Origin of the sequence: Rhizobium sp. H4 (assembly GCF_003013335.1) — a bacterium.
GTDB classification, from domain to species: domain Bacteria; phylum Pseudomonadota; class Alphaproteobacteria; order Rhizobiales; family Rhizobiaceae; genus Rhizobium; species Rhizobium sophoriradicis.
The window spans coordinates 56,707-113,093 of the sequence record NZ_PSOW01000020.1 but is presented as its reverse complement, the minus strand read 5'-3'; the positions used below and the strand labels follow the sequence as shown (position 1 = coordinate 113,093).

The window sequence follows — 56,387 nt, the reverse complement described above, 5'->3', positions numbered from 1 at the left end:
CTACCGAGGATCAGGTAGTGGCTACCAAATCCGGTGCGATTGCCCTCTTTGAAGAAATCAGAAAACGCCTTTCGAAATACCGATGTATTTAGCTGTCGCTCCCGCGCCAGTTCCTCATCTCGTTCCCGTTTCCGCGCTTCTCGCTTATATTCGGCCCAACTCTTTCGCATGCCGGTCTCCTTTCGTTGGACAGACAATGTCCAAGGACGTTGGACATCTCAAGTCCAATCATCCGTCCAAATCGAAGGCAGAAAGCAGCGCGAGCCAAAATTGAACGAGGAGCACTAGGCGCCATGAATGGCTCTTCGCGGTCGGATTAGAGCCAAAAAGGAGGGGTGGAGAAGGCGCCATTGGATTTCCAGGCCCAACGTTCCGCCGGTCGTTCCCTAGGATCGCTGTCGTTACTCGTCCTGACGCCAGCTAGGTTTCTCTCACACTCGAGGCAGACGAGCGGCTGCGTAAATAGCTACGCAGCCGTCGAGCTATTTAGCTTCGGGAACGATGCCTGCGGCGGGTGACATCATATATTCGCCCAGAGTAAACAAGAAGCCGAGGCCGAGTATAAGGAAGATCACCATCAAGCCAAGGCTGACGAACGCGCGCTGGCCATCACTACGGCCTTCATTTATCCGATCCGTAAAGAGATGGACCGCCGCAAGGCCAAGCACCAACATCATAAACGCCATGGCGACTTCCAATGCGGTCATGCAAAACCACTTGAATCCGGCGACACCGGAATTCGTCTTTATCACCTGAATAGCAAGCAGCAGCCCGCCCGACCAGACCGCATTGTTCCACAAGGAGGCTATGCTATCCACTTGTGCTGCGGCGTTGTCGGTCTCTGCAAGCGTGGTTCGGGGTTTAATAACAAATGCTGTCGTCGCCCTTATTGCGTGTTCGGTTTTGGGCCAGGCGGCTGAAAATTTCGATTTCCAACTCATGATGATCCAATCTGGGATTGCTAATTCGCAGACGCTAAACCGAATTCGTTATCATCATCTTCACCGGCGAGCATGGCGAGGCGCATTGCGAGCGTCCGTCTGAACTTCAGGTCAGCGGTCGATCCCTAGGATCGCTGCCGTTCCCCATTCCCGTTCCATATAGCCGCGCCCTGACCGGGACGGGTAGGATCTCGCCGAATTGGCGTAGCGTTGGGGTGAATCGACCACGCCGGCTGGTCTCGGCGCATGCTGCTTTCGCTCTCGATTCTTCTTTTATAACGAAGAGCGTCCTGGATGCCGGCAGGTTATTGTCCGGAACTTTGGGATGCGATAATGAAGCCTCACAACTGGGGCATCAAATGGATTTGGACGAGAGATACGGCGAGTGCCTGCAATTCCAACGAGACGCTAGCCCTGTTGAGCTAAGCGCAATGCCTCGAAGTCTTCAGGTTCTCACCGAGGAAACGGCACCGGCTTTGAAGAGCCTCATCGACGCAGCTTCATCTCAACCATTGGCCGAGGTTGTTTACGCAACCTCGCCTATTCTATGGCTAGTGGACGAAGCTGGAAACATACGGTTCGCTATGGAAGAGGTGCTAAATCGTGAGACCGGAAATCTCCATTTCATTCTCCCGAGGAATGGCCCACCACTTCGGCCGTTCGAAGCGCGATTGGGCCATCCATCGCTTCTTGAGCCAGGGAACCCTGAAACAAAGGTAGCGAGGATCGGCGGAGAGCTGTTCTATGCCCCAATTAGGGGAAGAAGCCCGTGGGTGCTGAGCAACAATTCTGGTCGTTACGGAAAGAGACCCCATATTCGACGTGAGCATCTGGAGAACGTTAACGAGGTCTTTGCCGGATTCGGCATATCGTTGCGCACGTTTTTCGTCTACACTCCAGATGAATAGGAGTAAGCGATGATTGATGTCGCAAATCTAAGACCTTCGGATATCGAGACGCTCATCGAAGAAGGTCTATCGGGGCCAACGGTAGATGCCATCCTTAGCGGCATAAGCAGGATGGTGAAAGAAGTGCACCCTGACGGTGGCGCGGATAGCGACCGTATTCACCTGACTGCAAATATGCTCGCAATGGCAGGTGTTTGGAAAGCTATTCAACCCGCGGAATTAGCGCGCGCGCTTGACGGTGGGCAACATGAAAATATTGTTGTTTTCCTCGAGGGCCTTCCTCCGAAGTATAATCGTGAAGTTGCATATGAGCTGATCACCGGTGGCGATAAAGTCAACGTTCCCATTAGCGACGGAGTTAAGCTCGTAGGCGTCGGTTACGGCACCAACACGCTACTGTCTGAACTGGGTCACCTGGGGCTTTCAGGGGTTCACCTGTGGGCAGGGTTGGACAGCGGCCAAGTTAGCCAAGGTCCTAGACTCGAGTGGCGTGTGGATCCACAGACGCTAGTAGTTACTGCGAGCGGTTTTGGTTCCGGCAATATGCCGGTTGAGAGAAGTAGCGACATAGGCCGATTGAAGCCAACCGTAACGGTGACTAGAACTAGACCACAGGCGAAGCCGCGAAACGTCAGTTAGTCCGTCCCAATAGGGGTCCGCCGCCGACAAACAAAAAAAGCGGGCACTGAGGCCCGCCTTCTCGCAGTCAGCTCGGTCTTACTTGATATTGAGGAACGGCGTCGCAGAGCCCGGAATGATCGAGGTCGACAACTTGCCATCCCACTTCTGAGCCTTCGTCAGCTCGACCAGGTTCGGCGCGTATCAGCTGGCGTAAGCGCGCTATCTTTGACTATTCTGATAGGCTCAGGAGAATTGCACAAAAGAACCCATCAGGCCGTCGGCGGGCAAACCGATGATGGATGGTAAAATTCGTCCGAGCGGGAATCATGGACGCGAATGAAGACCTTCCAGGAGCAGGAATGCGACCCACGATTTTTTTACGCGACAATCCGACGATGGTCCGGGAAAATGATGCGGATAACTGTTCCGGTTGGCTTAGGGCTTAACTAGTTAAGCGACTGAATAATAACGGAAAACAAGATTTGGCTGGGGAACCTGGATTCGAACCAAGATCGACGGAGTCAGAGTCCGCTGTTCTACCATTGAACTATTCCCCAGCAAGGGCGAACCGGCGGGCGGTTCGGCTGGTGTGCGGCGCTTATAAACAAAAGCCCGCCGATTGCAAATACCTGTTTTGAAAAAAAACGGCCGTCTCGGCCAGGGCCGAAACTATTCTGCAAATCCCTCTCCCAAAAAAGAATTTGGTGATTTTGGCGGGCGCTGATATTCTTGCGGCAACGCAAAAATCGAATGAGCGCCTGCTGCATACCTCAGGGAGTTGCGCGGCGCGATGGAAAAACAACGTGGAAGACCCCGAAGGCGGCGTAAAGCCGCAATTTGACGGGGCGTTGGCGGCAGGGCGCAAGGACGGCAAGAAGTCCAGGCGTCGCAAGGGCAAGCGCGGCGGGCAAACCCGCAGCGCCGCTCATCCCGCTTCGCATGAGCTCTCCGGCAATGCCGGGCAGCCAGCGCGCCCAATGGAAGATGCCGCCGGACATCCGGCCCGCAAGCGCAAGCGGCGCCGTCGCGGCGGCCATGGCGCCTTGCAGGAGGGCGCACCTCAACCCCAGCCGATGGAACAGACGGGCGTTGCGGCCAATGCCGCCCGGTCCGATGGCGATCCGCCGTCGAGCCGGCGCAACCGCCGCAAGCACCGCGGCAAACGCGGCCTGCAGGGCCGGCCGCTGACATCGGCAAAGCCTTCCCATATCCAGGCGCAGGAAAACAGGGTTGAAGAGACGGCGCGTGCCGCCGTCCCGCGCGACATGCAGAACGGCGCCGGCGCCGGCCGCAAGGGCCGCTCGGAGAGCCACGCGCGCCAGTCGGATCGCCAGCCCGGCGAATATGCCTGGCCGGAAGAGCTTTATGCGGCTCTCGATCTCGGCACCAACAATTGCCGTCTGCTCATCGCCCAGCCGACCCGTCCGGGCCAGTTCCGCGTCGTCGATGCCTTTTCCCGTATCGTGCGCCTCGGCGAGGGCCTTGCGGCGAGCGGCCGTCTGTCTGACGAGGCGATGGAAAGGGCGATCGAGGCGCTGAGGGTCTGCGCCTCCAAGCTCAGGAGCCGGGAGATCCGCCGCATGCGGCTGATCGCCACCGAAGCCTGCCGCCAGGCGGTCAATGGCGAGGAATTCCTTGGCCGCGTCGTTGCCGAAACCGGCCTCGAGCTCGAAATCATTGATCGGGAGACCGAGGCGCGGCTTGCCGTCTCCGGCTGCTCTTCGCTGGTCGGTCGCGAGACACGCTCCGTCGTGCTCTTCGATATCGGCGGCGGCTCGTCGGAGATCGCCGTCATCCGCATCGGCGACAATCGCTTCAGCCGGCTCGCCAATCACATCACGCATTGGACGTCCCTGCCGGTCGGCGTCGTGACGCTGTCGGAGCGTCACGGCGGGCGCGATGTGACGCCGGAGCTTTTCGAAGGCATGGTGCGCGAGGTCGAAGGCATGCTCGGGAGCTTCGATTGCCCCGAGATCGAAATTGTCCAGACCGGAGATTTCCACCTGATCGGCACGTCGGGCACGGTGACGACGCTTGCCGGCGTCCATCTCGACCTGCCGCGTTATGACCGGCGCAAGGTCGACGGCATCTGGCTGTCGGACGACGAGGTCTCCGCCATGCAGGCAAAACTTCTCTCCTGGGATTTCGACAGCCGCGCGGCCAATCCCTGCATCGGACCGGACCGGGCCGATCTGGTGCTCGCCGGCTGCGCCATCCTCGAGGCGATCCGCCGCCGCTGGCCGAGCCCGCGCATGCGCGTTGCCGATCGCGGCTTGAGGGAAGGCCTGCTCACCGACATGATGGCTGATGACGGCGTGTGGCGGCGCAATCGCAATCGCCCCGGCCAGCGTGCGAAATGAGGGGAAGGGCATGACCAAGGCACCGATCGCGGGAAATCGCACCGGCCGCAAGCTCGGCCAGCGCGTCAAGAACAAGAAGATGAAGGCCTCCTCCCGCCAGTGGCTGCAGCGCCACATCAACGATCCCTATGTGCAGCGCGCCCAGCTCGAGGGCTATCGCGCCCGCGCCGCCTTCAAGCTGTTGGAGATCGACGAGAAATACCACATCCTGCGCGGCGCCAAGCGCATCATCGATCTGGGTGCGGCGCCCGGCAGCTGGTCGCAGATCGCCGCCAAGGTTACCGGTTCGACCGATGAGGATGTCCGTGTCGCCGCGATCGATTTCCTGGAAATGGCCCAGCTTCCCGGCGTCAAGATCCTGCAGCTCGATTTCCTTGATCCGAGTGCGCCGGAAAGGCTGATGGAGGCCGTCGGCGGCACGCCCGATCTGGTCATCTCCGATATGGCGGCGCCGACCACCGGCCATCACCGCACCGACCACCTGCGCACCATGCATCTGTGTGAAGTCGCGGCCCATTTCGCCATCGAGGTGCTGGGGGAGGGCGGGCATTTCCTCACCAAGACCTTCCAGGGCGGCACCGAGCGCGATCTGCTCACCCTGCTGAAGCAGAATTTCCGCCAGGTCGTCCACGTCAAGCCGAACTCGTCGCGCGCCGAATCGGTTGAGATGTTTTTGCTGGCCAAGGGCTTCAAAGGCCGCAAGGCGGAAGGTCAAGCAGAGGAAGCTTGATCTCCGGCCGATCCAGGCCGATGATGACGATCCCATGCTACTTTACGTCACGCTCGGAACCAACGACCTTGATCGCGCAGGGCATTTTTATGATGCCGTTCTGCCTGTGCTCGGCTATCGCCGCCAGCATTATTCGCAGGAGGAGATCGGCTATTCCGCCGACGGCGATACGCGCTGCCGCTTCTGGGTGGTAACGCCCTTCAATCGCCGCCGGGCGAGCGCGGGCAACGGCGCCATGGTCGCATTCACGGCCGAAACGCGGGCGGCCGTCGATGCCTTCCATGCGGCGGCGATCGCGGCAGGCGCCGCCGATGAAGGCGGGCCGGGCCTGCGCTCCTACCATGCCCATTTTTATGCCGCCTATGTCCGCGATCTCGACGGCAACAAACTCTCTGCCGTCTGCGAGAGCCCTGAATAGAAAGCTTATTTCACGGCTTGCTGGTCGGCCTCGATCGCTCCCGTCAGGCGCCTTGCGCGGTGTCCGGAAACCAGCGCGCCGGCGTTGCGGTCCATCCTGATGAAGGGGATGGTCGCAATCACCGTCAGTCCGGCGATGATGTAGAAGGCAAGGTGGAAATCGGCCACCTGCAGCGCCTCGCCCCTGATATAGATCGAGCTTTCCAGGATCGCGGCCGCGACCGCGACGCCGAGCGCCAGGCTGATCTGCTGCATCACCGAGCTCATCGAGGTTGCCTGGCTCGCTTGCGCATCGTCGATATCGGCAAAGGCCAGCGCATTGACGCCGGTGAACATGAAGGAGCGCGAGAAGCCGCCGATGAGCAGCACGCCGATGATGACGAGATGCGGCGTTGCTGGTGTGAACAGGCCGGTAATGACGGTGACGACAGTCGTTACCATGGCGGCGCCGATCAGCGTCGTGCGGAAGCCTATGGCTGCGAAGACGCGCTTTGCCATGAATTTGGTGGTGATCGCGCCGATCGCGCCGGCAAAGGTGATGAGGCCGGATTGGAACGGCGTCAGACCGAAACCGAGCTGCAGCATCAGCGGCGTCAGGAACGGCATGGCGCCGACGCAGATGCGAAAGAGGTTGCCCCCCGTGGTCGAAACCCGGAATGTCGGGTTCTTGAACAGGCCGAGGTTAAGGATCGGCGCCGGGTGGCGCTTCGCATGGCTGACATAGAGGAAGCCGCACAGGAGACCGATGCCGGTGGCGGCAACGCCGATGATCGGCGGCAGGGCCGGCAGGCTGACCACCGACAGGCCGAAGACGACGCCCGCGGCCGAAAACGAGGTCAGCACGAAACCGGTAAAATCGAGCTTCGGCGGGGCTGTCGCCTCCACCTCCGGCAGGAAGATCGTCGCCAGCCATATGCCGATGATGCCGACCGGCACGTTGATCAGGAAGATCCAGTGCCAGCTGAAATAGGTGGTGATGAAGCCGCCGAGTGGCGGGCCGGTGAGCGGGCCGACAAGGGCCGGGATGGTGAGCAGCGCCATGGCCGAGACCAGATCGCTTCGCTGTGTCGTGCGCACCAGCACGAGACGGCCGACCGGCGTCATCATCGCCCCGCCCATGCCCTGCAGGAAGCGGGCAAAGACGAATTCGACGAGGTTGGAGGAGATGGCGCAGAAGATCGAGCCGATGACGAAGACCGATATGGCGAGACGGAAGATCTTCTTGGCGCCGAACCTGTCGGCCATCCAGCCGCTGACCGGAATGAACACCGCAAGCGCCACCATATAGGAGGTCAGCGCCAGCTTCAGCGTGATCGGCCCGACATTGAGATCCGCGGCGATCGCCGGCAGCGCCGTCGAGATCACGGTGGAATCCATCTGTTCCATGAAGAGAGCGACGGCGAGGATCAGCGGGACGATGCGGTTCATAGGCGGGTGCCTTGAGGGCGCGAGATCAGGGCGGGAAGGCCCGTGTTGTTTAGTACCAGTTCAGGGAGCTGCCAATGCTCAAATCCGGTTCGATGCGATCTTTGCTTCACGTCTGCGTGAGGCGGCTTGTCCGACAAGGTCCGCTATCAAGATTGACCTATGTCTACGCTGCCGGAGCAAGAAATCCGGCAGGGTGTCATCGGTCGCAGAGCGACAAGAGCGCGTCATGGGGATGGATATATGGCAATTTCAACGCAAATGACACGGCGCACGCTTTTTGCCGCAAGCCTCGGCCTACTGGCGGCGCCGGCAATTTTGAGAGAGAAGGCCGAAGCGGCCGTCACTGGAGCAAGCAGACGTATGGATATAACGCCTTTACCCGAAATCAATCAGTTCAAGCTCGGTTCCTATAAGTTCACCGTCGTCAGGGACGGGATCAATATCTCCGAAAAACCTTTTGAGACCTACGGCACCAATCAGGATCCCGAAACCGTCCAGGCGCTGCTGACCGCAAACTTCCTGCCGGCCGACAAGCTCCTGAACGGCTATGCGCCTGTTCTTATCGACACCGGTTCCGATCTCATTCTCGTCGACACCGGCTTTGGCGCGGGTGGCCGCGCCCGCGGGCTAGGAAAGCTCACCGAGGGCCTGAAGGTGGCGGGATATTCACCCGAGGACGTGACCCTGGTGGCTCTGACCCATCTGCACGGCGATCACATCGGCGGGCTGATGGAAGAGGGCGCGCCCGCCTTCAAGAATGCCCGTTATGTCATCGGTGAGGCCGAATATGATTTCTGGTCGAACACCGCGCGCGAGGGCACACCGGCCGAGGGTGGCCACAAGGCGGTGCTCGCCAATGTGGCGCCGCTCGTCGAAAAAGCCACCTTCATCAGGGACGGCGCCAGCGTCGCGCCGGGCATGACCGCGATGCTGGCAGCCGGCCACAGCCCTGGGCACATGGTGTTCCACGTCGAATCGGAAGGAAAGCGCCTGGTACTGACCGGCGATACGGCCAACCACTATATCCTGTCGCTGCTGCGGCCGGATTGGGAGGTGCGCTTCGATATGGACAAGGCGCAGGCGGCCGCCGCCCGCCGTAAGGTTTTCGACATGATCGCGGCCGACAAGATCGCCTTCCTCGGCTATCACATGCCGTTCCCGGCGGTTGGTTTCGCCGAGAGGCAGGACGGCGGCTATCGCTTCGTGCCGAAGACCTATCAGTTCGATATCTGATCGAAAGCGGCTCTGGTTTCCCGGAATTGCTCTTCGTGCATGGCACCCATGACGAGCCCGGCGAATATGCCGGGCTTTTTGCTATTTCCTTCCTGTCATAGACGTGTTACCAGCCCTCGCCAACTTCCAAGCAACTCATGCACACCGCCGGGGCGGACGATTCGTTTCCGGGACGGGTTGCATTTCTCTTAACTGAAGGAATTTGGCCATGGCCCGCATCATAGAAACGGCAACCGGCGCGGACGCGCTCACTTTCGACGACGTGCTGCTGCAGCCCGGCCATTCCGAGGTTATGCCCGGCCAGACGAACATCGCGACACGCATCGCCCGGGACTTCGACCTCAACATCCCGATCCTCTCTTCGGCCATGGACACGGTCACCGAAAGCCGGCTGGCGATCGCCATGGCTCAGGCCGGCGGCCTCGGCGTCATCCACCGCAACCTGACGCCGGTCGAGCAGGCCGAAGAAGTCCGCCAGGTGAAGAAGTTCGAAAGCGGCATGGTCGTCAATCCGGTCACCATCGGGCCGGACGCAAAGCTTGCCGAGGCGCTCGGCCTGATGAAGTCGCACGGCATCTCCGGCATCCCGGTCGTCGAGAAGTCCGGCCGCCTCGTCGGCATCCTGACCAATCGCGACGTTCGCTTCGCCTCCGATCCGGAGCAGAAGATCCACGAGCTGATGACCAAGGACAATCTGGTCACCGTCAAGGAAAACGTCGATCAGCAGGAGGCCAAGCGCCTGCTTCACTCGCACCGCATCGAAAAGCTGCTGGTCGTCGATACCGAAGGCCGCTGTGTCGGTCTGATCACCGTCAAGGATATCGAGAAGTCGCAGCTGAACCCGAACGCCTCCAAGGATGCGCAGGGCCGGCTTCGCGCCGCCGCCGCCATCAGCGTCGGCGATGACGGCTTCGAGCGCGCCGAGCGGCTGATCGAGGCCGGCGTTGACCTCTTGGTCGTCGATACCGCCCATGGCCACTCGCAGCGCGTGCTGGATGCCGTCACCCGGGTCAAGAAACTGTCCAACTCGATCAGGATCATGGCCGGCAACGTCGCCACTTATGACGGCACCAGAGCGCTGATCGATGCGGGCGCCGATGCCGTCAAGGTCGGTATCGGCCCGGGTTCGATCTGCACGACGCGCATCGTCGCCGGCGTTGGCGTTCCGCAGCTCGCCGCCATCATGTCGGCCGTTCAGGCCGCCCAGGATCAGGATGTGCCCGTCATCGCCGACGGCGGCATCAAATTCTCCGGCGATCTTGCCAAGGCGATCGCCGCCGGCGCTTCCGCCGTCATGATCGGCTCGCTGCTTGCCGGCACCGATGAGAGCCCGGGCGAGGTCTATCTCTACCAGGGCCGTTCCTTCAAGGCCTATCGCGGCATGGGCTCCGTCGGGGCCATGGCCCGCGGCTCGGCCGACCGTTATTTCCAGGCTGAGGTGCGGGACACGCTGAAGCTGGTGCCTGAGGGCATCGAGGGCCAGGTTCCCTATAAGGGGCCGGTCTCGGCCGTCGTCCACCAGCTCGCCGGCGGCCTCAAGGCGGCCATGGGTTATGTCGGCGGCAAGGACCTGAAGGATTTCCAGGAGCGGGCGACCTTCGTGCGCATCTCCGGCGCCGGTCTTCGCGAAAGCCATGCGCATGACGTGACGATCACCCGGGAAAGCCCGAACTATCCGGGCGCCGGTCTCTGATCATGAAGGCGGGCAGCGGGATTCCGCTCTGGATTTTCACGCTGCTCGCCGCTCTTTGCCTGGCCGTGCTCGCCTGGACGACCTTCGGCTTCGTCGTCCCCTTCAAGCATGAAACCGGCCAGGCGGTGCTTGATACCTATTTCGCCGGTTACGACGAGTCGGCCGTCTTCCACGTGCAGAAGCTGCTCGATGAGAACGAGACGGCGGCGAGACTGCTCAGCGCCATGTATTTCGGGCCGGAGCTGATCTTTCCGGCGCTGCTGACGGCGCTGCTGTTCCTCGCCTTCCTCAGGCTCGGGCCCGTCGGCGCCTGGTTTGGACGATCGCTGCATCCGCTCGTGGGCCGCGCGGTCTATCTGCTGCCGTTTCTCTACGGCCTTGCCGACTACGGCGAGAATATCTCAAGTCTGATCGCCTTCGGCGACGGTGGATCTGCAAGTCTGGCAGCAGAGCTGTTGCCGTGGATGACCCGGCTGAAATTTGCAAGCCTCGCCATTTGCTTCATCCTCCTCGCCCGGCTTGCCATCCACCGCTGGCTGTCGCCGCGCCAGGACTGAGACGCGGCCTCAGCCGCTGGCATCCTGCTCCCCTTTCGGCTACTCCTCGCAACGACTGCGGAAACGGAAAGGACTTGAGGGAGCATATGACCGGCTATCAAATCTTCTGGCCACTGCTTGCCCATGTGGCCCTGGTCTATGGTCTTTATGCGCTTCTAGGGCAGCGGCGCGCAAAAATGGTCCGCGCCGGCAAGATCGCGAAGTCGGATTATCGCGAAAATCGTGACGAGCCGGCCGAAAGCCTCGCCGTCAAGAATTGCCTCGCCAATCAGTTTGAACTGCCTGTGCTCTTCTACGCCTGCTGCATTCTTCTCTATGTCACCGAGGCCGACAATCTTGTCGCCGTCGCGCTCGCCTGGCTCTTCGTCGCCCTACGCTACGCCCATGCCGCCATCCACGTCACCAGCAATGATCTGCGCTACCGCAGCCCGATCTTCGCCGCCGGTTACCTCGTGCTCGCCGCCATGTGGGTCTGGCTCGCCGGGTGGATGGCAATGGGATAACGCGCGGCGACCCACGGCATAACTCCCTGAATGGGAACCGATTCAAGAACAAAATTATGCATAAATTCAAAATGTTGCAGCATGCCTGGCGCGTCTGGAAAGACACGCGCGCTGTCGTCGAAGAATAATCTCAGGAACATGGTTACCAATATTTAAATTGATTCGTCTATTTCTGCGCGAGCGAGTGATGGCGGGGACGATTTGCGAGCGAGGATGGACGAGAGGACAGGCGGGGCGGCGATCCATCGCATGGCCATGCTGCGACTTGCGGGCTCGGCGAGCACTGCGGCGCTGGCGCTGATGCTGGCAGCAGAGCCGGGATGGGCGCAGCAGATCATTACCGGCAACGACACGGAGATCGTCGACGGCAACGACCCTGGCGGCACCGGCCCGGGCACGCAGCCGGCTCCCTGGACCATCAACACCGATCTCGTCATTGGCGATCAGAATGGCGACGATGCGACCCTCATCATCCGCAATGGCGGCGCAGTCAGCAATGATACCGGCGTGCTCGGCGTCGATCCCGGCGCCAGCGGTACGGTGACGGTCACCGGCTCGGGCTCGAGCTGGAGCAATTCCGACGACCTTTATATCGGCCATCAGGGCACCGGCGTGCTGACCATCGAAGACGGCGCTGTGGTCGACAACCAGTTCGGCTATATCGGTTATTTCTCCGGCGCCAGCGGCACGGTAACGGTCACCGGTACAGGTTCGACCTGGACGAACTTCCAGGATCTCACTATCGGCGACAGCGGCACCGGCACTCTGATCATTTCGAATGGCGGAACGGTCAACAGTGCATCCGGCTATATCAGCAACGATTCCAGCGCCATCGGTGAGGTCATCGTTACGGGCGCCAACTCGCTCTGGAGCAATTCCATCGAGGTCTCGGTCGGCGCGGCCGGCGCGGGAACTCTGACCATTTCCAATGGTGGCTTGGTCACCGGCAGCTTCGGTTATGTCGGCTTCAGTTCGAACGGCAGCGGCGTGGTCAGCGTGACCGGTGCCGGATCGAGCTGGATCAGTTCCGGCGCGCTCGTCGTTGGCCAATTCGGTTCAGGCAGCGTGAGCATCGACGATGCCGGCATGGTATCGGCGTCCGAGGTCGTTATCGCCGATGATTCCGGGGCTACCGGCACTGTGGAACTTGCCGGAAGCGCCGGGAGCGGGCGCGGCATCCTGGAAACCGGCTATGTCGAGAGAGGCGGTGGCAGTGCCAGCCTCGTCTTCGACGGCGGCATTCTGCGGGCTACGGGCAACGAGGCGAATTTCCTGCGCGGCTTCAGTGTCGGGGAAGTGACGCTCGACGCCGGCGGCGCCTTTGTCGACACCAACGGCTTTGCTGTCGGCATAACCACGGATTTGCAGGGCGTCGGCGGCCTGACCAAGCAGGGCACCGGCACGCTGACGCTGTCCGGCATCAACGCCTATACCGGCGTGACGACGGTCGAGGCCGGCACGCTGGTCGCGGGCAGCGCCGGCGCCTTCGTGCAGAACGGCGCCTATACGGTGAATGGCGGCATACTCGATCTCGGCGGCTTCGACCTGACCATGGGTGAGCTTTCGGGAAGCGGCGGGGAGATCGCGCTCGGCGGCGCCGACCTCACGCTCGATCAGGCGAGCGACAGTATCTATGGCGGCACTCTCTCCGGCAGCGGCGACTTCACGATGGCCGGCAGCGGCACCCTGCGCCTAACCGGCGACAGTTCGGCCTTTACCGGGACGACCACGGTTTCGGACGGCCGCCTGATCGTTAATGGCAGCCTTGGCGGCATCCTGACGATGACGGGCGGCAGACTGGGCGGCTCGGGTGATATCGGCGCGCTGACCGCCGGGGCAGGCGTCACCATCGCGCCGGGCAATTCGATCGGAACCTTGACCGTTGGCGGCAATCTCACTTTCGATCCGGGCGCTACTTATGAGGTCGAGGTCGATCCCGCCGGCACCGCCAGCGATTTGATCTCGGTTACCGGCATTGCCTTTCTCAACGGCGCGACCGTTTCCCATATCGGAATGAATGGCCACTATAAGCCCTTCTCCACCTATACGATCCTCACCGCGAGCGGCGGGGTGAGCGGAACCTTTGGCGCCGTCACCTCCATTTATGCCTTTCTGGCCGCCGACCTCTCCTATGATTTGAACAATGTTTACCTGGAAATTGCCCGCAATGATGTGAGCTTCAGCGACATGACGGCCACGCGCAACCAGTTTGCCGTGGCGCAGGCTACCGAGACGCTTGGCGTCGGCAACGACATCTACGATGCCATCGTCACCTTGCCTGACGACGAGTCTGAGATCCAAGCGAGCTTCGACGCGCTTTCCGGCGAAATCCATGCCTCGATCAAGACGGCGCTGATCACGCAGAGCCTCTTTCTCCGCGAGGCCGCCAACGACCGTCTGCGCTCCACTTTCGGCGACCCCGTCGCCGCCATGGTTCCGATACAAGCCTTCTGGCCGGGCGCTCCGCAACTGACCGCCGGCGATACTGCGGACGGGCCGGTTTTCTGGAGTACGGCCCTTGGTGGTCTGAGCGAGACATTCACGGATGGCAATGCCGCCACATTCCGCCATCAGACGGGCGGCTTTCTTGCCGGTGTCGACAGCAATTTCGACGAGGTCAGGTTCGGCCTGATGGCCGGCTACAGCAATTCCCGGTTCGATCCCCGTCACCGTGCTTCGTCGGGTTCGAGCGACGATTATCATCTCGGCCTCTATGCGGGCACACATTGGGGCGGTCTCGCCTTCCGCTCCGGCCTCGCCTATACGTGGCATGCCATCGAAACCAGCCGCCGTGTCGCGATCGGCAGCTTCGAGGACAGGCTGGACGCGAACTATGGGGGCGGCACGCTGCAGGGCTTTGCTGAGCTCGGCTACCGGTTCGAGAGGGCGGCGGCCTCTTTCGAGCCCTTCGTCAATCTCGCCCATGTGGGCATTCGAACGGCTGGCTTTTCCGAAGAGGGCGGAGCGGCCGCACTCGACGTCTCCGGCTGCACGACCAACACCACCATCACCACGCTCGGCCTGCGTGCCGAAACGGAGATCCGCCTGGGAGAGACGAGTGCCGTCCTGCACGGCATGTCTGGCTGGCGCCATGCCGCCGGCGATATCGTCCCCTTGTCGACGCAGGCTTTTGCTGGAGGCGATGCCTTCACCGTCGCCGGCGTGCCGCTGGCTGAGAACGCCTTCGTTCTCGACGCCGGCCTTGACGTCGCCCTGAACGAAGGTGCTGCGCTCGGGATCGCCTATTCCGGCCAGATCGCGGAAGACGCCCAGCAGCATGGGGTTAAGGCGACGCTGTCTGTGAAGTTCTAAAACTTCTCGACGGTCATTCCCTCGCAACGAAGGATCGCGACATCAGCTTTTTTCCCGTTGAGGAGAATTTCGCAACTATTTCAAGGATTCTCCAGTCAGGCGCAACCGGTGGGAACGGCTGAATTCCCGATTTTCATACGCGTTTGCCGGTCGTTAAAATGCGAGCTTTTCCGTTTACGCCTGATGAAGACCTGCATGTCATATCCGCTCGATGCGCTGGTGGCAGAAGCCTCCGCGCGCAACAATAAGAATGGGAACGACATGGGCGTGGAAAGCATGGATCGCATCGGCTTGCGAAGGAAGCCGAAGCAGGAGCGCAGCATTCAGAGGCTGGATCTTATTCTCGCCGCCGCTGCCAGGATCATCGCCGAGAAGGGCGTCAGCGCCATGCGGATGACCGAACTCGCGATCGCCGCCAAAGTGCCGATCGGCTCGGTTTACCAGTATTTCCCGGAGAAAGCGGCGATCGTCAAAGCACTGTTCGATCAGCACGCTTCGGCGATCCAGACGAAGACGGCGGCGATGTTCTCCGACGTTCAGTCGCTCGACCAGGCGCTCGATCTCGTCTGCGATATCATTGATTGGTATTACGATTCCTACCATGACGATCCCGTCTATCTCGGCGTCTGGATGGGTACGGAAACCGATCAGGATCTGCTTCGGCTGAATATAGAGCACAGCGGCCGCGTCGCCGGCATCTTTCATGACGCCGTGCGCAGGTTGGCTCCCGACCTTTGCGACGAGGAAGTGTTCGCGCGCACTTACCTTTTCAGCCATCTGATCGGCGCTGTCATCCGGCTTGCCGCCGTCAGCGAGGAGGCGCTTGCGCGGCGCATGCTCACCGAATGGAAGCGCGTCATTCGCGCCTCCCTTTTCACCGAGGCCGCGCCGCGCGCGGCCTGAGAGCCTCTACCAGCTCGGCACCATATTGGCCGCCCTCAGGCGCGGCTGCAGCCGAGCCTGTGCGGATTTGACCTCGGCTTCGAGATTGTCGTCGATCACTGCCGGCGTGATGTTGTCGAGGCAGGCGGTGATATGCGCGGTGATCGCATTCATCAGCGAGATCGAGACGCCGGGCCGCTTCATGATGCCGATTTGTACCGGCGGCAGAGCGGGAAAGCCGTCCGCTTGGCTCAACACTTTCATGCCGGTCCGCAGCGCCGATTCCGGCATCACCGAGACAGCCATGCCGGCAAGCACGGCCGCGGCGACAACGGTGCAGGACCAGCTGGTGAACAGGATCTGGTGCTCGCGCCCCACCGCATCGAGAGCCGAGCAGGCGAGCTGACGCCACTGGCAATCGCGCCGGCCTACGGCAAGCGGCACGGGCGCGTCGTCGCGAATGGGGTGGTTGGCCGAGCCTACCCAGCAGAGCGGCTCGGTTCTGACGACATCGGACATGCGCTCGCGCGGATTATGGGTGACGAGCGCGATGTCGAGCTCGCCCTTGTGCATGCGCTCGGCAAGGTCCACCGATGGCTCGCAGACGATGTAAAGCTCGACGTTCGGATGGGTCTTGGCGAAGCGACCGATGATCTCCGGCATATAGCGGTCGGCGTAATCGTCGGGCGTGCCGATGCGCAGCGTCCCCTCCAGCCTGTTGTCGTCGAAGGCGGCGATCGCCTCATTGTTGAGGCGGATGATGCGCCGGGCGTAATTGAGCAGCTTCTCGCCCTCGACCGTCAGCCGGTTGCCGCGGCCGTCCTTGATGAAGAGCTGCTTGCCGATGCGCTCTTCGAGACGGCGCATCTGCATGGAGACGGCCGATTGAGTCTTGTAGACCTTGTCGGCCGCCTTGGTGAAGCTGCCGGAATCGACGATGGCGATGAAAGTCTGCAACTGGTCGAGATCAAGAGGCGCGGACATGGTGTCACCCATAAAGATAGCTGATGATAATCATTAGAAACATTCGTTGGACTGATCAATAGGTCTTTGGCATCTTCGGGATGCAAATCAAGCAAAGTGAAGGACAGACACCCTGCCTGTCCAAGCAAATTCAGCCTTATCCCCTCCCGCACGACCTCGCGAGAGGGGTGGGTTGTTGCGTGCCCTACAGAAAGGAGAGTTCGATGCTTATTACAAACCGGACAACAGAACTCGACTGCAGCAAGCTTACTCCGACGCTTTACCAGCGTCTGGTGGCAGGCCTCGCTCCGCTGGTCTCCCTCTTTCGCGGGTTTCGCAATCGAATGGAGGTCAACGGGCTGCATGATCTGAACGACAGTCAGCTGAGGGATATCGGCCTCACCAGGGCCGACCTGACCTCCGCCTTCCTGGCCTCGACCTTTTTCGAGGACCCGTCGGAACATCTGACGCGCTCGGCGCGCAATCGCTGGCGCCTGCAGCTCTTCCGCCCTCACGAGGACTAGGAGCGTCGAGTTTCCCCGCAGGGTGACAGCCAATAGCCCTGCCGCTTGACCCGGTGATCGGCTTTTCCCAAGCCATCACCGGGTTTTTTTATGCCTTGGGTTCAGGGGGCTTCGGCCGGTAGGTTTCGAAGATCGCTTCGAGATTTCGCTGGTAGTTCTTCTGCACCTCAAGCCCGCTGTCGAACATGGTGTTCAACATGTTGCTATAGCTCTCGATATTGGCTTTTGCCTCCTCCTTCGGCGCCTCCGGCGCCTTGGTCGCCGGTTGTTTGGCCGCCGGCTGTTTGGCTGGCGGCTGCTGGCCGAGCCCGGCCATCATTTCCTGAAAGGCCTTGGCGAAGGGATTGTCGAGGAAGGGGTTCGGCTGAGGCGCCGGTTCCTGTTTCGGCATCGAAAACATCAGCTGCATCGCCTGGGTGAAGGGATTGTCGAAGATGTTGGGTTCCGGGGCCTTCGGTTTCGGCGCAAAGCCGGTGCTCTCGAGCCATTTCTGAATGGTCTCGGCCATTGCCGTGTTGACGAAGGGGTTGACCGGCGAGGCCATCTGGCCGGTCGTCTGCTTGAACAGCCCGCCCATCAGCGTATCGGCCAAGACGGGCAGCATCTGCTTGTAGATATCCTGGCCGATCCCGGTCATCTGCGCCGCTTGGGCGGCGACCGCCCGCGAAACCTCTTTGGAGCCGAAAAGCTGGGCAAGGATGTTGTTGCCGTCGGAAATGCCCTCCGGCGTGAAGGCCCGGCTCATATCCTCGAAATAGCGTGCATAATTGCCGGAGGCGACGGCCTGCATCAGCCCGACGAAATCATAAGGATTGCTGGTGCTGCGCTTCAGGCCGGCAGAAAAGGCCGGCATCAGCGCCGCCATCGCCTTGGTCGCCTGTTCCTGCGCCAGGTTGAACTGCCGGGCGACTGCTTCCATCGCCGCACCGTTCTGTGCCTGCATCATCATGTCGAAGAGTGGCAGCATGGAGGTCCCTTTCCCCGAGTCGTGACGCGTGTAACGCACTATATCCGGAAAAGGTAATGTGCAAACCGCTTTTTGCCATACGACCTTAAAGCCGTTCCAGCAAAGAACCGGAGCGAGTTTTCCAAGTTGGAGAAGCCCGGAGATGCGGACGAAGCTGCGAATGATGGTATGCCGCTTACCGCCTCGCAAGCATTGGCAAAATCAAGCCCCACCGCGTCTCTTGAGGTGATCCGGACGGCTCGAAACCCAGTTTCCTGTAAACGGCAATCGCCCGTTCATTGGCAGGGTGAGGATCGGTCGCTATAACGGGTACACCCGCATCGAAGAGAGCCCCCATTCTCGCCCCGATAAATGCTGATCCGTGCCCAACGCCGATGATTCCCCGCGATCCCGTGGGAAGCTTGGCGAAATGGTGATCTTCCCAGCCGTGGACGGTATAGTCCTGCATGAACGCAAAGGGGCGTCCGGCGGTTGAAACAATCCAACGCGCGACCCTGGGATCAGCCAAGTCTTCTGCATCGTACGGCTCATCTGAGCCCCACCATGCGCGGACATGCGGGTTCGATTGCCATGCTGCAAGCAACGGGAGATCATCCAACGTCGCTCTGCGAAAACTGTACTGGGTGGCGGCCGTCATTTGACAAGCTTAGCACGCTGCCAGCCGGTAGACATAGGCTCTTCCAAGACGATCAAGCTGCGGCGCCTACCGACAGCATTGCGACCTGCTACGGCAAGCGCGCTGCCAACTGCCTCGCTTTTCTCAAGCTGGCGGCCATACGGCTCTGGCTGGCGTTGGTGAGTCCGCGTCCTAGTATTGGTAGTCCGCGAAGACCGGTTCCACCGAGCCGTTCCAGCGGCCGTGATAGAGCGACAGCAGGTCCTCGGCGAGCGTCGCCTTCTTGGCGAGCACCTCGTCGAGCGGCGCCAGGAAGATGCTTTCGTCCTGGCCTTCGCGGTTGAGCTTGCCGCGTGTCTTGAGGCCGGTCCTCGATATGTCGACCACCTCGCGCGCCACGTCGAGAAGCGCATGCCCGCGAAACTCAGCCTTCAGCCCTTCGGCGGGGACGGCGTCGCGCAACGCGGCGACCTCGGCAAAGCTCCAATTTCTGGTCAGGTCGTCGGCCGCCTGAAGGGCCGCATCATCATAGAGCAGGCCGACCCAGAAGGCCGGCAATGCACAGATGCGCCGCCAGGGACCGCCATCGGCGCCGCGCATTTCGAGGAAACGCTTCAGCCGCACGTCGGGGAAGAGCGTCGAAAGATGGTTCGTCCAGTCGCCCATCGTCGGCGCCGGGTCAGCGACCGCGCTCTTCAACGCGCCGTTCATGAACTGGCGGAAGGTGACATGGGTGCAGTCGTGATAGCGCCCGTCGCGGACGATAAAATACATCGGCACGTCGAGTGCCCATTCGGCATAGTCGCGGAAGCCGAAATCGTCGCGGAACGTGAAATCGAGCAGGCCCGAGCGCCGGTTGTCGGTGTCGCGCCAGATATCGCCGCGCCAGGAGAGCAGTCCGTTCGGCTTGCCCTCGGTGAAGGGCGAGGATGCAAAGAGCGCGGTCGCCAAGGATTGCAGCTTCATCGAGACGCGCATCTTCTGGCGCATGTCGGCTTCCGAGGAGAAATCGAGATTCACCTGGATCGTGCAGGTGCGGTACATCATGTCGAGACCCTTGCTGCCGACCTTCGGCATGTAGCGGGTCATGATCTCGTAGCGCGATTTCGGCATGTGCGGCGTTTGCGCATAGGTCCATTTCGGACTTCCGCCGATGCCGAGAAAGCGGATGCCCATCGGTTCGGCGATTTCGCGCAGCGTCGCCAGGTGCTGGTTCGATTCCCTGCAGGTTTCGTGGAGCGTCTCCAGCGGCGCGCCAGAGAGTTCGAACTGGCCGCCGGGCTCGATCGAGATGGCGCCCATGCCGCTCTGTTCGGCCAGGCCAATGATGTTGCCGCCGTCCATGATCGGCTCCCAGCCGCTTTTTTCCTGCAGGCCGGTGAGCAGGGCCGAAATGCTGGCATCGCCGAAATAGGGAACCGGGCTGTTGTCGGCGCGGAAAAAGGCGAATTTCTCGTGTTCGGTGCCGATCCGGAAGCGCTCCCGCGGCTTGTTGCCCGCGGCGATGTAATCGGTCAGATCCTGAACCGAAGAGAGCGGTGTCTGGTCGGTAGTGTCGCGGGCCATGCGGGTACCTGTATTCGAAAAAAGCGCCCAGGGGGCAGGGCAGCTGGAAGGCTGATTAGGACCCAAGTCAGGTCTGTTGCAAGTGAAATTCTTTCAACGACGCATCAAAAAAATAGCAGCGATTTCCATGTCCACCCGTTTTCGCCGTCAGCTCCAGTCGCCGATCGCCGCCTGCACCACGGCGAGGGCGGCAACGGCTGCCGTATCGGCCCGCAGGATGCGCGGTCCGAGCGGAATGGCGGTGACGAAATCGAGGTTTCGAAGCCGGCCCCGTTCCTCTTCCGAAAAGCCGCCTTCCGGCCCGACGAGCAGCGCGAGATGCTTTTCCCGGATCGCCGACAGCACCGGCAGCGGGTTCTGCCCGGCCTCGCCCTCGTCGCAATAGATGATGCGGCGCTCCTTCGGCCAACGGTCGAGCAGGTCGGAGAGCTTCACTGGTTCGGCCACCTCGGGAATGCCGAGTACGCCGCATTGCTCGGCCGCCTCGACGACATTGGCGCGCAGCTTGTCGAGATTGGTGATCTTGCCCTGCACATGCTGGGTCATAACAGGCTGCAGCAGGCCGGCGCCCATTTCGACCGCCTTCTGCACCAGATAATCCATGCGGCCGACCTTGAGCGGCGCAAAGAGATAATGCAGGTCGCAAGGTGCCGGCTGCGGCCGCGTCTCTTCGATTGCCATCAGTTGAATGCGTTTGCGCGTGGGGAAGGAGAGGCTCGCCTTCCATTCGCCGTCGCGGCCGTTGAAGAGCAGGATTTCCGCCCCGTCCTCCATCCTCAGCACATTGGCGAGATAGTTGAACTGATCGGCATTCGCCTCGAGGGCGGCGCCGGCAGAAAGCGGCGCGTCGACGAAAAGCCGTTGCATGCGAAAATTGGCGCGCATTCGAAAAACTCAGGGTCTCGAAGCATGTCTCGCAAAAGTGTGCAGCGATTTTGCGTTAAAGACATGCGGAAAACAAAGACCTAAACCGCGGCACGCGAATCTGAAAGATCGCGACGCGCTTTAGACGAAGAGCGCGAACATAGCCCAATAAATCACGGCGGCAAGCGCTGCCGAGACCGGCACGGTGACGATCCAGGCGGCGACGATCGTCATGAAATGCGAGCGGCGCACGAGATAGCGCCGGCGTTGCTCATGGATGTTCGGCTCCTCCGGCTCGTCGATATCGAAGCTCTCGGCCTTGCGCCGGATATAGGCGATGCGGCGCTTCGAATGGCGCGTATACCATTCGCGGAAGAAGCCGACGCCGAAGACGGCGCCGACGGCGATATGCGTGGTGCTGACCGGCAGGCCGAGCCAGGAGGCGACGATGACGGTGAACGCGGTCGACAGCGCGACGCAATAGGCCCGCATTGGATTGAGCTTGGTGATCTCCTCGCCGACCAGCCGGATCAGCCGCGGCCCGAACAGCAGCAGGCCGACGGAGATGCCGAAGGCGCCGATCAGCATCACCCAGAGCGGCGGATGCCCGACGCCGTCGACGCCGCCGATGCCGACCGAATGGACGATCGCCGAAAGCGGCCCGATAGCGTTCGAAACGTCGTTTGCGCCATGCGCGAAGGAAAGCAGCGCCGCCGAGCCGATCAGCGGCAGCCGGAACAGCACCCGCAGCGAGCTGTTGCGATTTTCGAGATCCCGCGCCTGGGCGAGGACGAGCGGCCGGGCGGCAAGCCAGCTGACCAGCCCGATGCCGATGCCGATCAGGATGACGGTGAAAGACGGAAACTGGCCGGGCGGCGACAGCTGCAGCACCATATAGGCCATGAAGCCGCCGGCCATCACCGCGACCAGCACCGGCACCCAGCGCTGAGCCGCCGCGATCTTGTCGTCGCGATAGATGATGAGGGTCTTGACGAGGTAGAGCAGGCCGGCCGCGATCAGCCCGCCGATCAGCGGCGAGGTGATCCAACTCGAGGTGATCTCCAGCATGACCCGCCAATTCACCGGCTCCGTCCCGACGGCCGAGATGCCGGCGCCGATCACGGCGCCGACGATCGCATGGGTGGTGGAAACCGGCGCGTTCATCCAGGTGGCGAGGTTGATCCAGAGGGCCGCCGCCATCAGCGCCGCCATCATGATCCAGCCAAGTATCGCCTGCGGCACCTGCACGGCGTCGACGATGTTGGAGGAAATCGTCTTGACGACCTCGCCGCCGGCGATCGTGGCGCCGAGGACCTCGAAAATCGCGGCGATGATGAGTGCCTGGCCCATCGTCATGGCGCGCGCACCGACGGCCGCACCGACATTGTTGGTCACGTCGTTGGCGCCGATATTCATCGCCATGTAGCCGGCAAGGGCCGCCGCCGCCACGACGAGCATCGCTCCCGGGCGGTCGAACACATAGACACCGGCAAAGATCATCGTCAGGCCGACGAAGATCAGCCCGAGGCCAGGCGCCACCAGCCGCCGCAAGACGTGCTTTGCCGCATCCTCGGCATGGGTGATCTTGTCGAGGTCCTTGTCGAGCGTGCGTTTCGTGAGAACGGCGGGGCGGGGCGGCATTCTTTCTTCCAACTATGAATCTGCTTTTACGCTGCCTTTTTAGCAGCGCAAGATGGCAGGATTCATTCCGCCGGAATTTGCTTTGCCGCTTTGGCCGAAAGCCGCTCGGTCATCTTGCGCTTGAAGGCGAGGAAAAGGCCGCGCAGCTCCGGTTCGCGCACCCGCGCGGCCGCTTCGTCGAGCGAGACCCATTCGATGCGGCGCTCGCCTTTTTCCTTGAAGTTCTTTGCCATGTCGGTGACTTCGAGCGCATAGACCTGCACCTTGCAGACAACCTGCACCCCGTCGCGCAACACCTTCGGATAGGTGTAGGCACCGAGCGTCTCCGTTTCGGCGACGCCGCGGACACCGGCTTCCTCGAAGGCTTCCTGCGCGGCGACCTCATGAGCACATTTCCCGTTCATCGGCCAGCCCTTGGGGATGACCCAGCGGCCGGTGTCGCGGCTCGTCAGCAACAACACTTCGACCTCACCGCTCTTCTTCTTCACCCGGTAACAGATCGCACCATATTGCTGTCGCGGCGGCCGCCGAAACATCAGTTGCACATCGGATGCCAATCGGGCGAGAAGAGTCAATTGTCGGGTCACCTTCGCAGCGGTTGTTAGGAATCACTCATATACGTGTATCACGAAAAGCTTACGCAATCCAAAGCCTCGGACGATCCGAAACGCGATTTGATCGCTGTTTCATTAAGGGAAATCGAGCTCGGGCAGGCTCAGAAATCCGTCACGTCCTGTCTCGAATACGTCGCATTGCACAGGTGTACAATATGGCTTCGTCCGGACTCCTAATCAATGGCGGCATCAATTGTTCCACTAGGATTTTTGTAAATGTGGTAACTATGCCGCTCAATGCCGTCCGTGCCTTCCAGGCCGTCATGGCAGCAAAGCCGCCGAAGAGCTGAACGTGGACTCGTGCGTGGGCATGGTGGCGAATGCCGATTTCCATCTGGCGCGCTAAGCGGTGCTGAAGTGTCAGCGCTCCCAGTAGGGAACCGGCCCGTAAAGTTCGGTGAGATAGTCGATGAACAGCCGCACTTTGGCCGGCAGGAACTGCCGGCTGGGATAGACGGCCGACAGCGTGACATTGTGCGAGCCTTCATAGGCCGGCAGCACCTGCACCAGACGGCCGGCCTTGAGCTCTTCGCCGATATCCCAGGTAGAGCGCAGCGCGATGCCGAGGCCAGATATGACAGCCTCGCGGATCACTTCGCTGGAGTTGGTGACCAGCATGCCTTCCGGCCGCAGGCTGAGCGCCCCATTCGGCCCGTTCAGCCGCCAGTTGTCGCCATTGTGTGCCGGCAGGCAGCGATGGTGTTTCAGATCGTCGATATCACGCGGCTCGCCATGTGCCGAGAGATAATCCGGCGAGGCGCAGAGCAGCCGGCGAACCGGCGCCAGCCGCCGGGCAACGAGGCTGGAATCGGTGAGTTCCGCGATACGGATCGCCAGATCGAAGCCGCCGCCGACGATGTCGCTGAATTCGTCGGTCAGAACCAGGTTGATCGCCAGCTCCGGATGCGCCTGCATGAAGGCCTTCAGGTGCGGCGCGATATGCATGCGGCCGAAGGAGGTCGGTGCCGAGATCTTCAGCGTCCCGTGCATCTGCGCCGCGCGGCCGGAAATATAAAATTCGGCCTCTTCCAGCCCGGCTAGGATGCCGAGAACGCGGTCGTAGAAACCCTGGCCGGCCTCCGTCAGCGAGATCTGCCGCGTCGTGCGCTGCAAAAGCCGGGTGCCGAGCCGGTCCTCCAGCCGCTTGATCCGCTTGGAAACGACGGCGGGGGAAAAGCCGAGCATGCGCCCGGCAAGCGACATGCTTCCCGTCGAAACGACCTTGGCAAAGATTTCGAGATCGCCCAGATTGGTCATAAGCTTTTTTTGACTTTTTCCCCTTTTGGCATAAGTGCTTAGCATTTGCGCGCCTATTGGGAAAGTGCTAAGCCGATCTCACGGCGGCAGGCAAGATCCGACACCCGTTCCCGCCGTCGTCCTCCCGTCGTCATCTTTCCGGGAGGCCAGGGAGAAGGCCATGTCCGACGCCATTCCGTTTCTTGCGCCCCGCGCCGATGTCCTGGCCCGGCGCTCTCAGATCGTCGCCGATCTCACCGATCTGCTGGCCCCGGAATGCCTGGTCCATGAGGCGCGCGAACTGGTTCCGTTCGAGACCGATGCCTTCGTATCCTATCGCCGCCTGCCGCTCGCCGTCGCCCTGCCGCGCACCACCGCCGAGGTTGCGGCCGTCATGCGTTATTGCCACCGCTATGGCGTCCCCGTCGTGCCGCGCGGCGCCGGCACCTCGCTTTCCGGCGGCGCCATTCCGCAGGAGGATGCCGTCGTGCTCGGCCTGTCGAAGATGAACCGCATCCTCGAGATCGATCTGCCGAACCGCGTCGCCGTGGTGCAGGCGGGCGTGACCAATCTCAATATTTCCGACGCCGTCGCAGCCGACGGGTTTTTCTATGCGCCCGATCCGAGCTCGCAGCTTGCCTGCACCATCGGCGGCAATATCGGCATGAATTCCGGCGGTGCCCACTGTCTGAAATACGGGGTCACCACCAATAACCTGCTTGGTGTCAGGATGGTGCTGGTCGATGGCACGGTGATCGAGCTCGGCGGCAAGGCGCTCGAGGCGCCCGGCTATGACCTGCTCGGTCTCGTCTGCGGCCACGAGGGCCAGCTCGGCATCGTCACCGAGGCGACCGTGCGGCTGATCGCCAAGCCGGAAGGCGCGCGCCCGGTGCTCTTCGGCTTCGAAGCTTCAGAAGAGGCCGGCGCCTGTGTCGCCGATATCATTGCCGCCGGCATCATTCCCGTTGCGATCGAATTCATGGACAAGCCGGCGATCGAGATCTGCGAGGCCTTCGCCCATGCCGGCTATCCCCTCGATGTCGGCGCGCTGCTGATCGTCGAGGTCGAGGGATCGGAGGCGGAGATGGACGCCATGCTGAAGGATGTGGTCGACATCGCCCGCAGGCACGGCGTCAAGACCGTGCGCGAATGCCAGTCGGCCACCGAAGCGGCGCTGATCTGGAAGGGCCGCAAATCTGCCTTCGGCGCCACCGGCCGCATCGCCGATTATATCTGCATGGACGGCACCGTGCCGCTCAGCCAGCTGTCGCACGTCTTGAAGAAGACCGCCGAGATCGTCGATCATTACGGCCTGCGTGTCGCCAATGTCTTCCATGCCGGCGACGGCAACATGCATCCGCTGATCCTTTTCAACGCCAACGATCCGCAGGATGCCGCCCGTGCCGAAGCCGCCGGCAACGATATCCTCAGGCTCTGCGTCGATGCCGGCGGCTGCCTGACCGGCGAGCATGGTGTCGGCATCGAAAAGCGTGACCTGATGCGGCACCAGTATTCGGAGGCCGATCTCGCCCAGCAGATGGCGGTGCGCGCCGCCTTCGATCCCGGCTGGCTGCTCAACCCGTCGAAGGTCTTTCCGCTGGAAGGACGCCCCGCCGCATGATCGATCTGATGCCGACGAGCGAGGAACAGGCGGCGGCGATCGTCCGCGCCCATGCAGAGATGAACCGGCCACTCGCGATCTGCGGCGGCGATACGCGCTCGGGTTTCGGCAATGCCGTTGCAGCCGAAGACCGGCTGCGATCGACCAGGCTTTCCGGCATCATCGCCTACAATCCCGGCGAGATGGTCATGACAGCCCGTTCGGGTACGCCGCTTGCCGAGGTCGAGGCGGCGCTGTCCGAAAATAGCCAGATGCTTGCCTTCGAGCCGATGGATCATCGCCCCATTATGGCGAGGTCCGGCGAGCCGACCATCGGCGGCGTCTTTGCCGCCAATGTCTCTGGCCCGCGCCGCCTCATTGCGGGCGCTGCCCGCGACAGTTTGCTCGGCGTGCGCTTCGTCAACGGCCGAGGCGAGATCATCAAGGCCGGCGGTCGGGTGATGAAGAATGTCACCGGCCTCGATCTCGTCAAGCTGATCGCCGGTTCGCACGGCACGCTGGGTTTTCTGACCGAAGTCACCTTCCGCGTGCCGCCGCGCCCGAAGACGGAACGGACGGTGGTTCTCTCAGGCCTCAACGATGCCGAAGCTGCCAACGCCATGGCGACGGCGATGACGCTGCCGGTCGAAGTCTCGGGTGCGGCCCATCTGCCTTTGACGGTGACGTGGAAATTCCTCGCCGGCAAATTGCCCGAGGGCGAGGCGACAGTTCTGCGCATCGAGGGCTTGGCTGGCTCTGTCGACGTGCGCGTCGAAAAGCTTGCGGCGGCAATGTCCGCCTTCGCCACGGTCACGCAGCTGGATGAAAGGGAAAGCCAAAGGCTTTGGCGGGAAATCCGCGATGTGCTGCCTTATGCCGACGGCACGGCGCGGCCGGTCTGGCGCGTCTCGGTCGCCCCCGGCACCGGCCATCAGCTCGTCGCAGCGCTCCGTCTCGAAGCCGGCGTCGATGCTTTTTATGATTGGCAAGGCGGCCTCGTCTGGATGCGCATGGAAGCGGAGCCGGAGGCAGAACTGATCCGCCGCTTCGTCAAAGGGCTCGGCGGTGGTCATGCGACGCTGATCCGCGCCTCCGTCGCGGCAAGGGCGGCGACCGCCGCCTTTCACCCGGAGCCCGAGGCGGTGGCGATGCTGTCGCGGCGGGTGAAGGAGAAGTTCGATCCGGCTGGGATTTTCAATCCGGGGAAGATGGGGTGAGAAGATGCTTGTTGCCGACCGCCCACGCTCGATGGATTGCACAAGGGTGCCTCTTGCTCTCCCTTCGCCCCAGCGGGGAGAAGGTGGCCCGAAGGGTCGGATGAGGGGGCCACACGGCATGCAGTCTGTCGTCTTCTCGCTTTTGTCCCGAGTGCGGCCCCCTCATCCGCCCTTCGGGCTCCTTCTCTCCGCTGGGGCGAAGGGGGCACCGGAGGCCGCGTAAATGCAGACCAACTTCACCCCCGCCCAGCTCCTCGACCCCGATGTGGCCGAATCGGAAAAAATCCTGCGCAAATGCGTCCATTGCGGCTTCTGTACCGCCACCTGTCCCACCTATGTGACGCTCGGCAACGAGCTCGACAGCCCGCGCGGACGCATCTATCTCATCAAGGACATGCTGGAAAACGGCCGTCCCGCCGATGCCGAGGTCGTCACCCATATCGATCGCTGTCTCTCCTGCCTTGCCTGCGTCACCACCTGTCCCTCCGGCGTCGACTATATGCATCTGGTCGATCACGCCCGCGCCCATATCGAAAAGACCTACAGGCGCCCGTTCATGAACCGGCTGACGCGCGCCATTCTGGCCGCCGTGCTGCCCTATCCCGGCCGGTTCCGCCTGGCGCTCCGTCTCGCCCGTCTCGGCCGGCCTTTCGCTGGCCTGATGCGCGGCGCGGCACTCAAACCCTTTGCCGCCATGCTGGCGCTGGCGCCGCGGCGCCTGCCCGCCGCCTCGCATCTTTCAAATCCCGGCACGTATAGACCCGAGGCGGAGCGGCGCGGCCGTGTGGCGATCCTGACCGGCTGCGCCCAGCCGGTGCTTGATCCCGCCATCAACGCGGCGGCGATCCGGCTCCTGACGCGGCTCGGTATCGAGGTTGTGGCGCCTGAAGGCGAGGTCTGCTGCGGCTCGCTGGTCCACCACATGGGCCGCGCCGAACAGGCGCTCGAAAGTGCGCGGATCAACGTAGACATATGGACGCGCGAAATCGAGACGCAGGGGCTCGATGCGATCATCATCACCGCTTCAGGCTGCGGCACGACGATCAAGGATTACGGCCACATGCTGCGCCTCGATCCCGCCTATGCGGCAAAGGCGGCCAGGGTCTCGGGGCTGGCGAAGGATATCACCGAATATCTGGCAACGATCGAGCTGCCGGCCCATATGCCGAGGGGCATTACAGTCGCCTATCATTCCGCCTGTTCGATGCAGCACGGTCAGCGCATCACCCTTGCGCCGAAATCCTTGCTGAAAGCGGCGGGCTTTACGGTGCGTGATCCGGCCGAAGGCCATCTCTGCTGCGGCTCGGCCGGCACCTACAACATCATGCAGCCGGAGATCTCGGCTGCGCTGAAGGCGCGCAAGGTCAGGAATATTGAAGCGACCAAGGCCGAGATCATCGCCACCGGCAATATCGGCTGCATCACCCAGATCGCCACCGGCACCGCGATCCCGATCCTGCATACGGTCGAGCTGCTCGATTGGGCCTATGGCGGCGCTATGCCGGAAAAATTAACAGGTTTGCCGTTAGGCTGACGAGAATGCAGCCGGCCCATTCGGGCCGCTCTCGGGAGGTCGGGCGATGTGGCGGGGAATGATTATACTTGCGGGACTGCTTGCTGCGGCAGGCGCGGCCCATGCCGACAGCCGTCTATTCTGTTCCGCCGATGATGCGCAAGCGCGCTTCACTCTTGAAAGCGGTTTCGCAAGCGATGCCGGCCACAGGCTCAACCATTTCCGCGGCGCGCTTATTGTCAAGGATCCCGCGCAAGCGCCTGCCTTCGCAAAACGCGTGTTCGAATCGCAGCATCTGAGCAATCATTGGTCGCGCGATGGCGAACTGCTGCTGGAAGTCTTCGATGATGGCGGTGACGACACCGAAGGGGCAACGCTGGATCTGGTGGTGGTTGCCGGCCAACGCGGCAAGCCGGCAGCGAATTTCAGCGGCACCTATTCGCTGTCGATCGAAGGCGGCAGCAAACCTTATGCCGCCGAGGGCAAGGTCAGCTGCGGCACGAAATAGAGCAATTTTCAGGAAAAGTGTGAGCGGTTTTCCGTCGAAAATTGCGCCCAAACAAAAAGTTAGAGCGGTCCTGCTTTCATGAAAAGCAGGACCGCTCTATCGCCGTGGCCGAAATTCAATTCATTACCAGTGAAACGAGACGCCGACATTGACGGCATTCGTGAAGATGTTGGTCTTCAGCCGGTCGCCGCTGTCGATCGGAACGTCGACGCGCGAATAGGTACCCTTATATTCGACGAAGGTCGACCAGCGCTCGGTCACCTTGAAGTCGACGCCGGCCTGGGCCTGCAGCGTCACGCCGCCGAATTCATAGGCCCAGGTCTTGCCTTCGGGGCGAATCACTTCGACATGCGGAATGTTCACGCCGATACCGGCGCCGAGATAGGGCGTCCAGCGGCGGGCCGGATCCTGGAAGCGATAGAGGCCGTTCACGGTGAGCAGGTTCAGGCCGTCGGTGAATTCGAAATGCGACCAGCCGGCCTTGGCGAGCGTGTCGTCGTCGGCATAAACCTTATCATGGGTAAAATCGAGCGAGATACCCCAGTTCGGCTTGTTGAAATCCTCAAGCCACCAGGTGACGCGAGCGCCGTAATAGGGCGGCGCGCCGAAGGATTTGCCTTCCCAGCCGGCGGTGAAACTCGTGCCGTCCGAGACGTCGACGCCGCTATGCGGCGCGGTCTGGTAGCCGCCGTAAATGGAGAATTGCAGATCTTCCGCCGAGGCCGAAGCTGCCGAACAGAATGTGAAAAACGCGATGCCCGCAAGCAGGGAGGCGGAAGAACGCAGCGCATATGTCATTGAATAGCCCCGATATTGCAAATATGTCGACTCTTAGGCACCTCTGCCAGCTTTCCGCCGCAAAGTCCAAGAGAAATAAAAGGCGCTTCTAAAAAGCGCCTTCGTTTTTTAGCAGGTGTTGCTCAGCCGCCGAACATGGTGCGCAGCACGTCGATGCCTCTGTCCTCGAACGCCACCTTGCCCTGCTTATTGCCGGGGCCGATGACGATCACCTTGGTGCCGACGGCGGCGCGATCATAAAGATGCATCACGTCCGCGTTCATCATACGGATGCAGCCGGAAGACATGTTGAGGCCGATCGTCCAGGGCTGGTTGGTGCCGTGGATGCGGAAGATGGTGTCGCGGCCGCCCTGATAGAGATACATGGCGCGGGCGCCGAGCGGATTGTCCTCGCCGCCTTCCTGGTAAGCAGGGATGATGTGGCCTTTGGCGGCTTCGCGGCGGCGCATTTCGGCCGGCGGCGTCCATGCCGGCCATTCGGCCTTGCGGCCGATCTTGACGATACCCGACCAGCCGAAACCGTCACGGCCGACGCCGATACCATAGCGAGTGGCCCGGTTGTTGCCTTCAACGAGATAGAGATATTTGTTGTTGGTATCGATGATGACGGTGCCGGCTGCTTCCGTCGTCACCAGGCGCACTTTCTTGCGCTTGAACTGCGGCTTCACATATTTCGGCATCTGCGCAACGCGCACGACCTGAGCCGGGCGCTGTGCGTTGTCGGAGCCGGCCGGGGCTGCGAAGGCGGACGTGGACATCAAGGACAGAACAAGTCCGGCCGCGGCCAGACCTGGCATCAATTTGATCATGATCGATTCCCCTCAAGCAAATTCGCCCGAAGCTACATGAACTTCTGCCCAATTCAAGATCGGCCCGGCCGGATAAAGCAATTTCGGCGAAAGAAGCCGCCTGTTCTTGCGGCTTCCAAGATAATGTATGTGCCGTTACATGACGATGACGCGGGTTCCGACGCTGACGCGGTCATAAAGATCGACGACGTCTTCATTGCGCAACCGGATGCAGCCGGAGGAAACGGCGCTGCCAATCGACCAGGGCGCGTTGGTGCCGTGGATTCGGTAAAGCGTCGAGCCGAGATACATGGCGCGGGCGCCGAGCGGATTTTCCGGGCCGCCGTCCATGCGCGCCGGCAGGTAGTGACCCTTGGCGGCTTCGCGGCTGATCATCTGGGCAGGCGGCGTCCAGTCCGGCCATTCCTGCTTGCGGGTGATCTTGTGGGCGCCGGCCCATTCGAAACCGGGCTTGCCGACGCCGACGCCGTAGCGCCGCGCCTTGCCGCCTTCCATCACCAGGTAGAGAAAGCGGTTGTTGGTATCGATGACGATCGTGCCGGGCTTTTCCTGGGTGTCGTAGTCGACCGTCTGCGGCAGGAATTGCGGCTCGATCGGATGGCGGATCGCCGGGATGCCGGGATTGATCACCGAGACGGTCTGCGGTGCCGGCCGCGGCGCCTGACGAATGACGCGGCGCTGGAAAAGGCCGCGCTGCTGCGGCTGGACGACCGGCCGCTGGTAGACCACGGGGCGAACCTTGCCGCCGAGCTGGTTAATCCACGGCGCCGTCAGGTCGGGGCTCAGCACGACAGGCGGGCGGGTGGCGTAGCGGTCGTCGGCAAGGGCGGCCGTGGTGAAGGCGCCGAAGAGGGCTGCGGCAAGAACAAGCTGTTTCATCATCGGACGGACTCTCTACAAATGGCCGAAAATGGTTTGGCGGGACATGTCCGCCCGATGAGACGCTGCCACCTGATCCGCCAGCGAATGGTAAAGATCGATTCCTGAAAAGCCGACCGATCGCATAAACTTTTCGTCAGGGTTACCGTTCGGTTTGGAAAGACGGTTGGCAAATGGTAAAGCCGGAATCAAGACCGGAAAACGAAACGGCCCCCGACAGAATGAAGGATCATGAGCGCGACTGGCATCATCATCGGCGAGGACGGCAAGAGCCGCTGCCACTGGCACGCCAATCTGCCCGATTATCTCAAATATCATGACGAGGAATGGGGCCGTCCTGTTACGAACGACATTCGCCTCTTCGAGAAGATCTGCCTCGAAGGCTTCCAGTCCGGCCTTTCCTGGCTGACCATCCTGCGCAAGCGGGACAATTTCCGTGCTGCCTTTGCCGGCTTCGATTTCGACAAGGTGGCGCTATTCGGCGAGGCGGACATCGATCGCTGCCTAGCCGATGCCCGCATCATCCGTCATCGCGGCAAGATTGTCTCGGCCGTTAACAATGCCAAGCGCGCCATTGCGCTACGAGACGAATTCGGCTCGCTCGCCCATTATTTCTGGCGCTACGAGCCCGGCCACAACGAGCGGCCGGCGGTAGTCGACCGAGAGCATATCGTCGCCAATCCGACGACGCCGACCTCAGTGGTGATTTCAAAGGATCTGAAGAAGCGTGGCTGGACCTTTGTCGGCCCGACCACAGTTTATGCTTTCATGCAGGCAATGGGTCTCGTCAATGATCATCTCGAGGGCTGTTACTGCCGCCCCGAGGTGGAGGCGATGCGCGCCGCCCTGGTTCGACCATGAAAGATCTGTCCGTGAAAACAACGATTGCTGCCCTCGTCCTGTTCTTTCTGCCGATATCAGCCATGGCGCAGACGCCGCAGCTCGATCCCGGCGAGAAGCTGGAGAAGCTGCAATTCCCGGCGGTCACCATGCAGCTCAAGGGCTGGACGAAATTCGGCAACAGCCATGTCTACACGCTGCCGGTGCGCGCCGGCCAGCACATCAAGATCAGCTTTGCCACTAAGAGCAAGTTCGCCTTCCTGGCGATTTTCGACCTGTCGAAGCCCGATGACGAGGCCTTCTTCGGCACCGACGAGGACGGCATGGATTTTCAGACGACGGTCAAGGAAAACACCACCTGGCTGCTGCGTCCTTACTATTCCAAGGTCTCGCCGCGCCGCGGCCTCGGCGCGCCCTTCAGCATCCTGATCGAGCCTTTGGCTGCCGCCCCGCCGCAGCCGAAACCGCCGGCCGAGCCCGAGCCGCCGTCGCTGTTTCCGAAGGCGCCGCCCAAGCCGCAATAGGGCAGGCCCGGCCTATGCCAGCCGCTCGATCAGCTCGCGCAATTCGCCGAGATGGCCGATCTTGCGGAAACGCGGCGCTTCCGTCGGTTCGTCCACATGTTCCAGCACCCAGGTGAGTTCATGCGGCACGAAGACGCCGTAGCTGCCGGCGGCGATCGCCGGCACGATATCCGACTTCAGTGAATTGCCGACCATCATCGCCCGCTCCGGTCCGTCGCCGACCTTGGCGAAGATGCGCCGATAGGTGACGGCTGTCTTGTCGGAAACGATCTCGACGGCATCGAAGAAGTCGCCGAGGCCGGATTGGGCAAGCTTGCGCTCCTGGTCGAAGAGATCGCCCTTGGTGATCATCACGAGCAGATATTTGCCGGCAAGCGCCTCCAGCGTGTCGCGCGCATGCGGCATGGTCTCGACCGGATGGGAAAGCAGGTCGCGGCCGGTATCGAGGATCTTGGCGATGACGCTCGAGGGAACCTTGCCCTCGGTGATTTCGATCGCCGTCTCGATCATCGAGAGCGTAAAGCCCTTGATGCCGAAGCCGTAATGGCGAAGGTTGCGCTTCTCGGCCTCCAGCAGCCGCTCCGAAATCTTCGGCCCTTCGGCGAAATCGGCAAGAAGCTCGGTAAATTGGGCTTCCGTCAGTCGGTAATATTGTTCGTTCTGCCAAAGCGTGTCGTCGGCATCGAAGCCGATCGTTGTCAGTCCTCGCGTCGTCACATGCGCACCTCTTGAACTATGGCAGGCAATTTATCGGCCGCCTGTGTCGAGACAAGGGCTGCAGCCAGGGAAGGGCGTTCGCTTCCGATGCGGCAGGCTGCCGCGTTGAAAAGCGCTGCCGTCGCACTACATCGAATTGGCCCCACCCTGCAGCCAGCCACGGCTGTGCCTGTCGCGCGCAGGCCAATAATCAAAAAATGAAGTTCTGAAGTTCGCAAGCCCCCTTGCGGCAGACACAAAGGATTTTTTCGACCATGCGTTACAATCAACTCGGAAATACCGGACTTTTTGTCTCGGAAATCTGCTTGGGCACGATGACCTTCGGCGAGGCCCAACAGGGCAGCATGTGGGGCGCCATCGCCGATGTCGACCAGAAGGCCGCCGACCGGATTGTCGAGCGCTCGCTGGCGTCAGGGGTCAATTTCATCGACACGGCTGACGTCTATTCATCCGGCGAATCCGAAAGGCTGCTCGGCCAGGCGCTGAAGAACCTCGACGTACCGCGCAAGGATGTCGTCATCGCCACCAAGGTCTACGGCGTCATGGGCGACAAGCCGAACGACCGCGGCGCCTCGCGCGGCCATATCATGGATTCCGTCGAGGCGAGCCTCAAGCGGCTGCAGACGGATCACATCGATCTCTATCAGATCCACGCAACCGATACGGTGACGCCGATCGAGGAGACGCTGCGTGCGCTCGACGATCTCGTTTCCCGCGGCCTCGTGCGCTATATCGGGGTCTCCAACTGGCAGGCCTGGCGCATTTCCAAGGCGCTCGGCCTCTCCGAACGCCGCGGCTTTGCCCGCTTCGAGACCGTGCAGGCCTATTATTCCATCGCCGGCCGCGATCTCGAGCGTGACATCGTGCCGATGATGCAGGAGGAAAAACTTGGCCTGATGGTCTGGTCGCCGCTGGCTGGCGGTCTCTTGTCCGGCAAATATGGCCCCGGCGCGCCAGGCAACGGCGAAGGCCGTCGCGCCAGCTTCGATTTCCCGCCGGTTGACAGGGACAGGGCCTGGGCCTGCGTCGCCGTCATGCGCGAGATCGCCGAAAAGCACGGCGCCGGCGTCGCCACCGTCGCGCTCGCCTATATTCTCGCCAAGCCTTTCGTCACCTCAGTCATCATCGGCGCCAAGCGTGTCGATCAGCTCGACCAGAATCTCGCCGCCGTCAAGCTGAAGCTCGACGACGACGATATGAAAAGGCTCGACGAGGTGAGCGCTCTTGCCCCCGAATATCCGGGCTGGATGCTGTCGCGACAAGGCGCCGGCCGCCGCCCGGCCGATTTCGAGCCGAAGGACTGAGATCGCCGGTGCAGCGCCACTGCTGTCCGGGCCTGGAAACCTGCCCCTCAGCCTAACCCTTGCCGGGGTCGAGCCACTGGTCTCGACCCCGGTTGGTGGCGGCAGCCGGTTGAGGGGCTGCTGGTCGAGCACCGGTCATATCTAGATCACCAGGCCGCAATGACCTTGTGCTCGATCCGGTAATCCCGGCTCTCCTCGCCGAGCGGCGCGACCGGCCATGTCCAGGTGGCTTTCGCCGGCGGCGGCGGAACGCCGTGCAGCAGGTCGGCCTGCTCATGCGTCTTGCCGTTGCGGTCGATGATGGCATAGCCGATGTCGGTCACCAGGCAATGGCGGCAGGCTAGACCCGAAAGGCCTGCCAGATGCGCCGAGATCAGCCTTTCCACTGTATCGGCAGGCATTCCGGCCGCCTCGGCTTCGTAGCGCCGTTTCACGCCGCGGCCGATCTGCGACAGGAGATTGGCCGAAACCACGAAATCGAGATAGGGCACCGTGCGCAGGAAGCGGAGCGGTTCCGGCTCAACGCCTGCGGCGAGCGCGTCATAGCCGGAAAGATCGCGTTCGGTCAGCCGGATATTGCGATGGGCCTTGGCCGATAGCCGCACCGAGGCGAGATGGACGAGATCGACCAGAACGACCGTGTCGAACGCTCGCGCCAGTTCCTCGATCGGCACGTCGCGCAGCAGGCCGGAGCCGAGCACGACGGCGGTCCGCTTCTGCCTGAGATCGGCCGCCGCCGAACGGATCGCATTGCGGCTCATCTCTTCATGTTCGGCCCAGTCGCGAGCGCAACGCCCGGCCCGCGACCAGAGATTGACGGAATAACGGACGAACTTTCGATGCCGCTTGCCGGTCAGCGGCCATGTCGCGGCATAGAGAAGCGCTTCAGCGATCATGATGCATATCCCCGCGTTTCGGATGGCTACCCTCGTTCAATCGATTCTGGGCCCACTGCATAATTCCTAAAATCGGAATCGATTTAAGGAATTATGCAGTAGTAGTTCAAAGTTCTGCAGCGTCCTTTGCGCGTCTGAAAAGACGCGCGGCGCTGCAGACATCAAGACCCTTCACCCTTGCCGCTCCCCGCCCAATCCGCTAGGACACCGCCACTGTCACAGTCAGCGGAATTCCCGGAAATGAACGACAAGCAGAAGAAACCGCAAAAGCTCAAGGCCCGCCTGCCGCGCGGCTTCGTCGACCGGACGGCCGGCGATATCCGCGCCGTCAACGAGATGACGGCAAAGATCCGGGAAGTCTATGAGCATTACGGTTTCGACCCCGTGGAAACGCCGCTGTTCGAATATACCGATGCGCTCGGCAAGTTCCTGCCCGACAGCGACCGGCCGAACGAGGGCGTCTTCTCGCTGCAGGACGACGACGAGCAGTGGATGTCGCTGCGTTACGACCTGACGGCGCCGCTCGCCCGCCATGTCGCCGAGAATTTCAACGAGATCCAGCTGCCCTATCGCACCTATCGCGCCGGTTACGTCTTCCGCAACGAGAAGCCGGGCCCGGGCCGCTTCCGCCAATTCATGCAGTTCGATGCCGATACCGTCGGCGCGCCGGGCGTCCAGGCCGACGCGGAAATGTGCATGATGATGGCCGATACGCTTGAAGCCCTCGGCATCAAGCGCGGCGACTACGTCATCCGCGTCAACAACCGCAAGGTCCTGGACGGTGTGCTCGAGGCGATCGGCCTCGGCGGCGACGACAAGGCCGGCCAGCGGCTGAACGTCCTGCGCGCCATCGACAAGCTCGACAAGTTCGGCCCGGAAGGTGTGGCACTGCTGCTCGGCCCCGGTCGCAAGGATGAATCCGGCGACTTCACCAAGGGCGCCGGCCTCGACCAGGCGCAGATCGACAAGGTGCTGTTCTTCGTCGGCATCAAGGACTATGCCGAAAGTGCTGCGCGCCTCGGCGAGCTGGTTGCCGGAACCTCGAAGGGCGGCGAAGGTGTCGAGGAGCTGAATTTCATCGGCGCGCTGGTCAAGAGCGCCGGCTACCAGTCCGACCGTATCAAAATCGATCCCTCCGTCGTTCGCGGTCTCGAATACTACACTGGCCCGGTCTATGAGGCCGAACTGAGCTTCGACGTCACCAACGAAAAGGGCGAAAAGGTCGTCTTCGGTTCGGTCGGCGGCGGCGGTCGTTATGATGGCCTCGTCTCCCGCTTCATGGGCCAGCCGGTTCCGGCGACGGGCTTTTCGATCGGCGTCTCCAGGCTGATGACGGCGCTGAAGAACCTCGGCAAGCTCGGCGCCAGCGAAGTGATCGAGCCGGTGCTGGTGACCGTCATGGACGGCGATGTCGAGGCGATGGGGCGTTATCAGAGGATGACGCAGCAGCTGCGCGCCGCCGGCATCCGCGCCGAGATGTTCCAGGGCAACTGGAAGAAATTCGGCAACCAGCTGAAATATGCCGATCGCCGCGGCTGCCCCGTCGCCATCATCCAGGGCGGCGACGAACGCGCAACCGGCGTCGTGCAGATCAAGGATCTGATCGAGGGCAAGCGGCTGTCCGGCGAGATCGAGGACAATGCCAGCTGGCGCGAAGCCCGCGTGGCGCAGGTAACGGTGTCAGAGGCCGACCTTGTCGCCAAGGTGAAGGAGATCCTTGCCGCGCAGGCGGAGGATCGGAAGAGGGCGGGCGATGCGCAATAAACCCCTCCCCAACCCCTCCCCACAGGGGGGAGGGGCTTTACTTGGCGCCGGTGTGCCCAACTCAACATTTGCTTCATCGGAGGTCCTCTCGATTTCGTTCGACGACCGCCGCGAGTTAGTACCTCCCCCTTGTGGGGAGGGGTTGGGGAGGGGACTTTTCCCAGGAGCGACACCATGCCCCTGATCAACCTCCCCGAATTCGCGAGCGACCTGCTTTCCGAATTTGACGCCCGCAAGGCCGAGCGCATCGATACGCCGGTCATTCAGCCGGCCGAGCCGTTCCTCGACATTGCCGGCGAGGATCTGCGTCGCCGCATCTTCATGACCGAGAGCGAAACCGGCGCCAGTCTCTGCCTGCGTCCCGAATTCACCATCCCCGTCTGTCTGCGCCACATCGAAACGGCGACCGGCACGCCGAAGCGTTACGCCTATCTCGGCGAGGTCTTCCGCCAGCGCCGCGACGGCGCCAATGAATTTTATCAGGCCGGCATCGAGGATCTCGGCGATATCAACATACCAAGCGCCGATGCCCGCGCCATCGGCGATGCCACCGGCATTCTTGCCCGCCTGCTGCCGGGCCGGCGCCTGTCGGTGACATTAGGCGACCAGGCGGTTTTTGAGGCGGTCGTTCAGGCGCTCGGCCTGCCGCTCGGCTGGCAGAAGCGGCTGATCCATGCCTTCGGCAACATGACACAGCTGGAGGCGCTGCTGGCCGGCCTCGTCAGCCCGCAATTCGTTACCGGGCTGGACGACGATATCGCAAGGCTTATCGCATCAGGCGACGAACAGGCACTGATCGCCCATCTCGAGCAGGAAATGCAGGCGACGGGCTATTCGACCAATGCCAGCCGCTCGCCGCTGGAGATCGCCCGGCGGCTCAAGGAAAAGCTTATCCTGTCCGAAACGCGTCTCGACGATGCGGCCTTCCATGTGCTGGAAGAGTTCCTGTCGCTGCAGGTGCCGCTCGTCAATGCGTCGGCGGCGCTGGCCGGTTTTGCCGATGCCGCCGGCTTGAAGCTCGGCAATGCGCTCTCCCGTTTCAATGGTCGCGTCGGCGCCCTTGGCGATGCCGGCGTCGATCTGTCCTGCCTCGACTATCGCGCCGCCTTCGGACGGCCGCTCGATTATTACACCGGTCTCGTCTTCGAGGTGACGGTTGAAGGTTCGAGCGCGGTTCTGGCCGGCGGCGGCCGCTTCGATAAGCTCCTGACCTTCCTCGGCGCGACGGACCGCATTCCGGCCGTCGGCTTCTCCTTCTGGCTCGACCGCATCGAAACCGAAAGGGCAGCCGCATGACCATCACCATCGCGCTTCCCTCCAAGGGCCGGATGAAGGACGATGCCTCGGCGATCTTCGAGCGGGCCGGCATGACGATTACGGCTGTCGGCAACGACCGCTCCTATCGCGGCCGTGTCGAAGGCTGGGACGATGTCGAAGTGGCCTTCCTTTCGGCCTCCGAAATCTCCCGCGAACTCGGCAACGGCACCGTCGATTTCGGTGTCACCGGCGAGGATCTGATGCGGGAGGGTTTTGCCGAGATCGACAAGCGCGTCGAATTCTGCGCCCGCCTCGGCTTCGGTCACGCCGATGTCGTCGTTGCGGTGCCGGAGATCTGGCTGGATGTCGAGACCATGGCCGATCTCGGCGATGTCGCGGCCGATTTCCGCGCCCGCCATGGCCGGCGCCTGGCGATTGCCACTAAATACTGGCGGCTGACCCAGCAGTTCTTCTCGAGCCAGCACGGCATCCAGCTTTACCGCATCGTCGAAAGCCTCGGCGCCACCGAAGGTGCGCCTGCCTCCGGCTCGGCCGATATCATCGTCGATATCACCTCCACCGGCTCGACGCTGCGCGCCAACCACCTGAAGGTGCTCCAGGACGGCGTCATACTGCATTCGCAGGCCTGCCTGGTGCGCGCCCGCAAGGATAGCCATGCAGATGACCCGGTCGTGCAGGCGATCGTCGACGCGGTGCGCGCCGCGCTCTGATCTCCGCCGTCAATGCATAAGAGAACCCGCCGTCAATTCAATGACGGCGGGTTTTGCATGCTTGGGAGGATATTCGTTCTATCAGGCAGCCGCATAGGCGCCGCGGCGGGCGTCAATCGAATAGTCACCGGCACCGACGGTGGCGAGCAATATATACGCGCCGGCAAGCGTGATGTTCTTCATGACCATGATCTGGTTGAGAATATTCACGAGTTCCGCGCCACTTGCGTAGGGCAGATGGAAGGCAACGGCCGTGAAGACACAGAAGCCCGCGAGCAGCCAACCGGCAATCCGGACCTGGAAGCCTGTGAGAACCGCAAGGCCGGCGAGCAGTTCGAAAAGGCCTGCGGCATAAGCCAACAGGGATGCTGCCGGCAGGCCGGCACCGGCGATCATGCCAGCAGTACCGGCAGGATCGCTTAGCTTCATGAAGCCGGAAAGGACGAACATGAAAGACAGGAGAATGCGGGCAATCAGGATAAAGGCGTTCGACATGGATGTTGCTCCGTTGAATGGCTCTGGAGATATTGGTGCCCCCCGGGCACGCTGTGGATCTCTGATATCCCTATCTCGCCTATTTCCTTCGTTATGCAAAGATAGACGGAAGGGGACACTTCGTTCAATAATATGAAACGACGCCTCGCTTGCTTTTCCAGCGCCTCGTCTCCTATGGTCGGCGCCGAACCCTGGAGACTCCGATGGCAGATCTTTCCGCATTTCCGATCACGAGGCGATGGCCGGCGAAAAATCCCGACATCATCCAGCTCTATTCGCTGCAGACGCCGAACGGCGTGAAAGTGTCCGTCGCCCTCGAAGAGCTCGGTCTCGCCTATGAGCCGCATTATGTTTCCTTCGACGCCAACGAACAGAAGTCACCGGAATTCGAATCTCTCAATCCGAACGGCCGCATTCCGGCGATCATCGATCCGAAGGGGCCTGAGGGCAAACCGATCGGCCTTTTCGAATCCGGCGCCATCCTGCTCTATCTCGCGGAAAAGACCGGCAAGCTCATTCCTGAGGATGCCGCCGGCCGCTACGAATGCATTCAGTGGGTGTTTTTCCAGATGGCCGGCATCGGCCCGATGTTCGGTCAGTTCGGCCATTTCTACAAATCCGCCGCCGATAAGGTCGCCAACAATTCCTATCCGGTGGAGCGCTATCGCGATGAATCCAAACGGCTGCTCGGCGTGCTCGAAGGCCGGTTGAAGGGCCGTCAGTGGATCATGGACGATCAGTATACGATCGCCGATATCACCACCTTCACCTGGGTCCGCGGCGCCGACATCTTCTATGGCGGCCGCGAGGTCCTCGACTATGCGAGTTTCCCCGCCGTTTCGGATTGGCTGGAACGCTGCATCGCCCGTCCGGCCAGTGCCCGGGGCCTCAATGTTCCGGTCAAGCCGGAGTAGCGGTCCCGGAAAGCGCAAAGGCCGCTCTCGGGAGCGGCCTCAACTATATGACAACCCAAGGCTTTCCCCCTCCAACGTCATCCTCGGCTTTGTACCGAGGATCTGCTGCCCTATCGACCCGAGGCAGATACTCGGGACAAGCCCGAGCATGACGAAAGGGGAGTTGGCCGGCTTTTTCAGCAGTCTGACCGCTTTCAGCGGAGACCGAAATTTCGCCCGCCCGCCTCTATTGCCGGTTGGTAATCTGCCTTGCGCCTTCGAGCTTGAAACGCGGAAAGACGAAGACGCCGGCCAGGCTGCCGCTGTATTTCTCCTCGAGCCCGTTTGACTCGCCCATGCAGAATAGCGGCTGGCGCAAGCCGTTCGGCATGATGATCGTCGTCGAAAAGCAGAAGGAGGAGCAGTGTGTTGCCGCCTGTTCGAACAGTTCCAGCACGTGACTGCGATCTCCGGAATCGTAGCATCGTATCAGGTTCAGCAATCCGCATTCCTCAGCGGAGAGGCAATGCAGCATGGCGCTCCACTTGCCGAGATGAAGCACGCCGCTCGACAGATCGCAGGTCCAGCTTTCGGAAACAGAAAACTGCGCCAGCATCTCGTGCTGTTGATTGTTGTCGTTCATCGAGCCAGGCAGCAACGGTACGGCTGCATTGGCTTTGGCAATCTTGAACACGGGCGTTCCCTCGTTCGCATGCGGCTCCTCCGCCGCACGCTCGGCAAACACTGAGACAGGCTCATGCAGCAGCGGGCATAATGCCCGCGCCCATACCGGCGATCATTGCCGCGGCCATCCGGACCTCCGAACCGGAGCCCTTCGAACCGACTGTTGTGGCATCGCCGTCCGCGCTCGTCTGACAGCGAAAATGATCGCCGGGCGCACTTCAATTGCAGCGCGGATTTATAGGAGCTTTTGCACAAACGGCAACGGCTTTTTAAGGGGTGTTCGGATCGAGATCCTGTCGGCCTATAGGCACTTTTGGACAGAACAGAGCCCAAATTTCAGCGCTTTTCCCACGTTTCACCCCACTTGGCGGGAGATATATCGCCGTAAGGCGGCGACCGCGCGCATCTTGCGTGGAGAGAAAAACAAGCAGCGGCGCAAGCCTCGGGAAAGCTTGGCCGTCCGGCAAATGCGCTGCACGACACAAAATAGCGCGCAACGGATCGAATCGCTCGAAGGAAGTTCGTGGCAAAAGAAAAAGGGCGACCCGAGGGCCGCCCTTCCTGTTCCGGATGCCGGAATGAGTGCAGGCTTTCGCCTATCACATCATGTCCATACCGCCAGTTCAGCGCGCTCGATGCGCTGAACCATCTTAGATGATGGGCGGATTCATGGACGATGCTGTGAAAGGCCGTTGGCCTATCACATCATGTCCATACCGCCCATGCCGCCCATGCCGCCCGGCATAGCCGGAGCGTCCTTCTTCGGCAGCTCGGCGATCATGGCTTCGGTAGTGATCAGCAGCGATGCAACGGAAGCGGCATCCTGCAGGGCGGTGCGAACGACCTTGACCGGGTCGATGATGCCCATGCCGATCATGTCGCCATATTCGCCGGTCTGGGCGTTGTAACCCCAGTTGTCCTGATCCTTGTCGAGGATCTTGCCGACAACGATCGAGGCTTCGTCGCCTGCGTTCTCAGCGATCTGGCGGGCCGGAGCCTGCAGCGCGCGGCGAACGATGTTGACGCCGGCTTCCTGGTCGTCGTTGATGCCCTTGGAGGTGATCTTGACGGAGGAGCGCAGCAGGGCAACGCCGCCGCCCGGTACGATGCCTTCCTGAACGGCAGCGCGCGTCGCGTTGAGGGCGTCGTCGATGCGGTCCTTCTTTTCCTTGACTTCGACTTCGGTCGAACCGCCGACGCGGATGACGGCAACGCCGCCGGCGAGCTTGGCAAGGCGTTCCTGCAGCTTCTCGCGATCGTAGTCGGAGGTGGTCTCTTCGATCTGCGCCTTGATCTGGGCAACACGGCCTTCGATGTCGGACTTGGCACCCGAACCATCGACGATCGTGGTGTTTTCCTTGGAGATCGAAACCTTCTTGGCGCGGCCGAGCATGTCGAGCGTGACGGATTCGAGCTTGATGCCGAGATCTTCGGAGATGACAGTGCCGCCCGTCAGGATGGCGATGTCTTCGAGCATGGCCTTGCGGCGGTCGCCGAAGCCAGGGGCCTTGACGGCAGCGATCTTCAGGCCGCCGCGCAGCTTGTTGACGACGAGCGTTGCAAGGGCTTCGCCTTCGACATCTTCAGCAATGATGAGGAGCGGCTTGCCGGTCTGGACGACGGCTTCGAGAACCGGGAGCATCGACTGCAGGTTCGAGAGCTTCTTCTCGTGGAGGAGAATGAAGACGTCTTCGAGGTCGGCAACCATCTTTTCCGGGTTGGTGACGAAGTAGGGGCTGAGGTAGCCGCGGTCGAACTGCATGCCTTCGACGACTTCGAGTTCGGTTTCGGCGGTCTTGGCTTCTTCAACCGTGATGACGCCTTCGTTGCCGACCTTCTGCATGGCTTCGGCAATGTCGAGGCCAACCTGGCGCTCGCCGTTTGCCGAGATCGTGCCGACCTGGGCGACTTCTTCCGACGTGTTGATCTTCTTGGCCTTGGCCTGGAGATCCTTGACGACTTCGGCGACGGCGAGATCGATGCCGCGCTTCAGGTCCATCGGGTTCATGCCGGCGGCAACGGCCTTGGCGCCTTCGCGAACGATCGCCTGGGCAAGAACGGTTGCAGTCGTGGTGCCGTCGCCGGCGATGTCGTTGGTCTTCGAAGCAACTTCGCGGACCATCTGGGCGCCCATGTTTTCGAACTTGTCTTCGAGTTCGATTTCCTTGGCGACGGAAACGCCGTCCTTGGTGATGCGCGGCGCGCCGAAGGACTTGTCGATGATGACGTTACGACCCTTCGGGCCGAGCGTGACCTTGACTGCATCGGCGAGAATGTCGACGCCGCGCAGCATCTTTTCGCGCGCGGTGCGGCCAAACTTGATTTCTTTAGCTGCCATGTTTGTGACTCCTGAATTCGATTTGTTCGGGCAAAAGCCCGTCAGTCATTTCGGGAAAGCGGATCGGCCAATCAGCCGATGATGCCCATGATGTCGGCTTCCTTCATGATCAGAAGGTCTTCGCCGTTGATCTTGACTTCGGTGCCGGACCACTTGCCGAACAGCACGCGGTCGCCAGCCTTGACGTCGAGTGCGACGACCTTGCCGGACTCGTCACGAGCGCCGGAACCGACGGCGACGATTTCGCCTTCCTGCGGCTTTTCCTTGGCGGTGTCAGGAATGATGATCCCGCCCTTGGTCTTCTCTTCGGACTCGACGCGACGAACGACGACGCGGTCGTGAAGCGGACGGAAATTGGTGCTTGCCATTGTCTAATCCCTCGATCGAATGACATTCGCGGGCCGGAGTGGCCCACATGGATAGGTGTTAGCACTCCCTTGCGGTGAGTGCTAGCGACGTGCATTTAGGGATGGCTCCGAAAGGAGTCAATGATAGCAATCACGAATTTTTGTGCCGGAATTGTGAAGAGGCCGGAGAAATGCCGGAGATTTCGGCCGAACTCTCTGTCGCGGCCGAGCCTTGCCGATCACGCGCCGGATTGTCGCGACTGAGCTTTGTGGTGGCTGATGGCGAAGAAAATGCCTTGCCATCGTCCTGCGCCTTTGCAATGTCACCGGTGACTGCAGCAACTCGGGATATTGGAATGGCCAAGCGGATAGAAACCTTCTCTGAGATCACGGATCGCTATGATGTGGTGCTCTGTGATGTCTGGGGCGTCGTTCACAACGGCGTCGATCCGTTCCCCAAGGCTGCCGCGGCCCTTCAGGCCGCCCGCGAGAGAGGCCTCGCCGTCGTCCTCATCACCAATTCGCCGCGCCTTTCCTGGCAGGTCGTCGAGCAGTTGCTTCATATCGGCGTGCCTGACATCGCCTTCGACAGGATCGTCACCTCGGGCGACGTCACGCGCGGGCTGATTTCCGAGGGACCGAAGACGGTCTTTCTGCTCGGCCCCGAGCGTGACAAAGCGCTTCTCGAAGGCATCGGCGTCGAGCGGGTGCCGGCAGGCGAAGCGCGATCGCTCGTCTGCACCGGCTTTTTCGACGATGAGACCGAGAAGCCGGAAGATTACACCGACATGCTTCTGGATTTTCAGGCGCGCGAAGTGCCGATGATCTGCGCCAATCCCGACCTCGTCGTCGAGCGCGGCCACCGCATCATTCCCTGCGCCGGCGCCATGGCCGCCTATTACGAGCAGCTCGGCGGCAAAACCCGCATCGCCGGTAAGCCGCACCGGCCGATCTACGAGGCGACGCTGGCCGCTGCCCGCGAACTTCGCGGCGATGTCCCCACTGAGCGCGTGCTGGCGATCGGCGACGGCATGCCGACCGATGTCCGCGGCGCCTTGAATTTTGGCCTCGACCTTCTCTACATCAGCGGCGGGATCCACGCCAAGGAATACACCTTGAACGGCGAAACCGACGAGGCAATCCTCAACGCCTACCTCGAACGGGAAAACGCCGCGCCGAAGTGGTGGATGCCGCGCCTTGCATGAAGAGAAGCCAGCCGATGACCGTCTTCCACCGCAATGAAACCCGCGATCCCTTGCCCGCCCATCTCAAGGGCGGGGTGATCGCCATCGGCAATTTCGACGGTGTGCATCGCGGTCATCAGTCGGTGCTGAACCGCGCGCTTGAGATCGCCAGGGCGCGCGGCGTCCCCGCTCTAGTGCTGACCTTCGAGCCGCATCCGCGCACCGTCTTCCGGCCGCAGACGCCGGTGTTCCGCCTCACACCCGCGCCGCTCAAGGCCCGCATCCTGGAAACGCTGGGGTTCAACGCCGTCATCGAATATCCCTTCGACTACGAATTCTCGCAGCGCTCGGCCGATGATTTCATCCATTCGATCCTGAAGGATTGGCTCGGCGCCTCCGAAGTCGTCACCGGCTTCGATTTCCACTTCGGCCGCGGCCGCGAAGGCGGTCCGGCCTTCCTGATGAATGCCGGCCAGACCTACGGCTTCGGCGTCACTCTGATCGATGCCTTCCGCGACGAAAACGCCGATGTCGTCTCGTCGAGCCATATCCGCGCGTTGCTGAAGGATGGCAATGTCAGCGAAGTCGCCGGCATGCTCGGTTACCGCTATACCGTCGAGGCGGAGGTGATCGACGGCGAAAAACTCGGCCGGCAGCTTGGCTTTCCCACCGCCAACATGCGCCTGCCGCCGGAGGCCGAGCTTGCCGCCGGCATCTACGCCGTCCGCTTCCGCCGCCAGGACGGAACGCTCCACGACGCGGTCGCAAGCTACGGCCGCCGCCCGACGGTGACGGAAAATGGCGCGCCGCTGCTCGAAACCTTTCTTTTCGATTTCAGCGGCGATCTCTACGGCCAGCTCTGCGCCGTCTCCTTCTTCGGCTATATTAGACCGGAGCTGAAATTCGACGGCCTCGATCCGCTCGTCGCTCAGATCAGGCGCGACGAAGAGGAGGCGAGGGCGCTGCTGGCGGGTGTCAAGCCGCTCGGAGACCTCGACCGGAAGCTTTGCTTTTCCTGAGCCACGGTAAAATGTGCTTGTCTTCGATTATTTCCGGCTCAATGGAAATTGATCCGGATCGTTTGTCCACGGATCGAAAACTGCCGCGCCGGAGAAGCGCGTATCCTTTACGTTCCGCGTCACCAGATAGAGATTGTGCTCGATGGCGGTGGCGGCCAGCATCGTGTCGATGACCGGCGGCGTATGTCCGGTTCGCAGTTTTGTGAGCCCTGAAATAGCACCCCAATGCCTGACGCCCGCGTCGCTCAGCGAGAGAGTACGCTGTGAGAACCGCTCCTGCAGAGCGTCGCGCGCCGCTATATAGCGATAGCGGTTCCGGTCGTCTTCAGGCAGGTTTTCGATGCATTTGTCATATTCTGCGAGGGTGAGCACGCTGATGAACATCTGGTTCTCGTCCTGCGCGGCAGCCCAGGACTTCACGGAGGGCGCGCCGTTCGGATTGATCAGCGCCGCAATGACGTTGGTGTCGAGCAGCCATCCGATCACAGTTCGACGTCCCGCCCGTAATCGGGCTCCCGCTCCAGATCGAGCTCTTTCAGAGCGAGGCTCTCCATGAAGTCGACCAGGGGCTTTTTGGGCTCGGCCTTCGTCAACCGTTCGAGTTCTTCGACGCTGATGATGACGACGCTGTCTTTGCCGCGCACTGTGACGCGCTGTGGCCCTTCGCTGCGGGCACGGCGCACGACTTCGCTGAAGCGCGCTTTGGCGTCCTCGAGCTTCCAGCTTTGCTTTATGACTTTTCTCATGTCCCAACGCCCGCAATCGAATCTGGTCAGATAGTCAGATTATATCGCAGGCTGCCGGCGGTTTCCAGCCGGTCTGTTCTTCTGGAGACTAATAGGTTGGCAGTTGCAGTTAGTGATGCCGATTGCTTGGCTGCGAATTCTTCTCTTCCTTTTCCCGGCAAAAACGCCTATGAACCGGCCCGATGAGAAAATTTCGGCTGGCGATCACGATACGAATTATCGGCCCGGCCTTCCGCGCGCGCTAAGCGGCCGGGAGGTCCGGGTTTTCGGCGCTTGGATACAAGCGCTTCCGTCACCAGCTTTTTCACGCCTTTGCGCCCCCTTCCTGGGCCGCCAGAAACGATTGTCCCGATATGACCGACACAGCCGAAAAAATCGATTACTCGAAGACCCTCTATTTGCCCGAAACCGATTTCCCGATGCGCGCCGGCCTGCCGCAGAAGGAGCCGGAGCTCGTCAAGCGCTGGCAGGAGATGGATCTCTACAAGAAACTGCGGGCGTCTGCCGCCGGCCGCGAAAAATTCGTCCTGCATGACGGCCCGCCCTATGCCAACGGCAACATCCATATCGGCCACGCGCTGAACAAGATCCTCAAGGACGTCATCAACCGTTCGTTCCAGATGCGAGGCTTTGACGCCAACTACGTGCCCGGCTGGGATTGCCACGGCCTGCCGATCGAATGGAAGATCGAGGAGGAGAACTATCGCGCCAAGGGCAAGGCCAAGCCGGATCTCAAGGAGCCGGCGGCGATGATCGAGTTCCGCCGCGAGTGCCGCGCCTATGCCGAAAAATGGATCAAGGTCCAGGGCGACGAGTTCCAGCGTCTTGGCATCGTCGGCGATTTCGACAACCCGTATCTGACGATGAATTTTCACGCGGAAAGCCGCATCGCCGGCGAGCTGTTGAAGATCGCCGCAAGCGGCCAGCTCTATCGCGGCTCCAAGCCGATCATGTGGTCGGTGGTGGAACGCACCGCGCTTGCCGAAGCCGAAGTCGAGTACCACGACTATGAGAGTGACACGATCTGGGTGAAGTTCCCGGTCGGGAAAGGTTCCGATGGCGTGAAGGATGCCTCCGTCGTCATCTGGACGACCACGCCCTGGACGATCCCCGGCAACCGGGCGATCGCCTATTCCTCGCGAGTTGCCTACGGCCTCTATGAAGTCACGGCTGCCGAGAATGATTTTGGCCCGCGCCCGGGCGAGAAGCTGATCTTCGCTGACAAGCTGGCTGAGGAATCCTTCGCCAAGGCGAAGCTTCAGTACAAGCGTCTTGGTGACGTTACGGCTGGCGATCTCGCCGGCCTCACCTGCGCCCATCCGCTCAATGGTCTCGGCGGCGGCTATGAATTTGCCGTGCCGCTGCTCGAGGGCGACCATGTCACCGACGATGCCGGTACGGGCTTCGTTCATACCGCACCCAGCCACGGCCGCGAAGACTTCGACGTTTGGATGGCGCATGCCCGCGAGATCGAGGCGCGCGGCATCGAGACCAAGATCCCGTTCCCGGTCGACGACGGCGGCTTCTACACATCCGATGCCCCCGGCCTGGAAGGCGGACGTGTCATCGACGACAACGGCAAGAAGGGCGATGCCAACGACCGCGTCATCAAGGCGCTGATCGAGCGTAGCGCGCTCTTTGCCCGTGGCCGCCTGAAGCACCAGTATCCGCATTCCTGGCGCTCCAAGAAGCCGGTCATCTTCCGCAACACGCCGCAGTGGTTCGTCTATATGGACAAGACGCTGCCGGATGGAACGACGCTGCGCAGCCGTGCGCTCACCGCGATCGACGATACCCGTTTCGTGCCGGCTGCCGGCCAGAACCGCCTGCGCGCCATGATCGAGCAGCGGCCGGACTGGGTGCTTTCCCGTCAGCGCGCCTGGGGCGTGCCGATCTGCGTCTTCGTCGACGAGCATGGCGCCGTGCTGCAGGATGAGGCCGTCAACGCCCGCATCCTTGAGGCTTTCGACGCCGAGGGCGCCGACGCTTGGTTTGCCGAAGGCGCCAAGGAACGCTTCCTCGGCAACGAGCATGACCCGGCCAAGTGGTCGCAGGTCATGGATATCCTCGATGTCTGGTTCGATTCGGGATCGACGCACACCTTCACGCTGGAAGACCGCCCCGACCTGAAATGGCCGGCCGATCTCTATCTCGAGGGCTCCGACCAGCATCGCGGCTGGTTCCATTCCTCGCTCCTGGAATCGGCTGCCACCCGCGGCCGCGCGCCTTACGACGCCGTCCTTACCCATGGTTTCACCATGGACGAGAAGGGCGAGAAGATGTCGAAGTCGAAGGGCAACGTCACCGCTCCGCAGGAGGTGATGAAGGACGCCGGCGCCGACATCCTGCGCCTCTGGGTGATGACCTCGGACTATGCCGACGACCTGCGCGTCGGCAAGACGATCATTCAGACCAATGTCGACGCCTATCGCAAGCTGCGCAACACCATCCGCTGGATGCTCGGCACGCTGGCCCATGACAAGGGCGAGGAGATCGCGCTTGCCGATCTGCCGGAGCTGGAGCAGCTGATGCTGCATCGGCTGGCCGAGCTCGATCAGCTGGTGCGCGAAAACTACGACGCGTTCGATTTCAAGAAGATCGCCCGCGCGTTGATCGATTTCGCCAATGTCGAGCTTTCGGCCTTCTATTTCGATGTCCGCAAGGATGCGCTTTATTGCGACGCGCCGTCGAGCCTGCGCCGGCGCGCCAGCCTGCACGTCATCCGCCAGATCTTCGATTGCATGGTGACCTGGCTTGCCCCGATGCTGCCCTTCACCACTGAGGAGGCCTGGCTGTCGCGCAATCCGTCCGCCGTTTCCGTGCATCTGGAGCAGTTCGCTCCTGTTGCAAAGGAATGGCGCAACGATGCCCTGGCCGAGAAGTGGAAGAAGATCCGCGCCGTGCGTTCGGTGGTGACCGGCGCGCTGGAAATCGAGCGCAAGGACAAGCGCATCGGCTCCTCGCTGGAAGCGGCTCCCGTCGTCCACATCGCCGATGCCGAGCTTCGCAAGGCGATCGAGGGTCAGGACTTCAGTGAAGTCTGCATCACCTCGGGCATCACAATCAAGGCGGACGCCGGTCCGGCGGAAGCCTTCCGCCTTGCCGAAGTGCCTGATGTCGCGGTCGTGCCGAAGCTCGCCGAGGGTGTCAAATGCGCGCGTTCCTGGCGCATCACCACCGATGTCGGCTCCGATCCTGATTATCCCGACGTCTCGGCGCGTGACGCTGCGGCATTGCGCGAACTCGGCATCCGCGCCTGAAGATATTTGCCGGGTGAATTGCCTTTGTGGCGTTCATCCGGTAAAAGCTGCCTGAAAATGGCCGGATTTTTGCGTCAGGGGGACGGTTGTCCGGTTGGGCAACGATTGCACCGGTGGCTGGAAGGGTTTTCATGTTCGCAACGCATTGGTTCCGTATGGGCGCCTGCCTGTCTGTTGTGGTGGCGGGATGCTCCCTGGTTTCCAGCTGCGCCAGCAGCCCGACCTACGGCACCGACAAGACCGCCATGGAGCAGTTGACTGACGATCTCGGCCAGTCCGTGTCTTTGACCGGGCCGGATCCGAAGAACAAAGGCGTCAAGTACACGCCGCGCCCGACGCTGGTGCTGCCGGCTGAGGGGCAGAGGGAGACCCTCGTTCAACCGCAGCAGACGGTTGCGAACAAGGACAATCCGCAATGGCTTGAATCGCCGGAGGAAACCCGCGCCCGCCTCGTTTCCGAGGCGGACGCGAACTCCGACAATCCGAACTACCGGTCACCGCTCGCCAGCTCGGCCATCGAAGGCGGCCGGCGCACGACGGAAGCCCAGACCCAGGCCTATCGCGAGGCCCGCGCCCTGCAGAAGGGCTCCTACGTCGATCAGCGCCGCTATATTTCCGATCCGCCGCCCGGCTACCGCACCGTCGACGACCCGGCAAAGCTCGACGATGTCGGCGAGCCCGAGCTCAAGAAGCAGAAAAAGCGCAAGAAGGACGCGGCGATCGCCAACAGCGGCAAGCAGTGGTGGAACTTCCTGCAATAGCGGCCTGTCCCAGGGTTTAGCGCCGTCCCAGGTCTTCGGCGAGGGCAGCCCCTCATCCGGCTGCCGCCACCTTCTCCCCGCGCGCGGGGCGAAGGGACCATGCCGCAACCTCTCCGTTCCCCACCCCCTCGCCGGGCACGTCCCCTCGCCCCGCAAGCGGGGGTCCGCAGGACGGGTCGAGACCAGTGGCTCGACCCCGGTAAGGGTTAGGGTGAGGGGCAGCCATTCGCACCAACCGGACGGTCGCGGCACGCGGCCGAAGATGACCGCGTCGCGCCCTGGAGAGCTACGGCGCCTCTCTCTTTTGCGAAAAGAACTTCCGCAATATCTCGGCCGACTGGACCTCGTTGAGGCCGGAATAGACCTCCGGGGCGTGGTGGCAGGTCGGCTGCGCATAGAATCGCACGCCATTGTCGACGGCGCCGCCCTTCGGGTCCTCGGCGCCGTAATAGAGCCTGCGGACACGCGCAAACGAGATGGCTGCCGCGCACATGGTGCAAGGCTCCAGCGTCACATAGAGATCGGCGCCGGCAAGCCGTTCCTGCCCGAGCGCTTCGCAAGCGAGCCGGATTGCGGCGATTTCGGCATGGGCGGTGACGTCATTGAGTTCGCGCGTTCGGTTTCCCGAGCGTGAAACCGCAATATCGTCGATGACGACGACGGCGCCGATCGGTACCTCGCCGCGTTCACCGGCGGCGCGCGCCTCTTCGAGCGCCATCTCCATGAAACGATTTGTCTTCACGATCGCAAGAATTTCCACTTAACCGCAGATGCGTGACCTGATAGACAGGCCCAAAAGGCAGGCAAACAACAAATGACATCCAAAGACAAGCCAAAACGCCCGGGCGCAAAGCCCTTTTCACGCGACGCCGGGACCAAGGCCGGTCCGAAAGCGGGTGGCGCGAAGCCGGCAAAGGCTGCAGCCGCGCGCCCGACTGCGCCCGAAACCGAGAGCGAGGCCAAGGCCGAACGCATTTCCAAAGTGATGGCGCGCGCCGGCGTCGCCTCTCGCCGCGACATCGAACGCATGATCATGGAAGGCCGGGTGACGCTGAACGGCAGGGTTCTCGAAACTCCCGTCGTCAACGTCACGCTTGCCGACCGCATCGAGGTCGACGGTGTGCCGATCCGCGGCATCGAGCGCACCAGGCTGTGGCTCTATCATAAGCCGGCCGGGCTGGTGACCACCAATGCCGATCCGGAAGGCCGCGCGACCGTCTTCGACAACCTGCCGGAAGAACTGCCGCGCGTCATGTCGATCGGCCGTCTCGATATCAACACCGAAGGCCTGCTGCTGCTGACCAATGATGGTGGTCTTGCCCGCGCGCTCGAGCTGCCGGCGACCGGCTGGTTGCGCCGCTACCGCGTCCGCGCCCATGGCGAGATCGATCAGGAGGCGCTCGACAAGCTGAAGGACGGTATTGCCGTCGACGGCGTGCTCTATGGCTCGATCGAGGCGACGCTCGACCGCACGCAAGGCTCGAATGTCTGGATCACCATGGGCCTGCGCGAAGGCAAGAACCGCGAAATCAAGAACGTGATGGGCGCGCTCGGCCTCGACGTCAACCGCCTGATCCGCATTTCCTATGGTCCGTTCCAGCTCGGCGACTTGCCGGAAGGCCATGTCATCGAAGTACGTGGCCGCACGCTGCGCGATCAGCTCGGCCCGCGCCTGATCGAGGAAGCCAAGGCGAATTTCGATGCACCGATCTACAATGCGCCGGCCGTTGCCGCCGAGGAAGAGGCGCAAGCCCCAGTACCGGAAAAACGCGAGCGGCCGCGCCGCGATGAGGACAAGCGCGAACGAGCGCTGAGCCGCCTCGACACCAAGCGCGACGATCGCCGCGGCGGCGGACGCAGAGATGACGACCGCCGCGATGGCGGCCGCTTCGACGACGACAAGCCGAAGCGTCCCCAGCCGCTCGGCCAGCGCCGCAGCGCCAATGTGTGGATGGCGCCTGGCGCCCGGCCGCTCGGCGAAAAGGCGGCCGCGAAAGCCGCTAAGAACGCGCAGACCGCGCGCCGGCGCGGCGAAGAGCGGCCGGCAAAGGGCACCGGTTCCCACCATATCGAGGATCGTCCGCGCACACAGATCAATCGCGTGCGCGAAGAGGACGGCGAATGGATCCGCTCGAGCGAGCAGCCTCACCGCAAGGATGAGGGCGAAGGCTCCGGCCGCAAGCGCTCTTTCGGGGATCGCCCGGCGCGCGAGGATCGCGGCTTTGGCGACCGCCCGGCGCGCGGTGAACGCCGCCCGCGCGACGCGGGTGACGAACGTCCGCGTGCCAGAAGCTCTGCCGGCGAAAGCCGGCCGGAACGTCCGCGTGGCGACCGGCCTTTCGGCGATCGTCCGTCGCGTGGTGACCGGCCCTTCGGCGACAAGCCGCGCGGTGACCGCAAGCCGCGTGCGGATGGCGACGAGCGTCCTCGTGCCGCCAGAGCCTCCACCGGCGAAGCCCGTTCGGAGCGTCCGCGCGGCGACCGGCCTTTCGGCGATCGTCCTTCGCGTGGCGACCGCCCCTTCGGCGACAAGCCGCGTGGCGACCGCAGACCGCGCGAGGACGGTGATGAGCGCCCGCGGGCAGCCAGAAGTTTTGCCGGTGAGGGCCGCTCAGAGCGTCCGCGCGGCGAAAGATCGTTCGGCGATAAGCCTTCGGGGGACAAGCCCCGTGGCAAGAGCTTTGGCGCCAAGCCGGGTGGATCTAAGAGTTTCTCCGGCAAGCCGAAGGGCAAGCCAGGCAGTGACAGGCCGGGCGGCGACAGGCCTGCGGGCGGCCCGTCCAGAGGTGGTGCAAAAGGAAAGGGCATGACGCGCGGTGCGGATCGTCGGCGGTGAGTTTCGCGGACGGCCTCTCGCCGTGCCAAAGTCCAACGATATCCGGCCGACTGCCGACCGGACACGCGAGAGCCTGTTCAATATATTGAGCCATGCCTATCCGGAATGCGTCGACGGCACCCGGATCCTCGACCTTTTCGCCGGCACCGGCGCCGTCGGCCTCGAAGCCGTGTCGCGCGGCTGTCGCCATGCGCTCTTCGTCGAAAACAGCGTCGAGGGCAGGGCGCTGCTTTGGGAAAACATCGATGCGCTCGGCCTGCACGGCCGCACGCGCATCCTGCGCCGCGATGCCACCGATCTCGGCAGCGTCGGCAATCTCGAAGCCTTCGACGTGCTGTTTGCCGATCCGCCCTATGGCAAGGGTCTCGGGGAGAAGGCGATGGCGGCGGCGGCGCAAGGCGGCTGGCTCAGGCCAGGCGCGATCGCGGTGCTCGAAGAACGCGCCGATATTGTCGTTTCCGTGCATCCTTCCTATGTCTTCCTCGAAAACCGCATCTTTGGCGATACGAGGGTGCATTTCTTCCGGTATCAGCCGCAATAAGCGGGGGCGGGGCGTGCAGCAGGCAGAGATCATCAGCCCGAAACTGCCGGCGATCAGCGATCTTCCGACGGTCGCTGTCGCTTTCGGCGGCGGCGGCGCGCGGGGACTTGCCCATATCCATATCATCGAGACGCTCGACGAACTCGGCATTCGCCCGGTGGCGATATCGGGCTCGTCGATGGGCGCGATCATGGGGGCCGGCATGGCCGCCGGCATGTCGGGAGCCGAAATCCGCGAACATGCGCTGACGACCGTCGGCAACAAGACGGCCGTCGTCGCCCGCATCTGGGGGCTTAGGCCGGCGACGGTGCGTGATGCGGTGGCCAAGGGCATCCGCATCGGCCAGTTCAATCTGGAGCGGATCTTGAAAGCCTTTCTGCCGGCCGAGTTGCCGGCCCGCTTTGAGGATCTGCTGGTGCCGATGAAAGTCATCACCACGGATTATTACGGACAGAACGAAGTCATCATCGAAGAGGGCGAGCTGTTTCCGGCACTCGCCGCCTCGTCCGCCATACCCGCCGTCTTCATGCCAGTGCGCCTGCGCGGCCGGGTGATGATCGACGGCGGCATCAGCAATCCGGTGCCCTATGAACCGCTGATGGATCTTGCCGACATCGTCGTCGGCATCGATGTCGTCGGCGCGCCGGAAGGCGACGGCACCCATATTCCGAACCGCATGGAAAGCATCTTCGGCTCGGGCCAGCTGATGATGCAGACGGCGATAACGCTGAAGCTGAAGCTCCGCGCGCCGCACATCTTCCTGCGCCCAGCCGTCGGCCGCACCGGCGTTATGGATTTCTTGAAGGCGCGCGACGTGCTCGCCATGTCCGTCGGCGTCAAGGACGACCTGAAATTCGCCCTCGACCGGGAAATCGAAGCGCGGCTGAAGCGCTAGAACACAGTATTATTGGGCATGGCCCTCATGGCCGCCGCCGGCGCCGTTCGATGCCTCGTTCATCATCATGACCGTGCCTTCGAAGCTTGAGAACAGCGCCAGCGCGGAGGGATCGAGACCGGCTTCGGCATCTTTCAGTTTCGCAGCCAGCTCAGTGGCATCATTTGCCGAGAGCCCGATCTTCTCCAGCGTCCCCGCATCCTTCAGGCTGTCGCCGCTGCTGAGATAGATGCTCCAGCCATGATGCGTCTTTTTCAAGAGGGCGCGTCCACCGCGCCCGTCCTGTCGCCAGCCGGCGATCGCCCAATCGGCCTCGACGACGACCGGGGCGATGTCCAATGGCTTATCAGGCGTTTCGAACAGCAGCTTCAGCCTTGCCGGGATCGCCTGCAGTGGATCGTCATCCGCTGATGCCATGGATGCGAAGAGCATGCAGGCAAGAAGTGCAATGATCG

55 protein-coding genes and 1 tRNA gene (2 of these 56 only partly in view) are annotated in these 56,387 nt (G+C 62.1%); 31 read left to right on the top strand and 25 right to left on the bottom strand.

Annotated elements, in window-relative coordinates; translation table 11 throughout:
- Positions 1-170 carry the 5' end (the start) of a hypothetical protein gene (locus tag C4N04_RS26680; RefSeq protein WP_106797448.1) on the bottom strand. It extends 331 nt beyond the left edge of the window, so only the first 170 of its 501 coding nucleotides appear in the window; it begins with the start codon at positions 168-170; its stop codon lies off the left edge, out of view.
- Positions 171-482: 312 nt separating this feature from the next.
- Complete coding sequence (locus tag C4N04_RS26675) at positions 483-941, bottom strand: hypothetical protein (protein ID WP_106797447.1); 459 nt, start codon at positions 939-941, stop codon at positions 483-485.
- 359 nt (positions 942-1,300) lie between these two features.
- Between C4N04_RS26675 and C4N04_RS31650 the strand changes: the two genes are divergently transcribed.
- Complete coding sequence (locus C4N04_RS31650; protein ID WP_158775601.1) at positions 1,301-1,849, top strand: hypothetical protein; 549 nt, start codon at positions 1,301-1,303, stop codon at positions 1,847-1,849.
- 9 nt (positions 1,850-1,858) lie between these two features.
- Positions 1,859-2,488: a hypothetical protein gene (locus C4N04_RS26670; RefSeq protein ID WP_106797446.1), complete on the top strand. Its 630-nt coding sequence runs from the start codon at positions 1,859-1,861 to the stop codon at positions 2,486-2,488.
- Positions 2,489-2,953: 465 nt separating this feature from the next.
- Here C4N04_RS26670 and C4N04_RS26660 read toward each other — a convergent pair.
- Positions 2,954-3,027: transfer RNA gene (locus tag C4N04_RS26660), tRNA-Gln, on the bottom strand.
- 246 nt (positions 3,028-3,273) lie between these two features.
- Here C4N04_RS26660 and C4N04_RS26655 point away from each other — a divergent pair.
- Genes C4N04_RS26655 through C4N04_RS26645 form a run of 3 tightly spaced genes read left to right on the top strand, consistent with a single transcriptional unit; the run spans position 3,274 to position 5,978 of the window.
- Positions 3,274-4,830, top strand: coding sequence for a Ppx/GppA phosphatase family protein (locus tag C4N04_RS26655; protein WP_106797445.1), 1,557 nt, complete (start codon positions 3,274-3,276; stop codon positions 4,828-4,830).
- A gap of 10 nt (positions 4,831-4,840) precedes the next feature.
- Complete coding sequence (locus C4N04_RS26650; protein ID WP_106797444.1) at positions 4,841-5,560, top strand: RlmE family RNA methyltransferase; 720 nt, start codon at positions 4,841-4,843, stop codon at positions 5,558-5,560.
- Between the two features lie 34 nt (positions 5,561-5,594).
- Complete coding sequence (locus tag C4N04_RS26645; protein WP_106797443.1) at positions 5,595-5,978, top strand: VOC family protein; 384 nt, start codon at positions 5,595-5,597, stop codon at positions 5,976-5,978.
- A gap of 5 nt (positions 5,979-5,983) precedes the next feature.
- On the opposite strand, the gene C4N04_RS26640 is transcribed toward C4N04_RS26645, so the two are convergent.
- Positions 5,984-7,405 (bottom strand): DHA2 family efflux MFS transporter permease subunit, encoded by a 1,422-nt coding sequence (locus C4N04_RS26640; RefSeq protein WP_106797442.1) that lies wholly within the window; start codon positions 7,403-7,405, stop codon positions 5,984-5,986.
- A gap of 240 nt (positions 7,406-7,645) precedes the next feature.
- On the opposite strand from C4N04_RS26640, the gene C4N04_RS26635 reads away from it, so the two are divergent.
- The 6 genes from C4N04_RS26635 to C4N04_RS26610 all read left to right on the top strand — a co-directional run bounded on the left by C4N04_RS26635 (position 7,646) and on the right by C4N04_RS26610 (position 15,606).
- Positions 7,646-8,638, top strand: a complete 993-nt coding sequence (locus C4N04_RS26635; protein WP_096762677.1) for an MBL fold metallo-hydrolase — start codon at positions 7,646-7,648, stop codon at positions 8,636-8,638.
- Between the two features lie 208 nt (positions 8,639-8,846).
- Positions 8,847-10,331 carry an IMP dehydrogenase gene (gene guaB, locus C4N04_RS26630; protein WP_038687056.1) on the top strand — a complete coding sequence of 495 codons (1,485 nt, stop codon included), beginning with the start codon at positions 8,847-8,849 and terminating at the stop codon, positions 10,329-10,331.
- Positions 10,332-10,333: 2 nt separating this feature from the next.
- Positions 10,334-10,888, top strand: a complete 555-nt coding sequence (locus C4N04_RS26625) for a hypothetical protein (RefSeq protein ID WP_096762676.1) — start codon at positions 10,334-10,336, stop codon at positions 10,886-10,888.
- Between the two features lie 86 nt (positions 10,889-10,974).
- Entirely contained in the window at positions 10,975-11,391 is a 417-nt protein-coding gene (locus C4N04_RS26620; protein WP_096762675.1) for an MAPEG family protein, read from the top strand.
- A 213-nt stretch (positions 11,392-11,604) separates the two neighbouring features.
- A complete protein-coding gene (locus C4N04_RS26615; RefSeq protein ID WP_106797441.1) occupies positions 11,605-14,703 on the top strand; it encodes an autotransporter domain-containing protein in 3,099 nt (1,032 codons plus the stop codon).
- A 261-nt stretch (positions 14,704-14,964) separates the two neighbouring features.
- On the top strand, positions 14,965-15,606 hold the full coding sequence (locus C4N04_RS26610; protein ID WP_106797462.1) for a TetR family transcriptional regulator: 642 nt from the start codon (positions 14,965-14,967) through the stop codon (positions 15,604-15,606).
- A gap of 6 nt (positions 15,607-15,612) precedes the next feature.
- Here C4N04_RS26610 and C4N04_RS26605 read toward each other — a convergent pair whose 3' ends face one another.
- Complete coding sequence (locus C4N04_RS26605; protein WP_038692260.1) at positions 15,613-16,569, bottom strand: LysR substrate-binding domain-containing protein; 957 nt, start codon at positions 16,567-16,569, stop codon at positions 15,613-15,615.
- 203 nt (positions 16,570-16,772) lie between these two features.
- Here C4N04_RS26605 and C4N04_RS26600 point away from each other — a divergent pair, with 203 nt between their 5' ends.
- Positions 16,773-17,072, top strand: a complete 300-nt coding sequence (locus tag C4N04_RS26600; protein ID WP_096768727.1) for a DUF1127 domain-containing protein — start codon at positions 16,773-16,775, stop codon at positions 17,070-17,072.
- Between the two features lie 88 nt (positions 17,073-17,160).
- On the opposite strand, the gene C4N04_RS26595 is transcribed toward C4N04_RS26600, so the two are convergent.
- From C4N04_RS26595 to C4N04_RS26565, 7 genes are all read right to left on the bottom strand, one after another.
- Positions 17,161-18,039 carry a DUF937 domain-containing protein gene (locus C4N04_RS26595; protein ID WP_096768726.1) on the bottom strand — a complete coding sequence of 293 codons (879 nt, stop codon included), beginning with the start codon at positions 18,037-18,039 and terminating at the stop codon, positions 17,161-17,163.
- 175 nt (positions 18,040-18,214) lie between these two features.
- Positions 18,215-18,676, bottom strand: a complete 462-nt coding sequence (locus C4N04_RS26590; RefSeq protein WP_158775599.1) for a GNAT family N-acetyltransferase — start codon at positions 18,674-18,676, stop codon at positions 18,215-18,217.
- A gap of 171 nt (positions 18,677-18,847) precedes the next feature.
- On the bottom strand, positions 18,848-20,221 hold the full coding sequence (locus tag C4N04_RS26585) for a glutamate--cysteine ligase (RefSeq protein ID WP_106797440.1): 1,374 nt from the start codon (positions 20,219-20,221) through the stop codon (positions 18,848-18,850).
- Between the two features lie 147 nt (positions 20,222-20,368).
- Positions 20,369-21,106, bottom strand: coding sequence for a 16S rRNA (uracil(1498)-N(3))-methyltransferase (locus C4N04_RS26580; protein WP_106797439.1), 738 nt, complete (start codon positions 21,104-21,106; stop codon positions 20,369-20,371).
- A 120-nt stretch (positions 21,107-21,226) separates the two neighbouring features.
- Positions 21,227-22,726: an inorganic phosphate transporter gene (locus tag C4N04_RS26575; RefSeq protein ID WP_106797438.1), complete on the bottom strand. Its 1,500-nt coding sequence runs from the start codon at positions 22,724-22,726 to the stop codon at positions 21,227-21,229.
- Between the two features lie 62 nt (positions 22,727-22,788).
- The gene (locus tag C4N04_RS26570) at positions 22,789-23,301 is read right to left on the bottom strand and encodes an NUDIX hydrolase (protein WP_106797437.1); all 513 of its coding nucleotides are present in this window, start codon (positions 23,299-23,301) and stop codon (positions 22,789-22,791) included.
- A gap of 399 nt (positions 23,302-23,700) precedes the next feature.
- A complete protein-coding gene (locus tag C4N04_RS26565) occupies positions 23,701-24,597 on the bottom strand; it encodes a LysR family transcriptional regulator (protein ID WP_106797436.1) in 897 nt (298 codons plus the stop codon).
- A 160-nt stretch (positions 24,598-24,757) separates the two neighbouring features.
- Between C4N04_RS26565 and C4N04_RS26560 the strand changes: the two genes are divergently transcribed.
- From C4N04_RS26560 to C4N04_RS26545, 4 genes are all read left to right on the top strand, one after another.
- Positions 24,758-26,197 (top strand): FAD-linked oxidase C-terminal domain-containing protein, encoded by a 1,440-nt coding sequence (locus tag C4N04_RS26560; protein ID WP_106797435.1) that lies wholly within the window; start codon positions 24,758-24,760, stop codon positions 26,195-26,197.
- Positions 26,194-27,393: a glycolate oxidase subunit GlcE gene (gene glcE / locus C4N04_RS26555; protein ID WP_106797434.1), complete on the top strand. Its 1,200-nt coding sequence runs from the start codon at positions 26,194-26,196 to the stop codon at positions 27,391-27,393. Before C4N04_RS26560 ends, glcE begins: the two co-directional genes overlap by 4 nt.
- A gap of 223 nt (positions 27,394-27,616) precedes the next feature.
- Entirely contained in the window at positions 27,617-28,927 is a 1,311-nt protein-coding gene (glcF, locus tag C4N04_RS26550) for a glycolate oxidase subunit GlcF (protein WP_106797433.1), read from the top strand.
- 46 nt (positions 28,928-28,973) lie between these two features.
- The gene (locus C4N04_RS26545) at positions 28,974-29,414 is read left to right on the top strand and encodes a hypothetical protein (RefSeq protein ID WP_106797432.1); all 441 of its coding nucleotides are present in this window, start codon (positions 28,974-28,976) and stop codon (positions 29,412-29,414) included.
- A 123-nt stretch (positions 29,415-29,537) separates the two neighbouring features.
- On the opposite strand, the gene C4N04_RS26540 is transcribed toward C4N04_RS26545, so the two are convergent.
- The 3 genes from C4N04_RS26540 to C4N04_RS26530 all read right to left on the bottom strand — a co-directional run bounded on the left by C4N04_RS26540 (position 29,538) and on the right by C4N04_RS26530 (position 31,903).
- Positions 29,538-30,212 carry an outer membrane beta-barrel protein gene (locus tag C4N04_RS26540; protein ID WP_010058487.1) on the bottom strand — a complete coding sequence of 225 codons (675 nt, stop codon included), beginning with the start codon at positions 30,210-30,212 and terminating at the stop codon, positions 29,538-29,540.
- A 122-nt stretch (positions 30,213-30,334) separates the two neighbouring features.
- Complete coding sequence (locus C4N04_RS26535; RefSeq protein WP_039618071.1) at positions 30,335-31,021, bottom strand: L,D-transpeptidase; 687 nt, start codon at positions 31,019-31,021, stop codon at positions 30,335-30,337.
- 135 nt (positions 31,022-31,156) lie between these two features.
- Positions 31,157-31,903: a L,D-transpeptidase gene (locus C4N04_RS26530; RefSeq protein ID WP_039618072.1), complete on the bottom strand. Its 747-nt coding sequence runs from the start codon at positions 31,901-31,903 to the stop codon at positions 31,157-31,159.
- A gap of 228 nt (positions 31,904-32,131) precedes the next feature.
- Here C4N04_RS26530 and C4N04_RS26525 point away from each other — a divergent pair, with 228 nt between their 5' ends.
- Both C4N04_RS26525 and C4N04_RS26520 read left to right on the top strand, forming a co-directional pair.
- Complete coding sequence (locus C4N04_RS26525; protein WP_106797431.1) at positions 32,132-32,761, top strand: DNA-3-methyladenine glycosylase I; 630 nt, start codon at positions 32,132-32,134, stop codon at positions 32,759-32,761.
- Complete coding sequence (locus C4N04_RS26520) at positions 32,758-33,264, top strand: hypothetical protein (RefSeq protein ID WP_096762662.1); 507 nt, start codon at positions 32,758-32,760, stop codon at positions 33,262-33,264. The genes C4N04_RS26525 and C4N04_RS26520 overlap by 4 nt, the downstream gene beginning before the upstream one ends.
- A gap of 12 nt (positions 33,265-33,276) precedes the next feature.
- On the opposite strand, the gene C4N04_RS26515 is transcribed toward C4N04_RS26520, so the two are convergent.
- Entirely contained in the window at positions 33,277-33,981 is a 705-nt protein-coding gene (locus C4N04_RS26515; RefSeq protein ID WP_096768718.1) for an HAD family hydrolase, read from the bottom strand.
- A gap of 254 nt (positions 33,982-34,235) precedes the next feature.
- Here C4N04_RS26515 and C4N04_RS26510 point away from each other — a divergent pair, with 254 nt between their 5' ends.
- Positions 34,236-35,285 carry an aldo/keto reductase gene (locus C4N04_RS26510; protein ID WP_039618080.1) on the top strand — a complete coding sequence of 350 codons (1,050 nt, stop codon included), beginning with the start codon at positions 34,236-34,238 and terminating at the stop codon, positions 35,283-35,285.
- A 146-nt stretch (positions 35,286-35,431) separates the two neighbouring features.
- Here the strand turns inward: C4N04_RS26510 and C4N04_RS26505 are convergent, their stop codons facing one another.
- Positions 35,432-36,181, bottom strand: a complete 750-nt coding sequence (locus C4N04_RS26505) for a hypothetical protein (protein WP_106797430.1) — start codon at positions 36,179-36,181, stop codon at positions 35,432-35,434.
- 240 nt (positions 36,182-36,421) lie between these two features.
- Here C4N04_RS26505 and hisS point away from each other — a divergent pair, with 240 nt between their 5' ends.
- From hisS to hisG, 3 genes are all read left to right on the top strand, one after another.
- On the top strand, positions 36,422-37,945 hold the full coding sequence (gene hisS / locus C4N04_RS26500; RefSeq protein WP_077991092.1) for a histidine--tRNA ligase: 1,524 nt from the start codon (positions 36,422-36,424) through the stop codon (positions 37,943-37,945).
- A gap of 174 nt (positions 37,946-38,119) precedes the next feature.
- Positions 38,120-39,241 carry an ATP phosphoribosyltransferase regulatory subunit gene (locus tag C4N04_RS26495; RefSeq protein WP_106797429.1) on the top strand — a complete coding sequence of 374 codons (1,122 nt, stop codon included), beginning with the start codon at positions 38,120-38,122 and terminating at the stop codon, positions 39,239-39,241.
- The gene (gene hisG, locus C4N04_RS26490) at positions 39,238-39,933 is read left to right on the top strand and encodes an ATP phosphoribosyltransferase (protein ID WP_009992757.1); all 696 of its coding nucleotides are present in this window, start codon (positions 39,238-39,240) and stop codon (positions 39,931-39,933) included. The genes C4N04_RS26495 and hisG overlap by 4 nt, the downstream gene beginning before the upstream one ends.
- Before the next feature lie 81 nt (positions 39,934-40,014).
- On the opposite strand, the gene C4N04_RS26485 is transcribed toward hisG, so the two are convergent.
- Positions 40,015-40,428, bottom strand: coding sequence for a DoxX family protein (locus tag C4N04_RS26485; RefSeq protein WP_106797428.1), 414 nt, complete (start codon positions 40,426-40,428; stop codon positions 40,015-40,017).
- 203 nt (positions 40,429-40,631) lie between these two features.
- Between C4N04_RS26485 and C4N04_RS26480 the strand changes: the two genes are divergently transcribed.
- Entirely contained in the window at positions 40,632-41,342 is a 711-nt protein-coding gene (locus C4N04_RS26480; protein ID WP_106797427.1) for a glutathione binding-like protein, read from the top strand.
- A gap of 226 nt (positions 41,343-41,568) precedes the next feature.
- Here the strand turns inward: C4N04_RS26480 and C4N04_RS26475 are convergent, their stop codons facing one another.
- Entirely contained in the window at positions 41,569-42,015 is a 447-nt protein-coding gene (locus tag C4N04_RS26475) for a hypothetical protein (protein ID WP_096762694.1), read from the bottom strand.
- A 190-nt stretch (positions 42,016-42,205) separates the two neighbouring features.
- Here C4N04_RS26475 and C4N04_RS31645 point away from each other — a divergent pair, with 190 nt between their 5' ends.
- Positions 42,206-42,649, top strand: a complete 444-nt coding sequence (locus C4N04_RS31645; protein ID WP_158775597.1) for a hypothetical protein — start codon at positions 42,206-42,208, stop codon at positions 42,647-42,649.
- 56 nt (positions 42,650-42,705) lie between these two features.
- Here the strand turns inward: C4N04_RS31645 and groL are convergent, their stop codons facing one another.
- Both groL and groES read right to left on the bottom strand, forming a co-directional pair.
- Complete coding sequence (gene groL, locus C4N04_RS26470; RefSeq protein WP_038687103.1) at positions 42,706-44,343, bottom strand: chaperonin GroEL; 1,638 nt, start codon at positions 44,341-44,343, stop codon at positions 42,706-42,708.
- 71 nt (positions 44,344-44,414) lie between these two features.
- Entirely contained in the window at positions 44,415-44,711 is a 297-nt protein-coding gene (gene groES / locus C4N04_RS26465; RefSeq protein WP_004675403.1) for a co-chaperone GroES, read from the bottom strand.
- 335 nt (positions 44,712-45,046) lie between these two features.
- Between groES and C4N04_RS26460 the strand changes: the two genes are divergently transcribed.
- Positions 45,047-45,895, top strand: a complete 849-nt coding sequence (locus C4N04_RS26460; protein ID WP_096762654.1) for a TIGR01459 family HAD-type hydrolase — start codon at positions 45,047-45,049, stop codon at positions 45,893-45,895.
- A gap of 14 nt (positions 45,896-45,909) precedes the next feature.
- Positions 45,910-46,893 carry a bifunctional riboflavin kinase/FAD synthetase gene (locus C4N04_RS26455; RefSeq protein ID WP_096762693.1) on the top strand — a complete coding sequence of 328 codons (984 nt, stop codon included), beginning with the start codon at positions 45,910-45,912 and terminating at the stop codon, positions 46,891-46,893.
- Positions 46,894-46,920: 27 nt separating this feature from the next.
- On the opposite strand, the gene C4N04_RS26450 is transcribed toward C4N04_RS26455, so the two are convergent.
- A complete protein-coding gene (locus C4N04_RS26450; protein WP_106797426.1) occupies positions 46,921-47,379 on the bottom strand; it encodes a type II toxin-antitoxin system VapC family toxin in 459 nt (152 codons plus the stop codon).
- Positions 47,376-47,639 carry a type II toxin-antitoxin system Phd/YefM family antitoxin gene (locus C4N04_RS26445; RefSeq protein WP_009996202.1) on the bottom strand — a complete coding sequence of 88 codons (264 nt, stop codon included), beginning with the start codon at positions 47,637-47,639 and terminating at the stop codon, positions 47,376-47,378. Before C4N04_RS26445 ends, C4N04_RS26450 begins: the two co-directional genes overlap by 4 nt.
- A 353-nt stretch (positions 47,640-47,992) precedes the next feature.
- On the opposite strand from C4N04_RS26445, the gene ileS reads away from it, so the two are divergent.
- Positions 47,993-50,899: an isoleucine--tRNA ligase gene (gene ileS, locus C4N04_RS26440; RefSeq protein ID WP_106797425.1), complete on the top strand. Its 2,907-nt coding sequence runs from the start codon at positions 47,993-47,995 to the stop codon at positions 50,897-50,899.
- Positions 50,900-51,030: 131 nt separating this feature from the next.
- A complete protein-coding gene (locus C4N04_RS26435) occupies positions 51,031-51,660 on the top strand; it encodes a hypothetical protein (RefSeq protein ID WP_038687111.1) in 630 nt (209 codons plus the stop codon).
- Between the two features lie 286 nt (positions 51,661-51,946).
- Here C4N04_RS26435 and C4N04_RS26430 read toward each other — a convergent pair whose 3' ends face one another.
- A complete protein-coding gene (locus C4N04_RS26430; protein WP_077991088.1) occupies positions 51,947-52,384 on the bottom strand; it encodes a nucleoside deaminase in 438 nt (145 codons plus the stop codon).
- A gap of 90 nt (positions 52,385-52,474) precedes the next feature.
- Here C4N04_RS26430 and C4N04_RS26425 point away from each other — a divergent pair, with 90 nt between their 5' ends.
- From C4N04_RS26425 to C4N04_RS26415, 3 genes are read left to right on the top strand one after another with little or no spacing between them, the layout of a single operon-like run.
- Positions 52,475-54,496 carry a pseudouridine synthase gene (locus C4N04_RS26425; RefSeq protein WP_106797424.1) on the top strand — a complete coding sequence of 674 codons (2,022 nt, stop codon included), beginning with the start codon at positions 52,475-52,477 and terminating at the stop codon, positions 54,494-54,496.
- Entirely contained in the window at positions 54,477-55,037 is a 561-nt protein-coding gene (gene rsmD / locus C4N04_RS26420) for a 16S rRNA (guanine(966)-N(2))-methyltransferase RsmD (RefSeq protein ID WP_039618105.1), read from the top strand. The genes C4N04_RS26425 and rsmD overlap by 20 nt, the downstream gene beginning before the upstream one ends.
- A 13-nt stretch (positions 55,038-55,050) precedes the next feature.
- Positions 55,051-55,932, top strand: coding sequence for a patatin-like phospholipase family protein (locus C4N04_RS26415; protein WP_038687120.1), 882 nt, complete (start codon positions 55,051-55,053; stop codon positions 55,930-55,932).
- A gap of 9 nt (positions 55,933-55,941) precedes the next feature.
- On the opposite strand, the gene C4N04_RS26410 is transcribed toward C4N04_RS26415, so the two are convergent.
- Positions 55,942-56,387 carry the 3' portion of a copper uptake system-associated protein gene (locus C4N04_RS26410; RefSeq protein WP_096762649.1) on the bottom strand. Its footprint extends 7 nt past the window's final position, so the window shows 446 of its 453 coding nt (coding positions 8-453); its start codon lies off the right edge, out of view; the stop codon is at positions 55,942-55,944.

Coding starts and splice junctions, on each gene's coding strand:
- hisG (WP_009992757.1), top strand. CDS start 39,238: ATGACCATCACCATCGCGCTTCCCTCCAAGGGCCGGATGAAGGACGAT.
- C4N04_RS26610 (WP_106797462.1), top strand. CDS start 14,965: ATGGGCGTGGAAAGCATGGATCGCATCGGCTTGCGAAGGAAGCCGAAG.
- C4N04_RS26445 (WP_009996202.1), bottom strand. CDS start 47,639: ATGAGAAAAGTCATAAAGCAAAGCTGGAAGCTCGAGGACGCCAAAGCG.
- C4N04_RS26495 (WP_106797429.1), top strand. CDS start 38,120: ATGCCCCTGATCAACCTCCCCGAATTCGCGAGCGACCTGCTTTCCGAA.
- C4N04_RS26670 (WP_106797446.1), top strand. CDS start 1,859: ATGATTGATGTCGCAAATCTAAGACCTTCGGATATCGAGACGCTCATC.
- C4N04_RS26485 (WP_106797428.1), bottom strand. CDS start 40,428: ATGTCGAACGCCTTTATCCTGATTGCCCGCATTCTCCTGTCTTTCATG.
- C4N04_RS26600 (WP_096768727.1), top strand. CDS start 16,773: ATGCTTATTACAAACCGGACAACAGAACTCGACTGCAGCAAGCTTACT.
- C4N04_RS26675 (WP_106797447.1), bottom strand. CDS start 941: ATGAGTTGGAAATCGAAATTTTCAGCCGCCTGGCCCAAAACCGAACAC.
- glcF (WP_106797433.1), top strand. CDS start 27,617: ATGCAGACCAACTTCACCCCCGCCCAGCTCCTCGACCCCGATGTGGCC.
- hisS (WP_077991092.1), top strand. CDS start 36,422: ATGAACGACAAGCAGAAGAAACCGCAAAAGCTCAAGGCCCGCCTGCCG.
- C4N04_RS26620 (WP_096762675.1), top strand. CDS start 10,975: ATGACCGGCTATCAAATCTTCTGGCCACTGCTTGCCCATGTGGCCCTG.
- C4N04_RS26520 (WP_096762662.1), top strand. CDS start 32,758: ATGAAAGATCTGTCCGTGAAAACAACGATTGCTGCCCTCGTCCTGTTC.
- C4N04_RS26640 (WP_106797442.1), bottom strand. CDS start 7,405: ATGAACCGCATCGTCCCGCTGATCCTCGCCGTCGCTCTCTTCATGGAA.
- C4N04_RS26460 (WP_096762654.1), top strand. CDS start 45,047: ATGGCCAAGCGGATAGAAACCTTCTCTGAGATCACGGATCGCTATGAT.
- C4N04_RS26425 (WP_106797424.1), top strand. CDS start 52,475: ATGACATCCAAAGACAAGCCAAAACGCCCGGGCGCAAAGCCCTTTTCA.
- guaB (WP_038687056.1), top strand. CDS start 8,847: ATGGCCCGCATCATAGAAACGGCAACCGGCGCGGACGCGCTCACTTTC.
- C4N04_RS26585 (WP_106797440.1), bottom strand. CDS start 20,221: ATGGCCCGCGACACTACCGACCAGACACCGCTCTCTTCGGTTCAGGAT.
- C4N04_RS26590 (WP_158775599.1), bottom strand. CDS start 18,676: ATGACGGCCGCCACCCAGTACAGTTTTCGCAGAGCGACGTTGGATGAT.
- C4N04_RS26430 (WP_077991088.1), bottom strand. CDS start 52,384: ATGGAGATGGCGCTCGAAGAGGCGCGCGCCGCCGGTGAACGCGGCGAG.
- C4N04_RS26545 (WP_106797432.1), top strand. CDS start 28,974: ATGTGGCGGGGAATGATTATACTTGCGGGACTGCTTGCTGCGGCAGGC.
- C4N04_RS26540 (WP_010058487.1), bottom strand. CDS start 30,212: ATGACATATGCGCTGCGTTCTTCCGCCTCCCTGCTTGCGGGCATCGCG.
- C4N04_RS26505 (WP_106797430.1), bottom strand. CDS start 36,181: ATGATCGCTGAAGCGCTTCTCTATGCCGCGACATGGCCGCTGACCGGC.
- C4N04_RS26595 (WP_096768726.1), bottom strand. CDS start 18,039: ATGCTGCCACTCTTCGACATGATGATGCAGGCACAGAACGGTGCGGCG.
- groES (WP_004675403.1), bottom strand. CDS start 44,711: ATGGCAAGCACCAATTTCCGTCCGCTTCACGACCGCGTCGTCGTTCGT.
- C4N04_RS26480 (WP_106797427.1), top strand. CDS start 40,632: ATGGCAGATCTTTCCGCATTTCCGATCACGAGGCGATGGCCGGCGAAA.
- C4N04_RS26615 (WP_106797441.1), top strand. CDS start 11,605: ATGGACGAGAGGACAGGCGGGGCGGCGATCCATCGCATGGCCATGCTG.
- C4N04_RS26605 (WP_038692260.1), bottom strand. CDS start 16,569: ATGTCCGCGCCTCTTGATCTCGACCAGTTGCAGACTTTCATCGCCATC.
- C4N04_RS26625 (WP_096762676.1), top strand. CDS start 10,334: ATGAAGGCGGGCAGCGGGATTCCGCTCTGGATTTTCACGCTGCTCGCC.
- C4N04_RS26650 (WP_106797444.1), top strand. CDS start 4,841: ATGACCAAGGCACCGATCGCGGGAAATCGCACCGGCCGCAAGCTCGGC.
- glcE (WP_106797434.1), top strand. CDS start 26,194: ATGATCGATCTGATGCCGACGAGCGAGGAACAGGCGGCGGCGATCGTC.
- C4N04_RS26510 (WP_039618080.1), top strand. CDS start 34,236: ATGCGTTACAATCAACTCGGAAATACCGGACTTTTTGTCTCGGAAATC.
- C4N04_RS26455 (WP_096762693.1), top strand. CDS start 45,910: ATGACCGTCTTCCACCGCAATGAAACCCGCGATCCCTTGCCCGCCCAT.
- C4N04_RS26635 (WP_096762677.1), top strand. CDS start 7,646: ATGGCAATTTCAACGCAAATGACACGGCGCACGCTTTTTGCCGCAAGC.
- C4N04_RS31645 (WP_158775597.1), top strand. CDS start 42,206: ATGATCGCCGGGCGCACTTCAATTGCAGCGCGGATTTATAGGAGCTTT.
- ileS (WP_106797425.1), top strand. CDS start 47,993: ATGACCGACACAGCCGAAAAAATCGATTACTCGAAGACCCTCTATTTG.
- C4N04_RS26575 (WP_106797438.1), bottom strand. CDS start 22,726: ATGCCGCCCCGCCCCGCCGTTCTCACGAAACGCACGCTCGACAAGGAC.
- C4N04_RS26565 (WP_106797436.1), bottom strand. CDS start 24,597: ATGACCAATCTGGGCGATCTCGAAATCTTTGCCAAGGTCGTTTCGACG.
- C4N04_RS31650 (WP_158775601.1), top strand. CDS start 1,301: ATGGATTTGGACGAGAGATACGGCGAGTGCCTGCAATTCCAACGAGAC.
- C4N04_RS26535 (WP_039618071.1), bottom strand. CDS start 31,021: ATGATCAAATTGATGCCAGGTCTGGCCGCGGCCGGACTTGTTCTGTCC.
- C4N04_RS26580 (WP_106797439.1), bottom strand. CDS start 21,106: ATGCGCGCCAATTTTCGCATGCAACGGCTTTTCGTCGACGCGCCGCTT.
- C4N04_RS26435 (WP_038687111.1), top strand. CDS start 51,031: ATGTTCGCAACGCATTGGTTCCGTATGGGCGCCTGCCTGTCTGTTGTG.
- groL (WP_038687103.1), bottom strand. CDS start 44,343: ATGGCAGCTAAAGAAATCAAGTTTGGCCGCACCGCGCGCGAAAAGATG.
- C4N04_RS26525 (WP_106797431.1), top strand. CDS start 32,132: ATGAGCGCGACTGGCATCATCATCGGCGAGGACGGCAAGAGCCGCTGC.
- C4N04_RS26530 (WP_039618072.1), bottom strand. CDS start 31,903: ATGATGAAACAGCTTGTTCTTGCCGCAGCCCTCTTCGGCGCCTTCACC.
- C4N04_RS26560 (WP_106797435.1), top strand. CDS start 24,758: ATGTCCGACGCCATTCCGTTTCTTGCGCCCCGCGCCGATGTCCTGGCC.
- C4N04_RS26645 (WP_106797443.1), top strand. CDS start 5,595: ATGCTACTTTACGTCACGCTCGGAACCAACGACCTTGATCGCGCAGGG.